Consider the following 57,671-nt stretch of genomic DNA (forward strand, 5'->3'; position numbering starts at 1 on the left):
CGCACTCCACCGGTATCTCTAGCCGAAGCAAAGATGACTTTGTTGTTGTAATACGCGCTACCATAATCAGAAAACTCTGAATTGATTCCGGCATTCTCTAAAGTATAACGACCTGAGTTTTTCTTAATAACAGCCAAATAATCTTTTTGAGCTGAAGCTAATTTAGCTCTGATGTCCGTTCCATTCTTTTGATTGAATTTCTCGAGCATCTGATCGGCTTTTTTATAATCTTTAATCGCTTTTAACGACTGAGCATAACGATAGTAGTATTCAGGTTCTACATCTTGAGTCAGCGCAAAAAGTTCACCGTACCATTTGGCAGCATTCTCTAATTCGGCTTTAAAGTAATAAGCGTTACCTAGTTTTTGCAACATCTCTGGAGTTTTGTATCCTTTCTCGAACAAACGCTCATAGGTTTTGATGGCATCTACATAGGCAAATTTTTCATAAGCTTTATCGGCTTTAGCTTCTTTAACCTTTTGTGAAAACATACTCATCGATAAGACAAGTAGCACAGTTGTGTATAAAATTCTATTTCTCATGATACAACGCTATTAGAAGAATCGAGGTGAAACGATCTTTTCTTGTTTTTTAAATAATTCAAATCGTAAAAATACTTCGTGTGAACCCGAATTATAGTTGGCCAGTTTGGTGGTCTCTAAATCGTAACCGTATCCAATAAATAATCCATCAGTGATTTGGAAACCAGCCATAGCACTCACAGCAGCATCCCATCTCCAAGCCGCACCCAAAACAAACTTTTCGTTAATTAAGAAGTTACCCGACACATCCAATTGCAATGGCGCACCTTCAACTACTTTAGTTAAGAAAGCCGGTTTGAATTTCAAACTAGGAGTAAGGTCAAATACATATCCACCGATGAAGTATAAATTCATACGCTCTTTGTACACAGCCACATCATTATCATCGTAACGTTTGGTCTCGAAGAAGTTGGGTACCGATACACCCAAATACAATTTATCAGAATGTAAATACGCACCCGCACCTACATTAGGAGAGAAGTCGTTGTCTAAATCTTGCAAAAGTGGGTCACCCGCATTTTGTGGATTCAGCTTGGTTACATCTAAGTTGAATAGATTAGCAGTTCCTTTAACACCAAAAGACAGTTTATAGGTCTCAGAAGTACGAATGGTATAGGATAAATCAGCCGAAATGGTATTCTCCACTGTTGGTCCGATTTTATCATTCACAAACGAGAGTCCAACTCCTAAATTACTGTTGTCAATAGGTGAATTGAGCGAGAATGCATTAGTTGTTGGTGCTCCATCTAATCCAACCCATTGTGTGCGGTGCAAACCAAAAACACTCAAAACTCCGCGCGAACCAGCATAGGCAGGATTCACATTTATCGTGTTGTACATGTATTGGGTATACTGAGCATCTTGTTGGGCATAACTCACTAATCCAATTAACATCAAAGCGAAATATAAAATTTTTGTTCTCATTTATTTTGGTGTTTGTTCCGAGAGTATTGCTACTCCCGGAAGTTTAACTATTGTCTATTAATGTATAAATATCCTGCTCTTTCTTTTACAACACCATTTGATTTGGTGTATTTAAGTACGTAGAAATAAGTTCCTTCTGGCAATTCAGAATCTTGCTTGATTGTTGATCTACCTTCAGATATTCCTCTGAACACTCTAGTATCATTATCATAGCCTTCAACATCATAAACTAGAACACCCCATCTGTTATAAATTTCAACTGTATTGTTTGGGAATCGTTCAATTCCTTCAAGAATAAAGTAGTCATTTATTCCGTCATTATTGTTAGATATAGTATTGTAAACTATAACATCACAAGAATCTGGTGCGTCATCGAAATCACATGGATCGAGAACAAGAATTGTAATCGTTGCGATATCACATACGGTTGGGTTCAACACTTGACAAACTTGGTATGTTAACACATATGTTCCTGGAGGTGTTCCAGCTGGAATGGTAACATTACCATTAACGTCTACTTGGGCTCCGTTTACACCACCAAAATCGATAATTGAAACGGTCACATCGGCTGGATCAATTGGGTCATTATTTAATGTATCATTGTTGAATATTGAAACTGTTCCTCCTGTTGCAGAGTTGATTGGTGTACTTGTGAAATCATTATCAACTGCATCAATTACTGGAGCTTCAACTACAATAATAATCTCAGCCGTATCACAATTAGTTGGATTCAACACGTCACATATTTGATAAACCACTGTGTAAGTTCCCATTGGTGTTCCTGCAGGCACGATTACATCTCCATTATCATCGATTACTAGACCAGTCAATCCATCATTATCAAGAATTGTGATGGTCACTTCATCTTGAATCACTGGCAATAGGTTCAAAGTATCTTCACCACTTCCGTTGTTATCAAAAATATTACCTGGAATTCCTCCGTCAAAACCGTTTATTGGAGTAGATGATAAATCGTCATCTTCAGCAATAATTGGAGGTGCAGTTACTACAATTGTTACAGTTGCTGGATCACAGTTTGCAGGATTTGCTCCTGTTTCACATAAATCATAAGTAAACGTATACGTTCCAGCTGGTGTTCCTGGTGCAACTGTTACCGAACCTGTTGTGGTGTCAAAAAAGATTCCAGTTGGTAAGGTACTAGTCAATGTTATTGTTACTAGAGGTGTATTAGTAGCACTTCCGTCTAATGTATCATTTACTAATACAGTTGGAATGGCAATTCCTCCTTCGTATCCATTAACCGGATTCGCTGTATTGTCATCATCATTGGCAACAATTGGGTTAAACACAACTATCGTTACAGTAGCTTGATCACAATTCGCTGGATTAGCACCCACTTCACAGATTTCATATACTACTGTGTATGTTCCTGATGGTGTGTTTGGATTGACAGTAATCGTTCCATCTGGGTTTAACGTAAGCTCTGCTGGAACAGTTACTCCTGTTAGCGTTACTTCTCCTGGATTAGTTCCGATTACTGCTGGGTTACCATCTAAGGTATCATTCACAATTACACTTGGAGTAGTATCTCCAGATGTAAGTGGTGTGGCACTGTAATCATCATTTACTGCATCAATTGGGTTAAGCACAACTATTGTTGCTGTTGCTTGATCACAATTCGCTGGATTAGAACCCACTTCACAGATTTCATATACTACTGTGTATGTTCCTGATGGTGTATTTGGATTTACAGTGATCGTTCCATCTGGGTTTAACGTAAGCTCTGCTGGAACTGTGATTCCACTTAACGTTACTTCTCCTGGATTGGTTCCGATTACTGCTGGGTTACCATCTAAAGTATCGTTTACAATTACACTTGGAGTGGTATCTCCTGATGTTAATGGCGTTGCACTGTAATCATCATTTACTGCATCAATTGGGTTAAGTACAACTATTGTTGCTGTAGCTTGATCACAATTAGTTGGTATTGCAATTTCACAAATCTGATAAACAACTGTGTATGTATCAGATGGTGTTCCTGCTGCTATAGTAATTGTTCCATCTGGATTCAATGTTAAACCAGTAGGAACAGTAACTGACGAAACAATCACGTCAGCTGGATTAACTATAGGACCATTAACAGTATCATTATTTAAGACACTTGTTGTAGTATCTCCACCTGTAAATGTGCCTAACGTATCATCAATAGCATCTATAGCAACCACAACTACACTTGCCGTTGCAGTATCACAATTTGTTGGGTTTAATACTTCACAGATTTGGTAGACTACTGGGTACGTGCCATTTGGTGTACCTGGTGCTACGGTGATGGTTCCGTCAGGATTTAATGTCAATCCTGCTGGTACTGTTACCGGTGTTAAAATTACATCCGCTGGAGTTAAAATAACTCCGTTCAAAGTATCATTCAATAATACACTTGGAGTAGTTCCTCCTGGTGCACTTGCAATCGATGCTGGCGTATCGTCTATGGCATCAATCGGTGCTGGTGTTACTAATACGGTAGCCGTTGTTGTATCACAATTCGTCGGATTTAAATTCTCACAAATTTGATAGGTAACTACATAAGTACTCGCTGGGGTATTTGGGGCAACAGTGATGGTTCCATCAGCATTTAATGTCAATCCTGCTGGTACTGTTACTGGAGTTAGTGCAATATCCGCTGGAACTACTGCTAATCCATTTAAAGTATCGTTTACTAAAACACTTGCTGTTGATCCTCCATCAGTTCCGTTGATTGGTGATGCTGTATAATCATCTACAATCGCATCTATCGGTGCTGGGTCAACTACTACATTCGCAGTTGCTGTGTCACAGTTGGTCGGTACCGCTATCTCACAGATTTGGTAAACTACTGGATAAGTTCCCGCTGGTGTATTTGGTGCAACCGTTATCGTTCCGTCAGGGTTTAAGGTTAAACCTGCTGGTACTGTTACTGGTGTTAAGGTAATGTCTGCTGGTACTACTGGCGAACCATTCAAAGTGTCATTTACTAATACACTTGGGGTTGTTCCGCCGTCTAATCCATTGATTGGAGCTGGAGTATCGTTTACTGCGTCGATTGGAGCTACTACATCTACTGTTGCAATGGCAGTATCACAATTAGCTGGATTCGCTCCCGTTTCACACAATTGATAAGTAATTGTATAAGTTCCTGAAGGTGTGTTTGGAGCAACAGTTAAGTTACCATCAACATCTATGCTTAATGGTCCGTTTGAACCTGGTGTAACATCTGTTGTAGCAATTGTTGCTGGTGAACCATTTAAGGTATCATTTCCTAAAACACTTCCTGCTGGAGTTGGAGTTGCTCCTGATGCTACTGTAGTAGCTGGATCATTCACAGCATCAATTGGGTTAAGAACAATCACAGTTGCAATCGCTGTATCACAATTAGCTGGATTCGCTCCCGTTTCACACAACTGATATGTTATATTGTAAGTTCCTGAAGGTGTGTTTGGCGCAACAGTTAAGTTACCATCAACATCTATGCTTAATGGTCCGTTTGAACCTGGTGTAACATCTGTTGTAGCAATTGTTGCTGGTGAACCATTTAAGGTATCATTTCCTAAAACACTTCCTGCTGGAGTTGGAGTTACTCCTGATGCTACTGTAGTAGCTGGATCATTTACAGCATCAATTGGGTTAGCTACAATTACTGTAGCAATCGCTGTATCGCAATTAGCAGGATTCGCTCCCGTTTCACACAACTGATAAGTTATATTGTAAGTTCCTGAAGGTGTATTAGCTGCCACAGTTAAATCTCCATTAGCATCAACACTAATTGGTCCTTGAGTCGCTGGCGTTACATCTGTATTGGCAGTAGTTGCTGGATTACCATTTAAAGTATCATTTCCTAAAACACTTCCTGCTGGTGTTGGTGTTGCTCCTGAAGCTACTGTTGTAGCTGGATCATTTACAGCATCAATTGGGTTAAGAACAATCACAGTTGCAATCGCTGTATCACAATTAGCTGGAGCAGCTGTTTCACATAATTGGTATGTGATTGTATATGTTCCACTAGGAGTGTTAGCTGCTAATGACAAATCACCATTAGCATTAATACTTAATGGTCCATTTGTAACCGGTGTTACATCTGTATTTGCTGTAGTAACTACAACTCCATTAATTGTATCATTTGTAATAACACTACCAACATTTACTACTCCAGAACCGGAAGCAACAGTTGTTGGACCATCGTTGACTGCATCAATTAAATTTGAAGGTGTCGGAGTTATTGATGATGTATTATTTCCTGGAACTGTATCAGTTTGATTACTTGTAATACTTGCGCTATTTGCACAACCAGTTTGACTAATTACAGTGGCTACAATATTTAATGTTGCAGTTGCCCCATTGTTTAAAGTACCTATAGTCCAATCACCTGTTGCACTATTGTAAGAACCTGTTGAAGGAGTGGCCGAAACAAAGCTGTAACATGTAGCTGACAACAAATCATTAACTACTGTATTAAGCGCGTTAACGGTTCCATTGTTTGTTGCTGTTAATGTGAATGTTATGTTGGAACCAACCACTGGTGTCATGTTACTTGCAATTTTAGTAACCGACAAATCCGCACAACCCAAAGTTACATTCAAATTGGTTGCATTAGAAGTATATCCCCAACCCCAAGTGTTGATGACACGAACGTTTCCGAAATCATCACATTGTAAACCTGTTGTTTCATTGTTTGGCGCAACAGCAGGAACACCTGGTGCCGGAATAACTTGGCCTGTATTTCCATTACCACTCCATGCGTGAGCTGGTGATATAGTTCCTACGAATGAATTGTTTAGACCACTACCTGTATAGTTACTTGAAGATCCATTGGCTGTACCATCACAAACTCCTGCATTGTTATCAACATTGACTAAACCTGAGTCATCCCAATAAATACGGGAATTAGCCAAAGGAACGGGCAATACCAAACTTACTCGTAAACCATTTTTATTCAACTCGGCATCGTACAATGGTAAGTTGAAACGTCCTTTTAAGAAAGTTAATGCTATGTTGAAATTAGTTCCCGAAGGCACAGCAACTCCAACTCCATTCAAACCATCCCAAGCTAGGGAATGATTTCCCGCTGTTACATCAAGATCTTCTAAAATTCGGTCAGCTGAAGCAACTTGAAAACCCGGAACGCCATTAAGATCTAACAATATCTGAACATCTCCTGCAGCAGCAATATTATAGTTAATATTATAATTTGGTGCACAACCTGAAATTGCTGGCGTTTGAAATGTTGGATTGGCAGGAATAGCTGCAATTGGAAAGGCCGATGGCGATGTATCAGGTAAATTAACAAACACTTTATATCCACCAGCCAAAGCTGGAGTTGTTGCCGAATTCACTGATCGTCTTGTAGTGGTCCATAAGCCTGGAGTTGAAACACCATATTTATTTACCGCTATATTAAATGCAATTGGCTGGAAACCTGTTTCAAAATCAATACGAACTACAGTTTGGTCATCAGTGTAGGCATGAAATACTGGTTCAGCATTGGCAGGAGTTGCACCTGCAGTAATTACAAAAGCTGCATCAGCAGCAGCAAAACTCCATTTATCAGAGTACAAACGACCGTTAATGATTGTAGCAGTAGCCGCTGGACCCGAAGCCACAGTGAAATCAAAAAGAGGCATATACACTCTGCTTCCTACACCAGTTGTAATCGGTGTGTTACCATCAATTGTACTACTTCTGTATATAGAAATAAAATATTCACCATCTGCTGTTGGATTAAACACTAAAGGATTATAACCTGTAGTTACACCATTAATGTTTGGACCTGCTAAAGCTTCAGCATGTGTATCAATACTACCATTTGAATTGGCAGTAGGATCCCAAACACCTTGTTGAATAACAACAGCTGGTGCTGCCGAACTGTAGATACGATAAAATACAACATTTGCTCCCAAACGATTATTGGGTGCTGTATTTACATAACCACGAGCATCAAAACCAAAATAAAGGTTTTCGGTTGCATTGTTGGTAATTAAGAACTTTACACGATTATCTTCCGCTGCATTAACATACGGACCAGCTACAATATCAGGAGCCGATAATAATCCTGTAATGTTTGCTGCATTTGGCGATAACGTAGGCGTACCTTCCGCATAACCATTCACAGCAAAAAGACTGACTAGTAACCATAAAAAAGCACCAATCAACAATTTGATAGAAGTAGTTTTATTCATAATTTGAATACTGTTAATTATTCTTAGGTCTTATAATTCGGGCAAAATTAAAAAATATTTTTATTTGTTAATAAAATTTATACTACAAAATAACATACAATTGATTACTTTATCGGACTTTTTAAGCAGTTCGTCTATAAAAATCGAGTGAAATCAAAGGTTCATGACATTAAAATAAGTAATTTATGGAAAATAAGCAATCATTTATTAACGTTATTTTTCTTACCAATTAATAACTAAAAAAATTAAAATAAAAAACACATTAATCCATTAACATTAAAATCAAAAGTATTATACCATTGATTCTTTTGAATTAAAGAATTAAAAAAAACCTAACTGTTTTTGAGGAACAATTTGGAAAAGAAAAGTGACCTTTCAAATGACATTTGTCATAATGGTCATGATTTAAAAAAATGTGGTAGGAAATATTAACTGTATTCTTTAAAAACATCGGCCAAACCGATAATACTCATCACTTTGAGCTTTTCAAAAATTCTGTTTTTATAGGTACTAACGGTGGACATTTTTAAATCCAATTTATTAGCAATTTCGAGATTACCATCACCATCAACTAAAAGTTTGGCGATTTCAAATTCTCTGTTAGACAATTTCTCTAAAGGATTTTTATTGCTATTGGATTTGGAAGTAGTGGCTAATTTTTCTTTTAATGAATCGCTGTAGAAATACCCTTTTTCAAAAATTTGCTTCACGGCAATTTCCATCTTTTCTTCAGAGCAAAACTTATTCAAATAACCATCTGCTCCATTTTGAATATAACGTAATCCATACTGCTTTTCTTCGTGCGATGAAAAGACTAGAATTTTAACATCAGGCTGAAGTTCTTTTACCTCTTTCATTATTCTGATGTTCTCAATTCCGTTGATATTAATATCCAAAAAAATCAAATTGAATTGAATTCTATTAACCAAATCTAAGGTTGTTTGGTAACTATCCGATTCATAAACAACATACGATTTGAACTTGTCATTTAAAAACAACTTTATCCCTTTTCTAACTACAAGGTGATCGTCTAAAATCAGTATATTATTGTGATTGCTCATTATCATTTTATTTGGGCAAATATACACTAATATATAAATTAAAAAAAGCTTCAAAATTGAAGCTTTTATTGGTGTATTTTAAACTATTATTCTTCGTTTACAATGGCTTTGTCTTTTTCTGTGTAGACATTGAGTGTTGTTGCTACTCCTTGTTCGTTTACCATTGTCATTTTGAATGTATCTTTCTCAGCTAAACCTCTGGAAACAAAACCGTTGAAGTTATTATACGAAACATTCATCTCTTTTAAATTATTCAATCGCTCCAATTCAAAAGGAATAGTACCAACTAAATTATTATCAAATAAAACTAATGATTCTAATGTTTTTAAATTAGCAACCTCCGGACTTAAAACTCCCGATAACTTGTTACTATTAAGTTGTAAAACTTTAATACTTTTTAAATTGAATAAACTTGCAGGCAATTCTCCAGTTAACTGATTGTTGTACAACGACAATAATTCTAATTTTTCCAATTTGTTTATTGATGATGGTATTGAACCCGTCAATCCGTTCATAAACAATTCCAAAGAAACTAGGTTGGTTGCATTTGAAATAGACTCAGGAATGGAACCATTTAATTTATTGAATGACAAATTCAAAGAAACTAATGATTTTAAATCACCAATAGTAGCCGGAATTTCACCTGATAATTCGTTTTTGAAAAAATTGATTACTCTTATACTTTTCAAACCACCTAATTCTGATGGCAAACTTCCTTTTAAGTTGTTGTTTGGCAAATCCAAAGCTACTACTTTATCATTTTCAACTGTAACTCCATACCATTTAGCGACAGGTTGAGTCAAATTCCATTTGGTTTCCCAATTGGTTCCATTAGTCGAATTATATAAAGAAATTAAAATTTCCTTTTCGGCTTGAGAAACTTCTGCAAACGAGAAAGTTGTAACGAAAATAGCCAGTAATAAAGTAATTTTTTTCATGGTCTTTTAGATTTGGTTAAGTAAAGTAACATACAAAATCGTTTATAAGCAAATAAAATCGACGTAATGCGATTTTAAAGTTTTAAAAAGGTAATTATCTTACAATTTTTATTGCAAAAGGCTATTTTTTTAATGACAAAACACTATGTATAAAAAAATTTGTATTTTTGATTCACTAACCAATAATTTTTAAACTATGCCTTTTAACCCAATTGCCGTTTTAGTAGCAGCACTTGCTACATTATTAGTCGGATTTGTCTGGTACAATCCCAAAGTTTTCGGAACCATCTGGATGAACGAAACCGGAATGACCGAAGAAAAAGCCAAACAAGGAAACATGTTGAAAATCTTCGGATTTACAATTTTGTTTTCTCTTATGATTTCACTTGCTGTTCCCGGATTAGTAATCCATCAAATGGGAGCGCTTGGTATGATTGGTGGCGACGAAACCAAAGCACTACCTTCTTATGCCGCATTTATGGCGGATTATGAAAACGAGTTTAGAACCTTCAAACACGGAGCATTACATGGTTTTATGTCGGGTCTTTTTATTGCTTTTCCAATTTTAGGAGTTAATGCGATGTTTGACCAAAAATCATGGAAGTTACTTTTTGTAACTGCAGGATATTGGATCGTGACTTTAACTATCATGGGAGCCATTATCTGCGGTTGGAAATAATTTAACATTTAATTATAATTGAATCGCTCTACTTTTGTGGGGCGATTTTTTATTTTGACACCAATTACGTTTACTATATACAACTCTGTTGGCGAAGTCCCAACTCTATGGAATACTGTTGCTCAAAGCAATGTTTTCCTGCAAACGCATTATTTAAAAGTGCTGGAAGAATCTGCACCCGTAAATATGCAGTGTTTTTACATTGGTGTTTTTGAAAATAGTGAACTTATCGGAGTTTCGTTAGCACAATACCTTGATTTAAATAAATTAGAATCGTTTGGTGAGCGCGATAAGTGCCTCAAAACGGCGGTTCGAAATTTTGTTTTTAAAAATTTTGCTTCCCATGTGTTGTTCCTTGGAAACAACATGATTACAGGTCAAAACGGCTATGCTTTTTCAAAAGAAATTGATTTTCAACACATCAGCGAAATTTTGGCGCAAACAGCCAAAGAGTTGACTTTATATTTCAAAAATAAAGGAATTAAAATCCACTTGGTTTCGTTTAAAGATTTTTACGAAGAATGTTCTGCTGAACTTAAAAAACACGATTTCGCTGAAGTATACGAGTTCAATGCGCAACCCAATATGATTTTCTATTTGGAAGAAAAATGGAAAACCGCTGATGATTACGTTGCTTCGTTTTCAAAAAAATACCGTGATCAATACAAACGTGCTCATAAAAAATTTGATGGAATTGTAGTTGAAAATCTTAGCTATGAGCAAATTGTTCATCACGAAAAAACACTCTACAACTTATACCATTACGTTGCTAAAAATGCTCCATTCAACACCTTTTTTCTTTCTGAAAATCATTTTTCTACTATGAAAAAACAATGCCAAACCAACTTCTTGTTGTTTGGTTATTTTTTGGATGAAAAACTGGTCGGATTTCACACTCTTCTATTGAACGGAACCGTTTTAGAAACCTATTTTTTGGGTTATGATTCCGAAGTACAAAAAGAGAATATGTTGTATTTAAATATGCTGTACAACATGACCGAATTTGGCATTGAACACGGATTTAAAAAAATCATTTTCGGAAGAACGGCATTGGAAATTAAGAGCTCAATTGGCGCTGTTCCAGTAAAAATGTCTGGATTTTTGTACCACAACAATTCTTTGATCAATAAGTACATCTCTAAAATTTTCCCCCGATTGGAACCTGAAATGGAATGGCAACAACGACATCCTTTTAAATAAAATCCAAAAAACAAATTACAAATTACAAAGGGTAAAATCGAAACTCAGACCACAATAAACAAATCTCAAAATTTTTGCAAGCAGTAAATTCGTATGTAAAAGTTTGCTAACTTGGTCAAAAAAAATGCTGTTTGAATTTGGGTTTTATTCTTCACTCCTACTTATTCCGTTTGCACACGGAATCATTTACAGCATTTTACTACTCATTAAAGCCTACAAAACTGAAAACAAATCCAATTATTGGCTGAGTATTTTCCTCTTTCTATGCAGCTTATTTATTGCGCCATGGATGTTGGGCTTTGCAGGTTGGTACGACAATCAGCCGTATCGAGACGTTCTGTTTTACGCTCCGTTTCAGCAATTATTTTTTATGGGTCCGGTGATTTATTTCTACACTCAGAGCTTGCTAAATCCTTCCTTTAAGTTTTCAAAAAAAGACGTTGCGCATTTTCTTCCCGGCATTTTTTACTTGTTATTAATCGGCAGCTTTTGGATGTACGACAAATTCATTTTTGGAAGTTATTATTTTTACGAAGACCAAACAGACAAAGACTTTGACAGTTGGTATCAATACAGTGGCTTTGCATCGATGACCATTTATTTTGTATTGAGTATTTTATACTACAACAAATACAAAAAACTAATAGTCCAAGTTACAAGTAATGCCGATACGCTTTTATTTCGATGGATTCGCAATTACCTTTTTGCTTTTTTAAGTATGATTGGAATTCGACTGACCTTTACGCTTCTAAGTTTTATTTTCCCGCAACTCGATTCGTATCAAGGAACTTGGTGGTTTTTTCTGATGTTTTCTTTGGTGCTGTATTACATCGCCGTGACGGGTTATTCGAATTCGGTTAGTTCAAAAATTTCGTTCCGGATGTCGGTTTTCGATAAAAATCCGATTTTACTTACCGATAATTTTACTTCTAATAAAGAGGGAGAAGCTGTAATCGATATTGAACACGAATTGATTCAACCCGAAATTTCATCCGAAATCGAAAGCTGGAAATCGAAAATTGAAGACATACTATTGACGGAAAAATTATACCAAAACCCAGAACTGACCTTAACCGATATTGCCAAAAAATTGAACACCAATGCTGCTGTGATTTCAAAAGCGATTAATCAAGGATTCAAAATGAACTTTAACGATTTGATTAATAACTATCGGGTTGAAGCGGTAAAAAAAATGCTGGAACAAGGCGAACAAAAAAAATCAACTTTACTCGGAATTGCTTTTGATTGCGGATTCAATTCGAAAGCTACTTTTAACCGCGCTTTTAAGAAAAATGCGGGTATTTCACCAAAAGATTACTCCAATACGATTTGAAACCTTTCAATTTTACTCCAAAGAAACCCTTTATTTCAATGACTTTATAATCAATTATAATTTGAGACCTGCTTAGTTTGGCTCAAATTATAATCTGAAGCGTTTAGCTTTGGCTATTGCTGCAACTTTGCTTCATCAAATAACTGAAACTCATTGTTTAGTTTCATAAAACTTAAAAAGATGAAAAAAAGTATTGTAGTAGCATTGCTATTCATTTGCACAGTATCGTGCGGAGTTTTTGGATCATTGAATTCGAATACATCCATCAAACCCAAAGAAAAGTTTGTGTTGGGTAATAATAAACACGGTTCATTCAAAACCCATTTAAAAAACGAAGGTGTTACCGTTTTAAAAATTTACCAAGCGCCTATCGATGGCGGAACGTATTCACCTATTCTTGTAAATCCGAAAGAAACGGCTACCATAAAAACGGAGAGTAATACAGCTTTGATAATCGAAAACACAGGAGATGAATATGCTTCTGTTACACTAAAAGTAAAAGGCGACTTGAATTTAGGAATGACTTATAATTAACTAGTTTCAATCATCAATCAATCACAAAATCAATCATTAAAAAAGAAATTATGACAAAATTAATTCTAGCAATTGTAATGATAGTAACATCAACTTTTGCAAACGCACAACTAAAAGGCTCAGGAAAAACAATTACTAAAAACTTTGATTACACCAACTTCGATAAAGTTTATTTTGAAGACTTAGACGGAAAATTGGAAGTTGAAATTGGCAAAAGTTGGAGCATTTCTGTAACTGTAGACGACAATTTAGAATCGTTACTTGCATTCAAAGAAAATCCAACAGAACACGAGTTGACTGTTTATTTAAAAGGCAACAAAAACAACCGAATGTACATCGAAAACTCCAATATTAAAATCAAAATCACCATGCCAGAAGCTACTGTAATTCGCAACGATAGTAATGCTAATTTAGTTATCAATGGTGTTATTGGGCGCTATTTTCGATTGGAAAATTTTAGTAATTCAACATCTAAAGTTTTAGGAACAGTTGACGAATTGGAAGTCAAAAATACAGGAAATGGCAATTCCAACTTAGCTGAACTCAAAGCCAAGAAAGCCAATATCATTTGCAGAGGCAATGGAAATACTACGGTAAATGTTTCAGAAGAAATAGTAGCCACTGTCTCAGGAAACGGGAACATCACTAACAAAGGAAATGCCAATTACGATGGTAAATCATCTCGAACAGGCAATGGAAATTTATTGAAATAACCCTTTAAAAAAAATCGTATGTTCAGAACAATATTTCAAAAACTAACCCAACCTACCACACTGATTTATTGGTGGCAAGATGCAGTTGTAATGATTCCAAGAGTGATTTGCGGTTACCTGCTCACTGTTGAATTTGGATCGCCAAAATTTGGTTTGCCTTGGTCACCTGAAGATAACAATTTGAATTTGTTTGAAGTGGCTTTTTGGTTTCCGAATGATGTAGCGGAATACGGTGGCATCTTTGCTTTGTTCCCGGCATTTTTTGCATGGATGGGCGCGTTTTCAGAAGGAATCGGTGGCATTTTATTGTTGATTGGATTTCAAACCCGAATCGCTTCTTTCTTGATTATCTGTACAATGTTAGTCGCTATGTTCATGCAACAATGGCAACAAGGAATGTGGAACATGTTGCCAGCCATGGGATTTTTGTGGATTGGAATGTTCTATCTCATTTTAGGTTCAGGACGATTTGGCATTGACTATTTAGTGACTAAAAAAACTCAGAAATCATGAAAAGTGTTTTTGTATTTATCATTAGTTTATTGATGTGCAGTTGTGTTCAAAAAACGTACAAGCGAATTGTAGTAGTTACTTTGGATGTGTCTAAAGTTGATAACATTCAGTCGGTTGGAATTAGAGGAAACGGTCAACCCTTGAGTTGGGAAACGGATTATCCGATGCAAGAAATAGTCAAAGACAGTTTGTACAAAGCCATCATTACCACTGAAACTGGTTATTTATTTGCAGAAGGAAAATGTACAGTGAACGGCAATTTTGAATTGCAAGACCAACCCAATCGCAGAATTAATTTTGACACTAAAAACGACACTACTTTTGTTGATTTGGTGTTTGATAAAGAATAATGATTTAATATGTATTAGATGCAAAAATCATTTTTTTTTGCCACGAATTCACGAATTTAACAAAGTTGGTATTTGATTTATTCGAATATTCATCTACGATGAATGGTTTTTTTTAAAAATAAATTTAAATTATGATTCGTGAATTCGTGGCAAAAAGTACTATTTCAAAAACTAAAATTCAATATAAAAAACGAATTGTTATTGTATTTGCGAACTCATTTAATTCTAGACAGGTTGAACAACTATTATTTAACTTGATTTTTTAGGAGATAATAACCGTAAAAAGCTAAAGCGAGTTCGCCGAAACATCCGAAAAGTAATAGTGACGACGGAATTCCATCAACTGCAAAACTAATCAAACGACCGAGCGCCAAACCCAACATAAAAAGGATATTGGAAATTGTGGCTGCTTTCCAATAGTTTTTTTGGATCAACGCCAAAGACCAAAAAGAAGCAAAAGCCAAATAAATTCCCATAATGGCTTTGTACACATTGTGCTCGTCAATAGAGTTGGGTTGGATGTCGAAAAGTAAATTAGGTTGAAAACCGTAAACCAAAGCAACTGCAATTACAATTGGAATGGATATGTAGAAATGAAGATTTTGAACTATTCTATTCATAACGAATCCAAAAGTACGAAAAATAGCTGTTGAAATGGATTGCCTAGCCCTGATTGTAGTGGAAAGCTTTTTGTGAAAAAGGCTTACAATTTTTAGGGTTTCAAAGCGACCAAAGGAAGCTCTTGAAACCCTATTAAATTGTTGCTTTTTGAATAAAAACTTGGAGCGGAAAGCGGGATTGGCTACAAATTATCAATCTCGCCTTGCACGACTTCCCATTCTTCGAGCAGTTTATCCAACTCGGATTTCTTTTTGTTGTAGGCGATGAAGAAATTGGCGTCTTCGATGTGTTTGTCGTAGTTGGAAGCCAAGGCTTTGTCGTCGTTTTGAATGTCTTTTTCGAGTTGTTGAATTTGGCTTTCAATTTTGCTCAGACGGTTTTGTAACGACTTGTTTTTCTTTTGATCTTCGTACGATAGTTTGTTGTTGGTATTGGTTTTGGCTTCTTCTTTGACAACGTCTTTTTTCTCTACTTCGCGCATGTTTTCGAGATTACGCTGTTCGAGGAAGAAGTTGATATCGCCCAAATATTCTTTGATTTTTTGGTCTTTGAATTCGTATACAATGTTGGACATTCCTTGTAGGAAATCACGGTCGTGCGACACTAAAAGCAATGTTCCTTCGTACTTTTGAAGTGCTGCTTTGAGTACGTTTTTCGACTTAATATCAAGGTGATTGGTAGGTTCGTCCATCACCAAAACGTTGATGGGTTGCAACAATAATTTACACAAAGCCAAACGATTGCGTTCGCCACCCGAAAGCACTTTCACTTTTTTCTCAACATCGTCACCACGGAAGAGAAACGAACCTAACATATCGCGCACTTTGGAACGATTGGTATCGGTTGCGGCGTTTTCCATGGTTTCGAGCAATGTGATTTCGCCGTCTAGATATTCCGCTTGATTTTGAGCAAAATAACCGACTTGAACGTTGTGACCGAGTTTGATTTCGCCTTGGAATTCGAATTCGTTGACTATGGCTTTAATGAATGTGGATTTCCCTTGACCGTTCTGACCGACAAAAGCGATTTTGCTTCCGCGTTCGACTAGAAGAGAAATATCTTTAAGGATGACTTTATCGCCGTAAGCTTTAGTTACATTTTCGGCTTCGATGACCACTTTTCCTGGAACTTTTGAAACGGGAAACGAGATGTTCATGACCGAATTATCGTCTTCGTCGACTTCGATGCGCTCCACTTTATCGAGCTTTTTGATGAGCGATTGCGCCATCGAAGCTTTGCTGGCTTTGGCACGGAATTTCTCGATTAGCTTCTCGGTTTCTTCGATTTTCTTTTGCTGGTTTTTTTGGGTAGCGAGTTGTTTTTCGCGGATTTCGTGACGTAATTCTAAGTATTGAGAGTACGGTTTATTGAAATCATAGGCTTTTCCGAGGGAAATTTCGATGGTGCGATTAGTGACGTTATCAAGGAACATTTTATCGTGCGAAACAATAACTACAACACCAGGGAAATTGCGTAAAAAACTTTCGAGCCAAATGATACTTTCGATGTCCAAGTGGTTGGTTGGCTCATCGAGCAAAAGAATATCGTTGCTTTGTAATAATAATTTTGCCAATTCGATACGCATGCGCCATCCACCCGAAAAGGTATCGGTTTGATCGTTGAATACTTCACGTTTGAAACCTAAACCGAGTAGGATTTTTTCGGTATCACCTACATAATTGTAACCGCCGAGTAATTCGAAACGATGGGTGTATTCGGATAAATCTTCGATGATTTGGTTGTATTCTTCACTTTCGTAATCAGTACGAGTGACTAAAAGATGGTTGATTTGCTCTAATTTTTTTTCAACGGCTTTGATTTCGGTGAAGGCTTCATAAGCTTCTTCGAGTACGGTTCGGCCGTGTTCAAAATCGATGTCTTGGCGAAGAAAACCCATTTTGACTTCTTTTTCAGTTGCTATTTGACCTGAATCGGGTTTAAAATCGCCTGCTAAAATTTTAAGCATGGTTGATTTTCCAGCTCCGTTTTTTCCAACGAGACCTACTCTATCGCCAGCGCCGAGCCTGAAAGTTACTTCTTCAAAAAGATACGTACCACCAAAAGAAACCGATAAATTATGAATATTAAGCATAGAATTTGTGACAATTGTTACATTAGAAACTTCCTTAAAGATTACCTTTGTAGAAAATTTTTGCAAATGTTAAAAAAAGGAACCGTAATAAATAGTATTTTAACAGGAAGTTGTCCTAAATGTCAAGAAGAAAGTATGTATGTGGAAAAAAACCCATACCAACTGAAGACTTTATACAAAATGCATGAAAAATGCAGTCATTGTGGAACCGTATATAAAATTGAACCGTCGTTTTTTTATGGTGCCATGTATGTGAGTTATGCTGTTTCGATTGCGTTTGGAGTTGCATTTTTTGTGATTACTCATTATTTTCTACAAACGAGTTTACCCGTTTCTTTCATTACAATTGTTGCAGGATTAATAGCATTAATGCCAGTTATTGCAAGACTTTCTAGAAACATATACATCAATCTTTTTGTTCATTTTGATAAAGATTGGAAAAACCATTCTTAAATCGATTGATGTTGACATAAGAATCGAGTTCAACCTGATGCTCTATATGTTCAAATAACATTTTAGCCATTGATGGAGCCAACATAACACCACGTGTACCCAAACCGTTGAGTAGGTGTAAATTTTTATGTATTGGATGAGTTCCGAGCATAGGTTTTCTGTCTTTTACAGTTGGACGAACACCAGCATAATGGTCGAGTACTTCAAAATCACATTGAATAAGATCACGGAGTTCTTTTAGTAATTCATCTTTTCCTTCTTTAGTAGGTGTATTCGTTTTGTCCGTCCAATTGTAAGTTGCACCCACTTTGTACAAATCGTTTCCTACAGGCAATACAAAAATGGAAGTTTTAATAATAACATCCAAATCCAAATTAGGCGCTTTAATAAGCAATAATTCACCTTTAGCTCCGTCAAGCGGCAATGAATTGAAAAATGGATTTAAAAGCATTCCAAAGCCTTCTGCGAAGACAATGTGTCGTGCTTTGATGTCTTTATACTGAACAAAGTCATCATGGAAAATAATTTCGCTGTGCTTGAATGTTTCTTTTACATAGGAATTGTTTTTTGAAAGGTAGTTGATGTAAGAATCGATTAGCAACTTGGTGTCAACATAGCCAGTTCGCAAAACTTCACCATAACCATAAGGCGAATCAATAGAACTGTACTTTTTATTTACAATGGTAGTTGAGAGATAATCGGTCAAACCGAGTTTATCGGAAGCAGTAAACCAATTATTTTGTTCTTCAATTGAAAAGTATTTTCGAAGTAGCGGAATTTTAATATCAAATTTAACATTAAGTTTTTGTTCCAATTGTGAATAAAATTCATCTAACAACTTGAGCTGTTCTTTGGATTGCCAAACTTCAGTAAATCGTTTTAGAATAACAGGATTGTACAAACCTGCAGCAACATACGAAGCTTTTTGCGAATCATCATTGAAAACAACAATCTGCATTCCATTAGACAAAGCAGTTTCTGCAAAACAAATCCCACCCAATCCTGAACCAACAATAATATAATCGTACATAATAAAATGGAGCAAAAAAAAACTCTCACCAAAGGTAAGAGTTTTTTATATTTTGAAAACTAAATATTAGTAGTTCCACATGTCTTGCTCGAAATTACGAATCTTCTCTTTTACTCTTTCAGATTCTAATAATTGCATTTGAGCATTTTCTTTCATGTAATCCTGAATGGTTCTGTCACCGTAAACATTTTCCTCTTTGTAAATCACTCCATTAAAACGCCTTGAATTTAATAAGTGATCAAATGAAATTGGCATCGCCGAGTTTTTATCATTGAACGACTTGGCTTCGTGCAATACGTCTCTTATTGCAGGGAAATATACCCAAAACAATTCGATTGCATCTGTATTACCTTTAGCTTTATCTCTAGCTTCTGTTGCAATTGGACAAATAGCAAGCAAACGATATTTCAATTCACTTTGACGTTTGTCAAAATACCAAAAACCTTTTATTTTGTATCCTGAAACATCTTTGGCAGTTAAATCTGTAACATTGATAAACTCTTGAGATAAAACTTTTGCACCTGATTTGTAGTCTTCGTAATAATTATTAATCTCATCTTTACCAGCATCAGTTGTATCAATATATTTAAAAACTGATTCAATATCTTTCAACGTTCTTTTTGAATTAAAATAGTCATCACCATAAACCTCAGTAATCTTACCCTCTTTGATTCCATTCAAAAGCACTTGAAACAATGATCTTCTTTCTTTTCCAACAAAAGCAGTATCTACTGGATAATACAAAGGAAAATTAATACGCTCATCTAAATCGATTACTTCCCACATGGTTTTACCCATAAGTACATCTCTGTCATGAACATAACCATAAGGAAGCGGTTTGTCGTTATCAGATTCTAATTGAGCCGCTGTCTTCTTACCAATCTCAGCTGGTGTTTTTGCGTTCAACAAATTAGATTGTGCAAAAGAACTATACGCTCCTAAGACACTAAAAACAACTAATAAAAGGTTTTTCAATTTCATATTATTATTATTTGTTATTTAAGTTATATCGATAACGAAAAACCTAAATTTTTATTGTATTTCGTAAATTGCTGGTGCAGCAGTCTTAACGTCAATTTGTCCTGAACCAACAACTTTTGATTTAATATCTGAGATAGTAATTTGATCACCAGCTTTAGCTCTTGCTAATGCAGCTCTACATCTACCATCAACTTTATTTCCATTTACAACAATAGAAGCCTGTCCAGGAACTTTCAAAACGAACTGTGTAACTTGAAATTGCAAATCATATAGGAAATCAGGCAAAACAGCAGAAATAGTAGAAGCTTCTAAACGAGACTTAGCACCTTTTTGAACACCTGTTGTACCACCGATAGCACCTTGAGGAGCCGGAATGTTTTTAATTCTAAACACTCTCTTATCTGAAACTGTCTTACCATCTGTCATTCTACCAGTAGCTGTAACTGTTACCTCTGTTCCTGCACCAGGACTAAGGTTATACTTACCTTTTGCTCCTGCTGGAGATAAACCGGGTGCAGAAGCTGTAACATTATTATCTCCAATACCAGCGAAAGAAATTGTCATTGGGTTTGGTAATCCACGATACACAACATTCATTTTGTCTGCGGATATATTTGCTGAATTTGGTCTAGGTACAACAACGTATTTCCCTTGGAAAGGTAACTTAATTGGCTTACCTCCTTCAATAAAGTTGAATGAACCTGATAAAGTTTGCTCACCTACGGCACCTGCAGTAGTAGAGATAACAGCTTGACCATTCTCTAATCTACCTGGACCTTGGAAACCTGTGAAATTAGCATTTGGATCATACTTACCAAGTACTACTTTACCTGTTACAGGTTCACCTTGGAAATAAACATTTTTATCTAAAGCAACAATAGCTTGAAACTTGCTATATGAAGCCTCACTAACAGCCGCTTTTCCTAAAGCAGAACTAATTACATCAGACTCCGCTTTTTTAACGTCATTTTGCCATGCTGACAATTTAGCTAAAGAAGCAATTGCAGGGAAACCTTTAAAGTGGTAATCCAAAAATTCAACTTTGATACCTTCTTTGTTCTTAACATCTGACAAATCAAATTTTGCATTTACTTCATTCAAAATTGGCGCATATTTTCTGTCAGACAAAGCCGCTTTCATTTCAGATGTATATGCTTGAATTGCAGCTATAACCTCTTTACCTCTTTTCGTGTAACCATCACCTGTAAACCAACTGTGATCAAGGTTATCAGCCTTATCCATAGATTCATAAGGCAATTTTCCGTCTTCCATTTCAACACCTTTCAAAACTTCTGATTTAAGTGTCCCGATGAAATCATAGAATTTTTTCGAAGCCGCTTCAACTTTGTGAGCCGTTGCTGCAGCAGCAATAAATTCTCCTTTTGCTTCAGATGCTTTTGTATCTAAAGCCTGCAACATAGACTCATTTGTAGTCTTAGCTGTGTTTGTTGCTCCTTCAAATCTTTCATTCATCAAGCCAAAAGCCGAAAGAACTTCTTTTGACATATTCATTGCCAACATTGCGATGAAAACCAAGTACATCAGGTTAATCATCTTCTGTCTAGGGGTTAATTTTCCTCCTGCCATTTTTTCTAATTAGTTTTTGAGTTAATTTAATTAAATTTTAGTTTAAAACTAATTATCCTTTGTTACTCATTGCAGAAAGCATTCCACCATATACATTGTTTAATGTAGACAAGTTAGAAGTTAAAGACTGCATTTGGTCTTTTAATTTTAAGTTGTTTTCAGCAACCTCATTGTTGATTTGAGCGTTTCTTTCAGCACTTTGTAATTGAGCTTGGTATAAACCGTTTAAAGCCTCCATTTGAGTTGCAGCTTTGCTCATTTCTTCTGCGTATTTCTTTTGACCTGCCATAGCATCTACAGTTGGAGATATTGATTTAGCAGCACCTTCAAAATTTCTAATACTATTTCCTAAACTTTCCATTAAAGAACTGTCAATTTTAGCTTCTTTAAGTAAGTTGTCTAATTTTTGAGATAATAAACCTTGAGCCTCTTTAGGATCTTCTTTTTTAGCAGTTTTTGGCTTAGCCTCACCACTTGCTAATTCTGGATATACAAGAGACCAATCAAGTTCTGCTGGTGGCGCTTCAAAAGCTGATAAAGCAAAGATAGCAGCCTCTGTTAAAAGACCAATAGTTAACATTACAGTTCCTGTTAATGGTCCTAGTTCAAAGTGAGCAATTTTAAATAAAGCTCCAATGATTACAACCGCTGCGCCCATACCGTAGGCAAAGTTCATTAGTTTTGGTGATAATAATGCCATAATAAAAAAAATTTTAGTTAGTTAAGTTAATATAATTAAAGTTAGTTAATTTTTAAAATTTAAAGTTTTACACGTTTACCGTTACCTGTAGTTTGTGTTCCCATGTAATCTTGAACCGTACGGAAACCAATGTAACTTCTAGCTGTATCTTGATATTCAAAATCTCTAGTTCCAACTTGCAAATAGTAAGAAACATCTTTCCAAGATCCACCTCTAACTACTTTACGTTTGTTAGATGTATCAGGCACATTTGGATTCATTGTAGAAACATATTCATATGAAGCCGGATCATAAGACGAATCAGTCCACTCAGCTACGTTTCCTGCCATATTATATAAGTTATATCCGTTTGGCTCAAAAGATTTAGCTTCTACAGTATAAAGAGCTTGATCAGCAGCATAATCTCCACGGTTTGGCTTAAAGTTAGCCATAAAACAACCTCTGTCATTTTTAGTGTATGGACCACCCCAAGGATACGTTGCAGATTCTAAACCACCTCGAGCAGCATATTCCCACTCCGCTTCAGTTGGAAGACGGAATGAATTAATCAAATCTCTTCCTTTTTTCTTAGACTTAATGTAAGTGTTTTTGTTTAGAGTTCTCCAAGCACAAAACGCCTTAGCTTGTTTCCAACTCACACCAACTACAGGATAGTCACCATAAGCCTGATGCCAAAAATAATCATTGTGCATTGGCTCGTTGTATGAATAAGCAAAATCTTTAATCCAAACTGTTGTATCAGGATAAACTTCTTGTTGTTCCGTTTTTATGAACTTACTTCTTTTTCCAACTTTAGCTTTAGCTGCAGCTTGAATATCCATCCAAGAATATCTGAATTTAAGTTTTTTCACATCAATAGTTCTCAAACCATTGTATGCTTCAGCAGCAGGCAGATACATTGAATCCATTACTTCAACGTAATACTCATCTGGGTATTTTTTTGTATCCGTAATTAATTTTACTTTTTTATTCAATCTACGACCCGCAAATTGATCATCATCCGTACCAACACTATAGTAGTTTTCATACATGTACTTGTCATAAGGAGTCATTTTTTCAGGATCTTGATCTGCAAAAGCAAAGTCTCCAATACTTCCTGAAGTTTTACCTTTGCCTCCTTTTCCTCCTGATCCTGGTTTTACACCAACTTCATCAGCAAGAATAGCCAATCTAACACGAATAGTAGAATCTTTCACCCATTCAACAAACTGACGATACTCACTATTGGTAATTTCAGTTTCATCCATATAAAATGATCTAACTGTTACCGTTTTGGTAGGCGCATCTTGTACATTAGCTAAATCATCATCTGATTTACCCATGATAAATGCTCCACCTGGAACTAATGTCATTCCATATGGTTTTTCTGGATGCCATTTTTTTCCTTTAACACCTACTAATTCACCTTTGTCGCTGGATTTTCCACAACTTATTAATAGAGTTAAAACAGATGCAAATGCGATGATCTTCTTCATATAATTTGGGTTAATTTTATATACTATTTTTAAGGCCGTAAACCTATTTATAATTTTTGAAAAAAACAATTAAAAATGTTTAAAATTTAATTTTGTCGATTCAAAACTACAATTTGACGATTCAAAACTACAATATTAATTATTTCGATAAAAATATTTTCTCGATAAAAAGCTTAAAAAATCGATGAAATGCATTTTTTGTTATTTTTTGTAATCTAAAATTTACATTTTATGTCTTTTTTTGCATTTCAAAGACCCTATAAAATATTTTTCCTTTGCGCCTTCCACCATCTTTCTGGAAACTCGTGATTACATGCAGCTAGATAATCCTCATGGGTGCACGGTAATAACGTATTCTTTTTTAATTTATTGTTAACATTTGTAAAAAAAGGTATTTCTATCCACCAACGCTCTGTTTTATTGCTTTTATAGAACACTATCTCATCATCTTCAAATGTAACAATATACTTTATATAGTCTTTTTTTGACCCAAACGGATACTCATTTGATCTAAAATGAACCCCTTCTATAAAATACCAAAGAATTTGTGAAATCAACACTGATTCTCCTTCAGTATCATTATGATTGAAAACTCCCAAACAAGAAACTTTGTCACTGATTCCTGCATAACGTGAAAGTGAACATATTTCCTTTCCATTGAAACCATTCGGTATAAACTTCTTACTATATCCTGAATCTGACGATTTAACCGAAGTCATATCGATACTAACTATATCTGCATCTCTAAAAACAGGTTCTGCAACAGTTATATTATTACAAACTTCACCCAATCGATAGGCATCAAAATACAATTTTTCAATTAAATCAATTTCTTCTTGAGAATTAAAATAAGTTTGATAACCAATATTACTGTAATTGAATAGATTGTTTGGCTCTTCAATAATAATTTTCGACAAATAGGAATCTTTAGTAATAACCTCTTCTTGTTTACCAATATCAAACTTGCTATCTATCGAAACTAAATTAACCATTTGCTCCAACTTATCATACGCTCTATACACAGCATAAGTTAAATCCTGAGTTCCTCCTATAATAATAGGTATGATTTTTTTCTTAATTAAACTTGAAACAATACTTTGAACCGCAAAATAAGTATCATCTAATGAATTACCAGACAAAACATCACCTAAATCGGCAATAGTAATTTCCCAATTTCCAGGAAACAACGAATAAAATTCTTTGCGTATATAATTTAAGTCTGTATCTGAGTAACTTGTGGAATCTCCTCTATTTTCAAGAACTCCAACAATACCAATTCTAACCTGATTAATATCGGGAAAATCAGCTTGTGTATGAAAGACCACTTTACTGCCTAGATGTTGGGTAGATAATTGATCTACAAAGTCGATAATTTCTTGAGAAACGGGTTCTAAAAAATCAAATTCCATTTATTACTTCTTTTTTGCAGTCGTTTTTTTGGCTGCTGTTTTCTTTGCAGCAGTTTTCTTCGCTGGTGTTTTTTTCTCAATAAGTTCTTTCACTTGGTCTAAAGTCATTTTCGAAGCATCAATATCTTTACTGAGTTCGATTTTGATTTTCCCCTTGGTAATGACCGAACGACCCCAACGAGCTTTCTCGACTTTAATTCCTTCCTCTTTCCAGTCGTGAATTACTTTATCAACTTCTTTTTGAAGTTTATCTTCTATCAATTCGTTTAAATCCGATTGAGAAAGACTATCGAAATTGTATTTTTTACTTACATTGATGAACATACCATTCCACTTTATAAATGGACCAAAACGACCTACTCCTTTTTGAATTGGCAAACTTTCATACGTTCCAATTGGAGCATCAGCTTGCGTTTTTTCATCAATCAATCCTTGGGCTATATCCATCGTTACATCCATTGGATCCATTCCTTTTGGCAGAGAAATAAATTGTTTACCAAAACGAACATAAGGCCCGAAACGACCATTATTTACTTCGATTTCTTCTCCTTTATAAGTTCCAATCGCTTTTGGAAGTAAAAATAAATTTAAAACTTCTTCCAAGGTAATGCTCCCAATATTTTGGTCCTGACGTAAACTCGCAAACTGTTTATTATCATCATCAATATCTCCAATCTGAGCCATTGGACCAAATTTACCTAATCGAACCGAAACTTGTTTACCAGTTTTCGGATCTTTCCCTAATATACGTTCACCACTTTCTCTTTCAGCATTTTTCTCTACATTAATTACATTAGGATGGAAATGATTGTAGAAATCGTTCATCATTTTTGCCCAATCCACATTTCCTTCGGCTATCTCGTCAAAATCTTGCTCTACTTTGGCAGTAAAATTATAATCCAAAATGGTTTCGAAATTCTTAACCAAAAAGTCATTTACAATAATTCCGATATCAGTTGGAACCAATTTACCTTTATCCGAACCCACATTTTCTGATAGAATTTGTGATTTTACTTCAGAATTCTTTAGTGTAAGTTGATTGTATTTCCTTTCCTGACCTTCAAAATTTCCTTTTTCAACATACGTTCTGGCAATGATAGTAGAAATGGTTGGCGCGTAGGTTGAAGGACGTCCAATTCCTAATTCTTCTAATTTTTTAACTAATGAAGCTTCAGTATAACGACTTGGTGGACGTGAAAAACGTTCAGTAGCAGTAATGTAATTGTTGGTCAGCTTTTCATTAACACGAAGCGCCGGCAACATTCCTTCTTGTTCTTCATCGTCATCATCACTTCCTTCAAGATATACTTTTAAGAAACCTTCAAATTTGATTACTTCACCCGTTGCTGAAAATGTTTCACTGTAATTATTAGCTTCAATTTTAACATTAGTTCGCTCCAATTCAGCATCACTCATTTGAGAAGCCAACGTTCTTTTCCAAATTAATTCATATAAACGAGCTTGATCACGCTCCACATTTACTGTATGACGCGACATATCGGTCGGACGAATGGCTTCGTGTGCTTCTTGAGCGCCTTTTGATTTGGTATTAAAACTTCTCGGTTTACTGAATTCTTTTCCGTAATAACTTGTAATTTCAGCTTGAGCTGCAGCCATTGCTTCTTGCGAAAGATTTACACTATCGGTTCTCATGTACGTAATGAGTCCGGCTTCGTATAAACGTTGTGCGATTTGCATAGTGATTCCAACAGGTAAATACAATTTACGTGCGGCTTCTTGTTGTAAAGTAGACGTTGTAAATGGTGCTGCTGGTGATTTTTTTGTTGGCTTGGTTTCTAGATCACCTACTTTATAGGTAGAACCAATATTTTTAGTTAAGAAATCTTCTGCTTCTTTTTTGGTAGCGAAGTTCTTTGGTAATTTTGCTTTGAATGATTTTCCGGCTTCATTGGTAAACTCGGCAGTAACACTATAAGATGCATCAGCGTTGAAATTCTGAATCTCTCTTTCGCGTTCTACTATTAATCGAACGGAAACCGATTGCACTCTTCCCGCAGACAAACCGCCTTTTACTTTTTTCCACAAAACGGGCGACAATTCGTAACCTACCAATCGGTCTAAAACTCTTCGTGCTTGTTGCGCATTTACCAAGTTATAATCGATTCCGCGTGGATTTTCAATCGCTTTTTGAATGGCAGTTTTGGTAATTTCGTGAAAAACGATGCGTTTGGTTTTGTTTGGGTCTAATTTTAATTCTTCTGAAAGATGCCAAGAAATCGCTTCTCCTTCGCGGTCTTCATCGGAAGCCAACCAAACCATTTCGGCATTTTTAGCTAATCCTTTTAATTTTGTGACCAATGCCTTTTTATCGGCAGAAACTTCGTATTTGGGTTTAAATCCGTTTTCAACATCAACTCCTATTTCTTTCGACGGTAAGTCGGCAATGTGGCCATAACTCGATTCAACTTGATAATCAGAACCAAGAAATTTCTCGATAGTTTTTGCCTTTGCGGGTGACTCAACGATTACTAAATTCTTTGCCATTTGGGATTTTTTTTGTTTTATTTTGAAGGATCAACCCTAGAGTCTCACGTGGCAAAAGTAGATGTTTTTTTTAAATTTTGGGTTTTTGAGAAAAAAATAGCGCCTATTTAACTTATTGATGTCTGATTTTTATCAAACATTTAGAGTACATCTTACTGTATTTGTATTTAAAAATAAATTTGATTTGATGCACTTCTTAGCCCCGATTGTAACGGAAAGCCCGGAGCCAAAAAAGCAAAAGTTACTTGGTGTAAAAAAGCGACCAAAGGAAGCTGTTTTACAGCATTAGAAACTTTGATTTTTTTGGTGAGGACTTGTAGTAAAAAGCGGGAATAGCTTCCAAATAAATGAATAAAATGAAATGACAACTGAAAATGCAATCTTATTTATTTGTTAAACATCATCTGCCATCTTGTCATATTTTACAATTTAGTATTATCTTTGCAATCCGATTAAATCGAAATTAGTTACATGGAAAAAGAAATTGACGAAAAAAAGCAAGGAACAAGTCTTATTTTAGAAGAAAAGGCAGAAAACACAAAAAAACTTTTTATAGAAAGTTACGGTTGCGCTATGAATTTTAGTGATAGCGAAATTGTAGCTTCCATCTTGACCGAACAAGGTTACAATACCACACAAAATCTTGAAGAAGCCGATTTGGTGTTAGTAAATACGTGTTCGATTCGCGATAAAGCCGAACAAACCATTCGCAAGCGTTTGGAAAAATACAACGCGGTAAAACGCAGCATCAATCCGAGTATGAAAGTGGGCGTTTTGGGCTGTATGGCCGAGCGTTTGAAAGACCAATTCTTGGAGCAAGAAAAAATTGTGGACATGGTAGTTGGACCGGATGCGTACAAAGACTTACCCAATTTATTAAAAGAGGTAGAAGAAGGTCGAGATGCAATTAACGTAATTCTCTCGAAAGAAGAAACCTATGGCGACATTGCGCCGGTTCGTTTGAACAGTAATGGTGTAAATGCTTTTGTTTCGATTACGCGAGGTTGTGATAATATGTGTACGTTTTGCGTAGTGCCTTTTACCCGCGGACGAGAGCGCAGTCGTGAGCCACAAAGCATCATGGAAGAAATTCAAGATTTGTGGAACAAAGGGTTTAAAGAAGTGTGTTTGTTAGGTCAAAACGTTGACAGTTACCTTTGGTACGGCGGCGGATTGAAAAAAGATTTTGACAAAGCTACGGAAATGCAAAAAGCAACAGCAGTTGATTTTGCTCAATTACTAGAACTATGTGCCATTCAGTTTCCGAAGATGCGTTTTCGTTTTTCAACTTCAAATCCGCAAGACATGCACGAAGAAGTATTGCATGTAATTGCGAAATACCACAACGTTTGTAACTACATTCACTTACCGGTTCAAAGCGGAAGCACACGTGTTTTAAAAGAAATGAACCGTCAGCACACGCGTGAAGAATACATGGAGTTGATTGATAAAATTAAACGTATCATTCCGGATTGCTCGATTTCGCAAGACATGATTAGTGGATTTCCAACTGAAACCGAAGAAGATCATCAAGATACATTATCGCTGATGGAATATGTAGAATACGACTTTGGATACATGTTTGCCTATTCGGAACGACCAGGAACATTGGCGGCTCGAAAAATGGAAGACGACGTTCCGGAAGAAGTAAAGAAAAGACGATTACAAGAAATAGTTGATTTGCAACAAATTTTAAGCGAAAAAAGAACCAAACGTTTCTTAGATCAAACGGTTGAAATTTTGATTGAAAAAGAATCAAAAAAATCAAATGCTCATTGGTCAGGAAGAAACTCTGAAAATGTGGTTACCGTTTTCCCTAAAGAGAATTATAAAGTTGGCGATTACGTTTTGGTAAAAGTGAACGACTGTACAACTGCCACTTTGATTGGCGAAGCGGTTGGGTATAGTGACATGCAATCCAACTAATAAATATATGGAAAAAGAAATCACTATAAAGCCAAAGTATGAACTGAAAGAATATTTTAAAGTTAGTTTATACATAACAGCAAGACATCCATTATATACTCTGTTAATGGTTTTCTTTGGTCTGATGATACTATCCGTTTTAGCTATATTAATTTTAGGAATATTGGAAGGCACTAGTGACCTTTTTTCGCTTTTAGATCCTACTTATCTGATTTTTATAATTTGGCCTGCTCTTGTTATTTTTTTAACCTATATAAAAACAAAAAAGGCATTGGCAAGCCCAAGGTTAAAAGAAGATATAATAATAAAGTACAACAAAGATTTTTTCCAAGAAATTGGTGAATCATTTGACATTAAATACTTTTGGAAGGATATTAAAAAAGTAGTTGAAACAAAAAAATGGTTTCTCATATACATACAAAGTAATCAAGCCAAAGTAATCGTAAAAAAAGATTTAAATGGAGATGAATTCAAGGATTTAAAAGAGCTTTTTAAGTCATTAACAATAAAAAAATCATTAAAGTAAATAGGCCAAGCTATTTTCAACTTTAAAAATTAATAATGGAATCAGTTCAAAATATAAAACAACGATTTGAAATCATCGGAAACGATCCGAAGCTCAATCGTGCGGTAGAAAAAGCCATCCAGGTTGCTCCTACTGACATATCGGTGTTGGTTGTAGGAGAAAGTGGTGTGGGTAAAGAAAGTATTCCGAAAATTATTCACTCTCTTTCGCACCGAAAACACGGTAAATACATTGCTGTCAACTGTGGTGCAATTCCGGAAGGAACCATTGATAGTGAGCTTTTTGGCCATGAAAAAGGTTCGTTTACGGGCGCAACTGGTGCTCGTGATGGTTATTTTGAAGTGGCTGATGGCGGAACTATTTTTTTGGATGAAGTGGGCGAATTACCACTAACTACTCAAGTACGATTGTTGCGTGTATTGGAAAACGGTGAATTCATCAAAGTAGGTTCATCGCAAGTACAAAAAACCAACGTGCGTATTGTGGCGGCAACCAATGTGAATATGTTTGATGCGATTGAAAAAGGTAAATTCAGAGAAGATTTATACTATCGTTTGAGTACTGTTGAAATTGCACTTCCACCGTTACGCGACAGAAAAGAAGACATTCATTTATTATTCCGAAAATTTGCCTCTGATTTTGCTCATAAATACAAAATGCCAGCCATTAAGTTGGATGATGATGCCGTAAAATACCTATTGAGTTACCGCTGGAGCGGAAACATTCGACAATTGCGAAATGCTGCGGAACAAATTTCGGTATTAGAAACCAAAAGAGAAATTTCGTTGCAAACGTTGATGTCGTATTTACCGCAAGATGGAAGTCATCTGCCAAGTGTTATTAAAGATAAAAAGAACGATGATTTTTCGACCGAAAGAGACATTTTATACAAAGTGCTTTTTGACATGAAAAGCGACTTGAACGACCTGAAAAAACTGACTTTAGAATTAATGAAAAACGGCACCAAAGTGCAAGACATTAACCCGAGTTTGATTCAGAAAGTATACGGAAAAACCGAAGAAAATGCCTTTTTTGAAGAAGAACCGCGTATGGAAATGATTCCGACTAATAACGAAGTAGAACAAGAAGAATTTGACGACGATGGAGACGATTCGAACTATCTTTTTGCCGAAACCGTTGAGGAAGAAGAAGTACTCAAACTGGAGCAAAAAGAAATCGAACTCATCAAAAAAGCACTCGACAGAAACAAAGGAAAACGAAAAGCAGCTGCCGACGAATTAGGAATTTCAGAACGAACTTTATACCGAAAAATTAAACAGTTTGATTTGTAATTAGTACTTTCGCTAATCTCAAAACCTCAGTTTGAACACTTTAATTATAAATGAATAAAATAAAATACATCCTACTATTAATTGTAGCACTAACGTTCAACAGTTGCAGTGTCAAATACGGATTCACAACTGCTGGACCAATGGATCCCAAAACTAAAACATTTCAAGTCAATTATTTTCAAAATACTGCCGATTTGGTTGAGCCCGGAATTGAGCGAACTTTCACTTTGGAACTTCAAAAAATCATCCAAAATCAAACCAATTTGAACTTGGTTTCTTCGGATGGTGATTTATTATACGATGGTGAAATTGTAGAATATCGAGTAACTCCAATGACCGCAACTGCCGATCAATTGGCGGCACAAAGTAGACTTACCGTAAGCGTAAACGTTCGATTTACCAATAAGAACAAAGAAAAAGACGATTTTGAAAAACGATTCTCGTTCTACTACGATTATCCTGGAACCGAACAATTAACCGGCGGACAATTAACAACTGCTTTATCAATTATATTCGAAAGAATCACTCAAGACATTTTCAACGAATCACTCGCTAAATGGTAATTAAAAAGTCTCAGTTTACAGTTATATAACATCAATCTGAAGTTTAAAGTCTAAAATTTAAATGAACCTCACCGACTACACCTATCTCATCAACAAACCCGACGCCATGAACGAGCGTCACCATGCTTCGTTAGAGAAAGTAGTCGAAGAATTTCCTTATTTCCAAAGTGCACGTGTGTTGCGATTGAAACACCTTTACAACCAAAATAGTTTCATTTACAATTACGCATTAAAAGTGGCTGCAGCGTACACCACCGATCGAAGTGTACTTTTTGACTTCATCACTTCTCCTTCTTTTACCACAGTTCAAAACGGATATTACGAACAAAAACTAGCCGAATTGCTTAACATTAATGTAATTGGTAGCGAAGTAATAGATGGAATCAACCATGAAAATGAAGTCTCAACTCAACCAAATGCATTAGAACAATCCATTTTATCGTCCATAAAAGAATCGGATCAACCCGATGAAGACAGTAAAACCATCTCAAACGAAGCCGAACTCAGCGAAACCAAGCTAGAAATTGGAAAACCTTTGGATTTTTCAGTCAATGAAAAACACTCGTTTCAAGAATGGCTACAACTCTCTCGTTTCAAACCCATTGACCGAAATACAGTTGAAAATCAAAGCCTCGAAGATTTTGACAAAAAGAAAAAACTGGAACTCATTGATAAATTTTTAGAAACCAATCCAAAAATTCCGCCCATATCAAAAGACGATGTTGCTCCTATTCCACAGCCAACTATAGAAGACAAGTCCTATTTAATGACAGAAACTTTAGCAAGAGTTTACCTTGAACAAAAAAAATATTCACGCGCGATTCAAGCCTATGAAATATTAATTTTGAAATATCCAGAAAAAAGTAGTTTCTTTGCAGACCGTATTTCAGAAATAAATAAATTACAACAAAATAATAGTTAAAACAATGAGTACATTTTCAATCTTTTTAGTATTAATAACAATCGTTTGCTTCTTATTAATCATCGTAATAATGGTTCAAAATCCTAAAGGTGGAGGATTATCTTCTTCATTTGGAGGATCTCAAATGTTGGGTGGAGTTCAAAAAACAACCGACTTTTTAGATAAAAGCACATGGACATTAGGTGGAATATTAATTTTATTAGTTTTATTATCGAGCTTAAGTTTCTCTGGAGATTTGAACGATAACAAACTAAAAACAATCGACGAAGCAGAAACAGTTGCTCCTAAAAAAGAAACTACTGCTCCTGCGACTCCTGCTAAAACACCAGCAACTCCAGAAAAGAAATAATTTTTAAATACTATAAATGAAAGTCCCGAGCAATCGGGATTTTTTTTTGAAGCAAATGGCTTGGGCTTTTTCAGCAATCCATTTTCCCGCTTTTCGCTTCAATACCTTTGTCAAAGTTTCCAACTTTAACAAAGGTATTTTCTCTACAATCGGGGCTAAAAATAGAAATGCCATCCCTTTTGCAACCATCCCAAACCAAATACAACTGAAAAATTGTCAGTTTTAATGCATTGGCACAATTTCTGACTAACCAAAAGCAACCTAAAAAATTTAATTAATTAAAAATATACATTATGGCATTAAACATCAAACCTCTTTCAGACAGAGTGATTATCGAGCCCGCAGCGGCCGAAACTCAAACAGCATCTGGAATAATCATTCCTGACACTGCTAAAGAAAAACCGCAAAAAGGAACTGTTGTTGCTGTAGGAAATGGTAAAAAAGACGAACCATTAACCGTAAAAGTGGGCGACACTGTACTGTACGGAAAATACGCTGGAACCGATTTAAAATTTGACGGGAAAGATTACCTCATCATGCGCGAAGATGATATTTTAGCGATTATTTAATTTGCAATAAGCAGTAAGCCTTAGGCAATAAGCAACATGAGAGATTTCAAAAAATATGATATTTGGCAATTAAGTCATCTTCTTACTTTAGAGATTTATAAAATAACTTCTCTATTTCCAAAAGAAGAAATTTATGGCCTAAGTAGTCAAATTAGAAGAGCGGTTTCTTCAATACCAACCAACATTAGTGAAGGTTGTGGAAGAAATAGCGACAAAGAATTTAATCAATTTTTAAATATTGCCCTAGGTTCAGCAAATGAAACAGAATACCTTTTAATTCTGCCTAAAGATTTAAATTATATTTCTGAAGAACAATTTTCAGACTTAGATTCTAAAATTAACACAATCAAAAGTAAAATATACAAATTAAAAGAAAAGTTAAACTAGCTTGAAGCGTAAAGCTTACAGCATAAAGCATAAAATTAAAATGGCAAAAGATATAAAATTCGACATTGAAGCACGCGACGGTTTAAAACGCGGCGTTGACGCATTAGCAAATGCAGTAAAAGTAACTCTCGGACCCAAAGGTCGTAATGTAATCATCGGAAAATCATTTGGTGGACCGAATGTTACTAAAGACGGTGTTACCGTTGCAAAGGAAATTGAATTGAAAGATCCATTAGAAAATATGGGTGCGCAAATGGTAAAAGAAGTGGCGTCAAAAACCAATGATTTGGCGGGTGACGGAACTACAACTGCTACTGTTTTAGCTCAAGCCATCGTCAAAGAAGGATTGAAAAACGTAGCAGCTGGCGCTAATCCAATGGACTTAAAACGCGGAATCGACAAAGCCGTAGAAGCTATTGTTACCGATTTAGGCAAACAAGCCAAAGAAGTAGGTTCATCTTCTGAAAAAATCAAACAAGTAGCCTCTATCTCAGCCAACAACGACGAAGTAATTGGTGATTTAATTGCCACTGCTTTCGGAAAAGTAGGTAAAGAAGGTGTGATCACTGTGGAAGAAGCCAAAGGAACTGACACTTATGTTGATGTGGTGGAAGGAATGCAATTTGACCGCGGTTATTTATCGCCTTATTTTGTAACCAACCCCGAAAAAATGAATGTAGAATTGGAAAATCCTTACATTCTTTTGTACGACAAAAAAGTATCTTCATTAAAAGAATTACTTCCTGTTTTAGAACCCGTAGCTCAATCCGGAAAACCATTATTAATCATCGCTGAAGATGTTGATGGGGAAGCTTTATCTACTTTGGTAGTGAACAAATTACGCGGTGCCTTAAAAATTGCTGCTGTAAAAGCACCTGGTTTTGGCGACCGCAGAAAAGCAATGTTAGAAGACATCGCCATTTTGACTGGCGGAACGGTTATAGCAGAAGAAAGTGGCTATACTTTAGAAAATGCTACTTTAGAAATGTTAGGAACAGCCGAAAAAATAGCCATCGATAAAGACAACACTACTATTGTAAACGGCGCTGGAAATGCCGATTTAATCAAAAATAGAGTGAATCAAATTAAAGGTCAAATGGAAACAACTACTTCTGATTACGACCGCGAAAAACTACAAGAACGTCTAGCTAAATTGGCTGGTGGAGTTGCTGTTTTATACGTTGGAGCTGCTTCTGAAGTAGAGATGAAAGAGAAAAAAGACCGTGTTGATGATGCATTACACGCGACTCGTGCAGCCGTTGAAGAAGGAATAGTTGCTGGTGGTGGCGTTGCTTTATTACGTGCTAAATCGGTTTTAGATAAATTAAAAGCAGACAATGCAGACGAAGCAACCGGAATCCAAATTGTAGCTCGCGCTGTTGAATCTCCGTTAAGAACCATCGTTGAAAACGCAGGTTTAGAAGGTTCGGTTGTAGTTGCGAAAGTGGCAGAAGGTAAAGGTGATTTTGGTTATAATGCCAAAACTGATGAATACGTTGACATGCTCAAAGCGGGTATCATCGATCCTAAAAAAGTAACTCGAGTTGCATTAGAAAACGCAGCTTCTGTAGCGGGAATGATTCTTACTACTGAGTGTGCTTTGGTTGAAATTAAAGAAGAAAACGCTGGTGGCGGAATGCCAATGGGTGGCGGAATGCCTGGAATGATGTAATAAATAAATTCCAAATAGTAAAAAATCCGTTCTAGTTTTTAGAACGGATTTTTATTTTATTCAAAATCTTTATTACATTTGATTCATTCTTAATCATTTATTTATGCCAAACCGCACCCAATTAAACGCCTTTATTCTTATTATTTTTTTTCAAATCCTATTTTTCGATGCAAACGGTCAGTCAAATTTGACCACAAAGGAAAAAATAACTTCGGCATTTGAAAACTATTTCAAAATGGAACGCGAAAACATTCACGTTCAATTGGATAAAACTATATTCTTCACCAACGAGTCTATTTGGTTTAAAGGATATGTATACAACAAAAAACTCAACTTGCCTTTTTACACAACTACAAACGTTTATTTACAAATTTTTGACGATTCAGGGAAAAAAATTGACAGCCAACTATTGTATTGCATGAACGGAGTTTTTTCAGGAAAAATCAAACTAAATTCGAAGTATAAATCAGGTTATTATTACTTGCAATTTTACACCAATTGGATGAATAATTTCATTGAAGATGAATCATTTGTACAGCGAATAAAAATTAAACAATTTAATGATAAAACCATCCCATTATTAGAATCCATAAACCCTGCAAAAATAAATTTAGCCTTCTTCCCTGAAGGCGGAAAATTAATTAGCAATGTACTCAACTCTATAGGTGTAAAAGCAACCGACATCAACGGAAAAGAGATTCCGAATTTAACAGTAGAAATTCTAGACAGCAAGAATCAAACTTTAAAATCTTTTGTGACCAACTCATTCGGAATGGCGAAATTTGTTCATATCCCAGATAATGAAAATTGCAAAGCAGTTGTTAACTACAACGATTCAAAATGGGAATATTCTTTACCGAATTCAACTACAAACGGAATAAGCCTAGAAATCAACAATTATACAATAGATGATAAAACTATTGTCAAACTAAAATACAATATTGAATATGAAGAAGCCATTAGAAACACTCCTCTATTCATCGTCATTCAACAAAATGAAAAGTCAAATATAATTGACCTCAAATTGAATGAAAAAAGCACAATAAAAGAACTTTCTTTTTCCAATGATTATTTGTTCAATGGAGTGAATTCAATTCGTGTTATTGATGCAAACCTAAACCAAATTGCCGAGCGTTTGATATACAAACCTGTGGCAAACGAATCAAAATCAGCTTTTACAATCAGTACAAAAAATAATGAGATTATTGATTTTTCAATTAATTCAAATTGGGTGGATGCGTGTTCTAGCATTTCTTTTTTACCTATTAGCACCAAACTATCTAGTAATGAAAACATTTTGAACAGTTTTATTTTCAACTCTTATTTAAACAATAAGATAATTGTTAAAAGAAATTATTTCATGGAGATAAATAGAAACCAAAGATTTGAAATAGATTTACTTTTACTGAACCAAGAAAAAAACAAATACGACTGGGAAAACATCAAGCAAATTACACCTAAAGAAACCTTTGCATTTGATCGTGGCATACAAATAAAAGGTACTATTAACAGCGTAAAAGGGTTGACTAATTTTAAAAATCACCGAATTCAACTTAAAAACATTTTGTCTGATGTGCTGAGTTCAACTGAAGTAATAGAGAACAATGAATTCTTCTTTGAAAACACCAACGTTACTGATTCACTTCATGTATACTGTGATTTAATCAGCAAAGTTGATCGAACAAAAAAAGACATGATTTACAGTATTGTGTTGGTAAATAAAGACAGAATATTCAATAAAAATTACACCCCAACACCTTACGTATATCCTGAGAAAAAAGACAATAATTCTCTTTATGATATTGAGATGCCGTGGTTTGATAGCAATACCATTTTGCTTAAAGAAGTTGAATTGAAAAAAGAGATAAATGTTCTCAAAAGACAAAACCAAATAGGTAATTCTTATTTGCGCGGTTACAAAATTGGAGTAACAATTTCTCCTAATATGGGAGTATTGGATTTTATTGAACAAAATGGTTTCAATGTCTCTAAAAGAGTGGGTGCCGTCTCTATTACCGGAAGAACTCGAAATTCTCTAAATGGAGTTCCCTACACAACTCCTGTAGTCTATATAGATGGGAGGCAATTGATGGACTTTGAAGAATTATCTGGAATGAGAATGGAGGACCTAGACGAAGCCTATATTAGCTCTAACGCCATTGTTCCTTCAATGAACAACAATTTAGGTATTATAAAATTATACCGCAAAGCAACTGATTTCTCTTCTTCCAAAACGGTACAAAAACCAAAAGTAATTAGTGGAGGATTTAAAACAATAACTCCTTTTGAAAATGCAGAATACCTAAGTGAGTACTCAACAGGTTTTGAAAATTTTGGACTAATCTATTGGCTTCCTTGGGTTTTAACTGATGAAAATGGCAATGTAAAAATAGCCATCACAAACAAAAATCATGTAAAAACCAAAGTCGTAATTGATGGTTTTTCTAACGACGGTAAACTTATTTCTGAAGAAAAAGAAGTCGAACTAAAATGATTAAACACTTCTCTTTTTCAATATTTTCATCAAAACCGGAATGGTAGTCACTAAAATAATTCCGATTACAATGTATTCAATGTAGTGTTTTAAGTCAATCCCAAATGAATTCAAAAACAATTCATATAAATAATGACCTGCAAAAATCATGGTAAAAGACCATAAGAATGAACCCAAAACATTATAAAACATAAAACGCTTTCTGTCCATTTCTACAATTCCAGCAATCACTGGAGCGAAGGTTCTAACAATTGGTAAAAAACGGGCAAATACTACTGCTCTATTACCGTATTTATCAAAAAAATCTTTCGACTGAAATAAATATTTCTTTTTGAAGAAAAAACTATCTTCTCTTTTGAACAAATACGTGCCACTTTTCTTTCCAAACCAATAACCAGCCATGTTTCCTAGAATTCCCATTGCAGCTACAAGAGTGGCTAAAAAAGTAACATCAACAAAATCACTTCCCGTTGAGAAATCCTGCATTAGTAATTGACTGTATATTCCGCAAAGAAAAAGCAAACTATCACCCGGCAGAAAAAACCCAGCCAACAAACCTGTTTCAGCAAATACAATAAATAAAACTACATAAAGACCAATCTTTACGCCTCCTACTTGTAATAATATATAAAATTCAGGATTAAACAGTTGCTTCCAATCGAAATGTTCCATGCACTTTTGGGGTGTAAAATATGAGTTTTGTTTGTTTGTTTTCCGACTTTAAAATCGAGAGCGTGAAAGTAATTATAATTTCTTGGATTTGGTAACCTTTACTTGTTTTTTGACTTAAATTTAATAAAAATCTACTCTTTGTACAGTGTCAAATTTTGAAATAACGTCAACGAAATTGCGTGATTCATAACATCATTTCCCAACTGAGGATTGATTAGTTGATTCATGTATGCCAATTCAAAACGCGTGCTTTTTTTATGATGAATCCCAAAACCAACCAAAAATCGATTTTGATCAAAAAATTTGCTGTTCACTTTATTATCACCTAAGTTCATAAAAACCTCATCCTGAAGCACAATATAAAGTTCGTCATTACCCGATTTAAAATGGGTTACGTGAAATAAATTCCGATTCAAATACCGCAATCGGTTTTGAAAATTCGTAGCCGTTTTCTCAATCGAACCATTCACTACTCCAATTTTATCAACAAATCGCTGTTCCAAACGAAAACGGTTGATGAACAAGTTCCTTTCCTCATTCCACCTTTGATTGTGTTGCACTTGTTCCCAGATTCGATCTTCGTTAAAATAATCATTCAATTGCGGGCTCAACGTATTGATTAATCCATAACCTGCTGTCAGACTCACTTTCTTATTTAGATTATAAAATCCGCCAACCCGAAATAAATTTTGATTGCTTCGGTTCAATTCACCATCCAGACGAAACTGGGCTTCAATGTGATAACCCCATTTTTTAGAAATGTTGTGTTGCCCGATGTAAGCAAACCAATTCACGTGATTGTGGTCGATTTCTTGTGCCCATCCAATAGTAGAAATCAGCAAGAGTAAAAATAGTTTCTTTATCATACCATAAGTCTTTTTTACAAATTTAAAAGAATAAAAAAACTCCTCATCGAAACAAGGAGTTTATTATGATTTATTTAAACATTTTTATTTACGTTCGTACTGGCAACAACCGTGTAAATTAGCATAATCTTCGTCGGTTGCTTTTACATCATCGGTATCGTGACCTACTTTTGCTACTGCTTTTTTCACGTCGGTTACCGAACATTTTTCTTCATTAAGAATCAAATGTAAAACGTGGTCGTCTAAATGATATTCAGCACTTTTTACTCCTTTTACAGAGAAAGCCGCTTTTTCAATACGTTTTTTACACATTTCACAATTACCATTTACCTCTACATCGTATTTGGCATTTTTATTTTTTTTCTCTTGTGCTTGTGTGGAAAGTGTTACAACTAATAACATCACTCCTAAAATTATATTTTTCATCTTTTATTTTTTTATTGTTATTGATATTGAATTTGATTTTTGATACGGTTATTTAATTTTAAAACGCAATCCTGCATAATACATCTGTCCAAAAATGGGTGCATAGACAATGGAAGTATCAAAATGCATTCCAAAAGGGTTATGATCTCCTAGAATAGCATCATCTTGACGGTAATTCCCAATATTTTCTCCACCAATGTACATTTCGAATGTACTTGAGAATGTTCGTGTAATTTGTGCATTCATCACCGCAAACGAAGGCGAGAATTCAGGCAAACGATCTTCTACAGGATTGGTTGCTGTAAATGGCAACTGCTGTTTTCCTAACCAATTGGTTGTAAAATCAAATTTCCATTGCTGACCTTTGTCTTTGATGTGTGTTTCGAATTCGATGTTTCCAAAAAGGCGGTGTTTTGCCTGTAACGGACGCTGAAAACTTCCTGAAAGATAATCGGTAGAAATATCGTAATATTTGTACGCCGTTCTCAAATTCAGATGCTTGATGATTTCTAAATTGAAATCCAACTGCAAACTATTGGCATACGAATCGCCTTTTAAGTTGTAAAACAACACTTGCTGTGGACTTTGCATTACATCAACAACGGCTTGATTCTGAAAATCGGTTCGGTAGAAATCCAAAGTCACATCGGCCGATTTGCCGAATAACTTGAAATTCTGAGTAAAACTCATTCCGTAATTCCACGCAATCTCCGGATTCAAACCATATAATTTACCGTCATTATCCAAAATTGAAAATTGTCGTGAACTGGCAAAAAGTTGTTGGTTTTCGGCATAAATATTGGCTGCGCGTCTTCCTCTTCCTGCTGAAAAACGAAGGACTGATTTTTCCCATGGATTGTAACGCACGTGCAAACGAGGTGTAATGAACGAACCCAAACGATTGTGATTGTCCACTCTTACTCCTAAAATATAACTGAATTTATCCGTGTCATCATAGGTATATTCAAAGAAAGCACCTACCGAATTGTCAATACGTCCAACATCTACTCGATTCACTTTTTCTACATAATTATCGTACGAAAAATTCAATCCTGTTGAAAATTTGTGTTTGGTATTATTGATGATGGAATTGAAAATCAAATTCGAATAATAGCTCTGTTGCTGAATGTCGTACTGATTCAAACCAAAGTACGATTCTTGATTGTGGTTGCTAAAAGCATTCTGAAATCCGATGCTTTGGTACGGCATGTCTTTGAAAACATAACCTACTTTCGAACTGAAATCAAGTCTTTCAGTGTTGATTTCTGAACCCCAATGATTAGTAGTTAGTCGATCGGTATCGGGATCAAAATCGTATTCGCCTGTTTGCTTTTCGTCTTTCATAAAACGCGCATTGATGAACGAAACCCAACCCGATTCGGGATTGGAATACTGCCATCGGTTGGAAATATTCAATTGTTTTCCCAATGGATTATCCAAAAAGTGATCGTGATTCATGTCGTTTTTTGCCACACGAGCATTTCCATGTACAAACAAACTGGTCGACCATTTATCGGTCACTTTTTTGTTGAAATGCGTATTCAATTCGAAACGACTATCGGTTGAACCGTAAAAATTAAGGAAAAACGGAATGTCATTAGCAGGTTTGATGATTTCGGTATTGATTTGCCCCGAAATACTTTCATATCCATTAACTACACTTCCGGCTCCTTTTGTGATTTGAATACTTTCGATCCAAGTTCCGGGTGTAAAAGACAAACCATACGCTTGTGATGCACCGCGCACCGAAGGAACATTTTCTTCGGTAATCATCAAATACGGACTAGTCAAACCCAACATTTTGATTTGTTTGGTTCCCGTCAAAGCATCCGAAAAATTCACATCAATGGATGGATTCGTTTCAAAACTTTCTGCTAAATTACAACAAGCTGCCTTGAGCAACTCTTTACTAGTGACCACAGAAGTATTTGTGGTTTTTTTGAGTGATTTTTGTATGCCTTTCTTCTTCTTATCAACCACAACTTCTTCTAATTTTTCTTGTGAAAAAGTGGAAATAGAGAAAAGCAATACAAGTAATGTGAGTATATTTTTCATTTAATTAATTTAATATTCATAAGTGTTTTTGTTCCTTAAGAATACTAAATTAAGCGTAGAAAATGTATTGAGAATAAAGTTGATAGAGCGGCGGTGCATTGGCATCGCAGTAATATTCAAGCTGTTGAGTATCAGAATAAGACACAACTTCGACAAACTGAGTCGGTTGCCATTCATTAATGATAAAAACCGAATCCAAATCGAGGGAAAACGATTTGATAACGATTTTTTCAGTATCGTCATCCAGATTGATTTCTTTATCAGAACAGCACTTTTTGTGGCTGGTTTCTATTTTAGCGCAACATGCTTTTTCTTCAACAACGGGAACTTCACACACTTCTTCTTTAGAAAAAACGGTAGAAACCGCTGCGATAGTATTGCCACAATAATGCACATTCAATGCTAATCCCGAGTTGGAAGCCAACAGGAAAAATGCTAAAAGTAATGCTATGTGCTTTTTAAATTGCATGATACAAAGATACAAAACCAAAACGAAAAATTGTGTTAAATAGTATTTGAGGAGTTTTTTGAAACTAAACCATCTTTCGAAAAGTATTGCCCTAGCCCAGATCGAAGAGGAAAGCTTTTTGCCAAAGCGATTGAGTTTTACTTATTGAACCAAAGCGACCAAAGGAAGCTCTTGGTTTAATTTAGTAAAACCAATTGATTTAAAAAAACTTGAAACGCAGAGCTGGACACGAGCTCCAAAAGAGCGAACTGACGAAGTATTAGCTTCAAAAACTACAATTCAACCGTTTGTCCCATCATTGGAACGGCGCAATCGTAACCGTATTTTTCATGAATTTTGATGCGTAGTTCGTCGGCAGGTTGGTTTTCTCCGTGTACTAAAAACACTTTTTTTGGCTTATTTTCTAATGCCGACAACCAATTGAGCAAATCATTTTGATCTCCATGTGCTGACAAACCTTCGATTTCGAGGATTTTGGCCTGAACTTCGTAGTATTTTCCACGAATTTTGATTTCTTTGGCACCATCCAATAATTTTCGTCCGCGAGTTCCTTCGGCTTGATAACCTACAATTATTACCGTTGTTTCAGGCAAACCGATGTAGCGTTCCAAATAGCTCAAAACACGTCCGCCCGTAATCATTCCGCTTGCTGCAATAACCACTTTGGTGCGTTTATCGTAAATTGCATTGATGGTTTCTTGATAGTCTGAAATCATCGAAAATTGTTTGCACATGGCATCGCTCTCTTCACTTGATAGTTTGTGCCATTTTTTGTTGCTCTCAAAAATATCGAGCATACTGATTCCCATTGGTGTATCAATAATGTAAGGCATATTCGGAATCTTATCTTCTTGTTTCAATTGCCAAATTAGATACATTATCGTTTGCGCGCGTTCTACTGCAAAACTCGGAATAATTACGGTTCCGCCATTATTATAGGCATTGTTGATGTATGTTTCCAATAGTAATTTCGCATCTTCGTCGGGATGAATTCGGTTGCCGTACGTACTTTCTAAAAATACATAATCCGCTTTTTTGGGCTGGGTTGGTGCGAACATTAATACATCGTCGTCGCGACCAATATCACCAGAAAAAACTAAGGTTTTGTTTTCCAAATGCAACGCAATGGAACACGCACCTAAAATGTGTCCAGCATTAGTGAAAACAGCTGAAATCTCGGCATCCAAAGCTACTTCTTCGTTGGGTTGGATAACCCTGAAAAGCGGCAGAACGCGTTCAACTTGTTCGACCGTGTACAAAGGTTCGGCGATTTCGTGTTTGGAATACTTTCCTTCGTTGGCTTGATTGGCTTCTTCCTCTTGAATTTTGGCACTGTCGCGCAAGATGAGTTTGGTAATTTCTTTAGTTGGACTTGTGCAATAAATTTTGCCTTCAAAACCTTGATTGACCAATCGCGGTAACCAACCACAATGATCCAAATGGCCATGTGTAAGCAAAACATAATCGATGGTGGATGGCAAAATGGGTAACGGTTCCCAATTGAGTTCACGCAACGGTTTCACTCCTTGAAACTGACCGCAATCAATTAAAATTCGGATTCCGTTACTCTCTACTAAAGTTTTGGAACCCGTAACTGTTCCTGCTCCGCCTAAAAATGTTACTTTCATGATTTAAAATAATTACAAAGTGAAGTGGCTTCCTTGATGACGTTTTTCATTCGGATTGAACTGAGTCCGATTTGCTCTAAAAATTCGGGGTTTTTAATTAAATCGACAACCAATAAGCAATTCAAAGTGAGTAATCGGTCTTTTTCACTTCGGGTTAATGTGGTTAAACACGTAGTTGGATATAATCCTTTCTGATCGATTTTGGTTCTCAGATTATTGTTTTTGGGATAATCCCAACTGAGCAAATTCAAGCCCGAACAATGAGCAAAAGTGATGGCATCCAGAGTAAATCGGCTGTTAGTGACAATCCAACAATTGGAAATTTGATCTTTTTTACTGTAAATGATGTGATTTTTATCTTTCAAATCATTGAATCGGGAAAGAATGTACATGGGCACTTTTACGTCAGTTCTCACTTCGTTACTACTGTGAAATTTACATTCTACCATCGAAATTTGATTGTCTTTTTTTAAGACGACATCAATCTCGTGGGAAACACATTTTCCGTTGAGAGTCAAATTAGTTTGAGTAGTGAATCCTTCTGACTCAAAAATACGCGCGATGAATTTTTCAAAATAAAAACCTGCTGGACCTAATAATAATATGGCATCTCTTAGATTGTACTGAGCAGCAAAGGAATTGGATTCTTTTTTGAGCAATCCGAAAGCGATTTTGTATATCTGTTTGGTTGGAATTCCGTCGTAAATAACGTTGTTAATGTGTTGCATTATAGCCTCAACAACATCTTGATTGGCACCTGATTTTAAAAGTGATTTTCTGAGTTTAGACGCATCAAAATCGACAACAATACCCGAATGTTTTACTACTTTCATGTCCTTTATTATTAAGTTCAATGAATGAAAAACTTACATTAAAGGTACGAAAAATTAAGTTTATTTCATTCTTTTCTGATAATAAAAAGCAGGTATAAAAAGCAGTAAAAATATAGGTTGAATAATGAATCGTCTGATGTAGAATAAGGTCATTTTACTTTCTTCTCCAAAAAACTGCAGCACAAAAAAGAAGCTTATCATCAGTATCGAACCCAGAATCATGTAAAGTAAAATGGAGAATTTGGTGAACTTCCGGTCTTTAAAAAGCACATATAAAAGTGCAATGGATAATACGCTGTTCAGGTAATAGCGAAAACCCAAGCTAAAAAACAGTTTAACCGTTTGGATTTGTGGAAAAGGTAAATGCGCGTATTCTTCTTTGAAATACTTTAAAAATGGATCGTAAAAAATAGTGTGTTCAAAAGCACGGACTGCAATTAAAAGCAGCACAATAATAACTGCATAGCCAATTTGTTTTTTATTTTTTAGCATAAGAAGAATAATTATTAACCCAAATTACCCACAAAACGAATACTACTCCGTAGATGAATAAAGGAAAAACGACACTGTGAAGAAAATCTTGGTATTCGTAGTAATGATACACCGCCATACTCAATAAAGCAATCCGAAGTACATTAAAAATATGAATGATTACTAGTCCGGAAAGAATAAAAAGCACCATCGTTTTGAATTTTCCCGAAAAAGCAATAATAAAACTAACGAATAAAATCATCACACTCAACGCATTACAACCTTCAATGATGCGCGCCACCCATTTATTTTTATAGAACAATTTTACGCTGGGCTCAGTTAGATTAGGCATTGTATACGATTGATCATCGACTAAAGACAAAACCACTTTCGTTTGATTAGCCACCGAAATGGTAAAACCATCAACCTCGTTATTCTTTTGATCAAAACGATTCAAATACGATTGATATATAAAACTAAGCACCAAATAAGTGACAAAAAATTTGACTAAAAAAAGCAGAAACGACTTGTATTGAAGGATGTATTCTTTCAAATTATTTTTTTAACAAATTTATATAAAAGTTAGGATTTCCAATGGTTACTTTTGCAAAAAGAATATAGAAAGCTGAAAGCTGAAAGCTAAAAGCTAAAAATAGAACATAGACACGATGAAATACGAGAATTTAAAACCAGAGGTAGTTGCAATCCTTAACCAAGACGACCAAAGTAGAGACGAGAAGTTGACCAATTTGTGTCAGTTCCTATCCGATTCTGTTGCGCATTACAATTGGGTTGGATTTTACTTTGCCAATCACGAGAATAAAACGTTACATCTTGGACCGTATGTTGGCGCTCCAACCGATCACACTGTAATTCCGTTTGGAAAAGGAATTTGTGGCCAAGTAGCCGAATCGAATGCTAATTTTGTAGTTCCTGATGTTTCAGAACAAACCAATTACATTGCGTGTAGTTTTACCGTGAAATCCGAAATTGTGGTTCCGCTTTTTGTAAATGGCGTAAACATTGGTCAGATAGACATCGACAGTCATGTAATTGATCCCTTCACCGAAGACGACGAACGCTTTTTGGAGTTTGTGAACGAAGAAGTAGCCAAGTTATTTTAAAAAATATACCCAACAAAAAATCCTTTCAACCATACAATTGAAAGGATTTTTACTTTTAAAAACTATTTATTAAACCTCTAGAACGCTGTTTTCTGCACCTGCAAATTCGTTGTATCGGTAGCTGTCTGCTTCTGGCTCATTTGCGTACTCAAAACCATCAATTAGGTATTTGAATTCGAAAGAATTATCTTTTGGTAATTCGAAAACGCCTTTAAAAGTTCCGTTTTTCAATTTTGATAATTCTCCTTCGCTAGCATTCCAATTGTTGAAATCACCTACAACAGCAACTGAATTTGATTCTTTAGCTTCTACAGAAAATGTTACTTTACAAACTGGTTTTGTTTTTATAAATTGTTTCTTTACTGACATAATTAAAATTATTTAAAAATTACTCAGCAAAGTAACACAATAATAATCAACGTTTTACAGTTCGATAGCACTTTTATCAATATACAAAAAAAGTCGCTCATATCGAGTCAAATCGTTAATTTTGAGGTTAATATTCCGATAAATTGAAAATAAGAAATCGTTTTCTTAAAAATTAATATCATTTTGCAATTTTTATTTTTTGGTAAGAATTAATACCTTTAAGACAAAATTTCGACTTACTATGGACCAAGAACAACTAGAAATGTATGAATATGCTCGGAAAAGATTACGTCAAAAGAAACGATTGTACTTTCATTTTGTCTTTTTCTTCGTTGGAAGCATATTCCTTTTCATCATCAACAAATGGATTGGTGTTAACAAAGAGGCCAATTGGTACATTTGGTTAGTTACGATTTGGTTTTTCCTTTTCATACTGCATTTCATTAAGGTTTTTATTACCGATAGTTTTATGAATAAAAAATGGGAACAAGAGCAAATCAATCGACTGATGACCATGCAAGAGAAAAAATTAGAGCAATTAAAAAACGAAATTGAGAACAAAAAACCATGATAATACTAATTGCCGCTGCTGCTGAAAATAATGCTTTAGGGAAAAACAATGACCTTTTATGGCATTTACCTGATGATTTCAAACGCTTCAAACAACTCACTTCTAATCATTACATCATAATGGGAAGAAAAACTTTTGAAAGTTTCCCGAAGCCTTTACCCAATAGAACGCACGTAATTATCACACGACAAAAAGACTACAAAGTAGACAATTGCATAGTCGTAAGTGGTTTGAAACAAGCTCTCGAAGTGTGTCCTGAAAACGAAGATGTTTTCATCATTGGCGGAGGTGAAATTTATAAACAATCGATGGAAATTGCCGATTTGATTGAACTCACTCGCGTTCACACCACAATTGAAGCCGATACTTTTTTCCCTGAAATTGATCCCAACGACTGGAAATTATTATCCGAAGAGTTTCATCCCAATGACGAAAAACACCAATACGCATTTACTTATCAAACATTTGGTAAAAAATAATTCGGTTTCTATTATAGACTCAATATCATCTTTTATTACTATTTTTGTAGCCTAAAAAACGGCAATGTCAGAGCAAGTTACACCTTACAAAGATTCTAATTTGGGTAAAAAAGAACAAGTTACTCAAATGTTTGATACCATTTCTGGAAATTACGACGGTTTAAACCGAGTGATTTCGTTCGGAATTGATGTGAAATGGCGTAAAAAAGTACTGCAATTAGTTAGTGAAAAAAATCCCGAAAACATTTTGGATATTGCCACAGGAACAGGCGATTTAGCTATTTTAATGGCCAAAACCAAAGCCAAAAGAATCATCGGTTTGGATATTTCTGCCGGAATGTTGGAAGTAGGAAAAAAGAAAATTGCCGACCGAAAACTGGACAACATCATTGAAATGGTCATTGGCGATTCAGAGCAAATGCCGTTTCCCAACAATCACTTCGATGCCATTACAGTTTCGTTTGGAATCAGAAATTTTGAAACATTAGACAAAGGTCTGACCGAAATTTTACGCGTATTAAAACCCAACGGAATTTTTGTGATTTTAGAAACTTCCGTTCCCGAAAAAACTCCTTTCAAACAAGGTTACGCTTTTTATACTAAATACATTTTGCCATTAATCGGGAAACTTTTTTCTAAAGACAATGTTGCCTACGGTTATTTATCCGAATCGGCTTCCGTTTTTCCGTATGGAGAAAAGTTAAACAATATTTTGAGAAAAAATGGGTTTATAGATGTGGTTGCGATGCCTCAAACTTTTGGAGTTGCAACTATTTACAAAGCTTCAAAAAAATAAACTCAGACATAGAGCAATGAAAAAAGTATTTTTAAGCATCTTCTTTTTACTGTTTTTGAATGGATTTTCACAGTCCAAAGGTATGTTCAGTCGCGATCCAATCATTAACCTTGAAAACTTTGACAAACAACGCGTACATTGGGGTTATTTTCTTGGCTTCAACATGTACGATTTCAAAATAGACTACATAGACACTCCCGATGTTGACATCGAATCCAACACCATTACGGGCTTTAATGTAGGTTTAGTAGGAAATTTGCGTTTACACGAATACATCGATTTACGTTTCGAACCGGGATTGTACTATTGCCAACGTAACTTAAATTATACTGACCCACTTTTAGTTCGTGAAATTGATAAAGTGCGTGAAGTAAAATCAACGTACATTCACTTTCCGTTGTTGTTAAAATTTTCGTCAAAAAGAATTGGAAATGTAAAACCGTATTTAGTAGGTGGAGTTTCTGCTACTTTGAACTTGGCGAGTAATTCAAAATCTGATGATGACAACTACGAACAACGCTTTAGAGTAAAACCTTGGACACGCAATTATGAATTGGGATTTGGTGTTGATTTTTACTTAGAATACTTTAAATTTTCTCCTTCAATCAGAGGTGTTTTTGGTTTGGGAGATGAATTAATTAGAGACAATCGTCCTGACAGTCCATGGACAGGAAACATTGACGGAATGCGTACTAGAGCAATTTTAGTCAACTTTACTTTCCACTAATCTAATTACTGAAAAGTAAACTATTGCTCTTTTCGTTTGAATTCACTCAGGAATATTGCCGTTGCTGTAGCTACATTCAAACTTTCCGTTTTTTTAATCGCTCCAAAACGCGGTATTGCCAAACGCTGAGTAATGTGCTTTTCGACCTCTTTTGAAATTCCATTGGCTTCATTCCCTAAAACTAAAATTCCATCTGCAGAAAGTGTTTCTTGATACACATTTTTACCGTTCATGAAGGTTCCAAAAACTGTTTTTTTTGTAGTTTTTAGATGTTGTGGCAAATCAACATACGAAACATTTACGCGTGCAACCGAACCCATAGTGGCTTGAATTACTTTGGGATTATACACATCAACCGTTTGTTCGGAGCAGATGATTTGACGAACTCCAAACCAATCACACAATCTAATGATGGTTCCGAAATTACCTGGATCACGAATATCATCCAAAGCGATTACTAAACCACTTTCATCAATGGATTTGCCTTCCGGAATTTTAAAAAGAGCCAAACAATTATTAGGAGTTGACAAGCAACTGATTTTTTTCAAATCACTTTCGCCAATAGTAGAAATGAGTTTTTCATTTGTATTTTCAAAAACAGGCTCAGTAACGTACAAATGTTCCAATTCAAAATTTGATAATAGCAATTCTTGAATTACCTTTACACCTTCGGCAATAAAGAGTTTGTGCTTTTGCCTAAACTTTTTCTGCTCTAAGCTCGTTATTAATTTAATTTGGTTTTTACTAACCATAAAAAATGTATTTTTGAAATTAAATAGAATCCTTTGAAAAACTCTCTTGCAAAAATATCATTAATTATTTTAATAGTAATCATCATCGTTAGTTGTAATACGACCAAACGTGTTCCTGATACTAAACGACTGTTGATGAAAAATGAGGTTTCAGTTGACGGCAAACCAGAAAAAGACGAAGATGTTATTAACCAATTGTATCAAAAACCCAATAGCTCAATTTTAGGTTATCGTTTGCGCCTTAACATCTACAATTGGGCAAAAAAAGACACCACCGATTCGATTTTCAGACAACGATTCAAAGACAATCCTAAAAAATTCAAACGATTAGAAAAGTTACTTTCTAAAAAACAAATCAATCGATTAGGACATTCGTTTTGGCACGAAGGAATTCATAAATTTTTAAGAAAAACTGGTGAAGCACCCGTTTTATTAGACACTTTGAGTACTAAAAAATCGCTTCGCCGATTAAAATCCTACTACTATAATAAGGGTTATTTTAACGTAACTGCAAAAGCCAAAACCGATTCAACTGGTTCTAAAAAAGCAGAAGTCACCTATATTGTAGAGAAAAAAACTCCTTATATTTTAGACAGTATCCGAACCACTATAAAAACACCAATCCTCGATTCGTTATATACTACTATCAAATCCAATTCTTCTATAAAATCGGGAAAACAATACAATACGGACGACATTGATGCAGAACGCGCTCGAATTACTCAAGAATTCAGAAACAATGGTGTTTTTTACTTTCAACCTAATTATGTTCGTTTCAATTTAGACACAATTCAAACCAATAAAAAAGTGAATGTCAATTTGATTATTGAAGATCAAAACCTCAGAATTAACGACACCAACCGCACACAACCTTTCCGAATTTACAAAATCAATCGGGTAAATATTTTCACCGATCAATTGGCCAGTAAAAACGAGATTGTGGTGAATGACAGCACCGAATACAACGGCTACCATTTGTACAGCGAGAAAAAATTAAAATACCGCCCAAAAGCGATAACCGACGCTATTTTTATCGCTCCGGGAAACATCTATTCGGATAAAAATACCATACTAACCTCCAAATACATTAGTAATTTAAAAGTATTCAACTATCCTTTAATTCAGTACAATTCTGATCCTAATGACCCAAATGGATTGATTGCCAACATCTTACTTTCACCAAGAGATAAATACACGTTCAATTATTCCATCGATTTTACCCATTCTGATATTCAACAATTTGGAATTTCAGGAAACACATCACTCGGGATTCGAAATGTATTCAATGGTGCCGAATCGTTTGAAATTGGATTCAGAGGAAATATTGGTTCATCCAAAGACCAAGCCAACCCCAACAACACTTTTTTCAATATTTCAGAAATTGGAATTGATTCTAAATTGAGTTTTCCTCGAATATTAATGCCGTTCAATACCCGAAAAATCATTCCGAAAGAAATGATTCCATCAACCTCTATGAGCGTAGGTTTTGCCAAACAAACCAATATTGGACTTGACAAACAAAATTTCACCAGTGCCTTATCCTACAATTGGAAACCCAGACCCAATTCGTCCATCCGATTTGATATGCTGAACGTTCAGTTTGTAAAGAATGTAAATCCAGAAAATTATTTTAACATCTATCGTTCTTCTTTTGAAAATCTAAATGCATTAGCCATTAAGTACAATTACAACACAACCAATCCTGACGATTTTGAAGGTGGGTTTTTGAGAATTGAAGATGGTGTTTTTAATTTTGTTTCGGATGTCTTTACGAACACTATACCAACAACTCCAGAAGATCTAAAAACCGTTTTGAGCATTGTTGAACGAAGACAGCGTTTGACCGAAAACAACTTGATCTTCTCGAGTAGCATCAGTTATTCAAAAACAACCAAAAAAGAATTGCAAGACAATAGTTTTCACACCTTTAAAACCAAACTAGAATCGGCAGGAAACATTTTGTCGTTAGTAGCCAAATTATCCAAACAATTAGACACGCAAGAAGGTGCTAATACTTTTTTGGATGTTGAATATTCGCAGTACATCAAATCTGAATTTGAATACATCAAGCATTGGGATTTAGGAAAAAGAAACGTATTTGCCATTCGAAATTTTATCGGAATTGCAATTCCGTACGGAAATTCTAATAGTATTCCGTTCTCTCGAAGTTATTTTGCTGGTGGAACCAACGATATTAGAGCGTGGCAACCGTATTCACTCGGACCAGGGAAAAGTGGTGGAATTTTAGATTTCAACGAGGCCAACATGAAAATGAGTGTGAATGCCGAATTCCGATTCAACATTTTCAAAAGTTTTAACGGAGCTTTATTTGCTGATGCTGGAAACATTTGGAATGTTTTTGATAACGTAGAAAACGAAGATTATCAGTTCAGAGGAATCAAATCACTAGAAACTATTGCACTCGGAACCGGATTTGGATTGCGTTACGATTTCGGACTTTTTGTATTCAGAACCGATTTGGGCTTTAAGACTTACAATCCCGCTTTTTATTTGGAGGAAAAATGGTTTAGAGAACTTAATTTATCAAAATCAGTTATAAATATTGGTATAAATTACCCGTTCTAATTCGATTAATTATTATTTTTGCATACTTAACTATAAACAACAAAACACATGTCACACAACATAAAACCAGGAGTTGCAACTGGTGACGAAGTTCAAGCGATATTTCAATATGCTAAAGAAAAAGGATTTGCACTTCCTGCAGTAAATGTAATTGGTTCAAGCACAATAAACGGTGTTTTAGAAACAGCTGCTAAGTTAAAAGCACCCGTAATTATCCAGTTCTCAAACGGTGGTGCTGCTTATAATGCTGGAAAAGGATTGTCAAACGATGGTCAGAAAGCCGCTATTTTAGGTGGAATCGCTGGTGCAAAACACGTTCACACTTTGGCTGAAGCGTATGGAGCAACTGTAATTTTACACACTGACCACTGTGCTAAAAATTTACTTCCTTGGATTGATGGTTTGTTGGATGCTTCTGAAAAACATTTTGCTGAAACAGGAAAACCATTGTACTCTTCACACATGATTGATTTGTCTGAAGAACCGATTCACGAAAACATCGAGATTTGTAAAACGTATTTGGCTCGGATGAGCAAAATGGGAATGACATTGGAAATCGAGTTGGGAATCACTGGTGGTGAAGAAGATGGTGTTGACAATTCAGATGTTGACAGCTCAAAATTATACACTCAACCTGAAGAAGTTTCGTATGCCTACGAAGAATTGATGAAAGTGAGTCCGCGTTTTACGATTGCTGCTTCTTTCGGAAACGTTCACGGAGTATACAAACCAGGAAATGTAAAATTGACTCCTAAAATCTTGAGAAATTCACAAGAATACGTTCAAAATAAATTCAACACAGGCCACAATCCTGTAGATTTTGTTTTCCACGGCGGTTCAGGTTCTACTTTAGAAGAAATTAGAGAAGCCATTTCATATGGTGTTATCAAAATGAACATCGACACTGATTTACAATTTGCATTTACCGAAGGAATTCGCGATTATATGACTTCAAAAATTGATTATTTACGTACTCAAATCGGAAGTCCAGATGGAGCTGATTCACCAAACAAAAAACACTACGATCCAAGAAAATGGATTCGCGAAGGCGAAATGACGTTCAACAAACGTTTAGAGCAAGCATTTGCTGATTTGAATAATGTAAACACTTTATAATTAACAATTGATAATTGACAATTACTAATTATCAATTGTCAATTATTCATTATCCATTAAAATTATGGCTTGGTTTAAAAGAAAAGAAAAAGGAATTCAAACTCCTACGGAAGATAAAAAAGACGTTCCAAAAGGATTGTGGTACAAATCGCCAACAGGTAAAATTATTGATACTGAAGAATTGGCTCGTAATTTATGGGTGAGTCCAGAAGACGATTTTCACGTTCGAATTGGAAGTGCTGAATACTTTGAAATTTTGTTCGACAACAATGAATTCAAAGAGCTGGATGCAAAAATGACTTCTAAAGATCCTTTGAATTTTGTGGATACAAAAAAGTACTCTGAGCGTTTAAAAGACGTGATGGAAAAAACCAAATTGAAAGATGCCGTTCGCACTGGAGTTGGTAAATCCAAAGGAAAAGACTTAGTAGTTTGCTGTATGGATTTTGCCTTTATTGGTGGTTCTATGGGTGCTGTTGTAGGTGAAAAAATTGCCCGCGGAATCGATTATTCCATCAAAAACAATGTTCCTTTTGTGATGATTTCAAAATCGGGTGGTGCACGTATGATGGAAGCTGCGTATTCGTTGATGCAATTGGCCAAAACCTCAGCAAAATTGGCGCAATTGGCCGAAGCTAAAATTCCGTACATTTCACTGTGCACTGATCCAACAACAGGAGGAACAACCGCTTCGTATGCTATGTTAGGCGACATCAATATTTCTGAACCTGGCGCATTAATCGGATTTGCCGGACCACGTGTTGTTCGTGACACAACTGGAAAAGATTTACCCGAAGGTTTCCAAACTGCCGAATTCGTTTTAGAACATGGTTTCTTGGATTTTATCGCTCACAGAAAAGAATTAAAAGACAAAATCAACTTGTATTTGGACTTGATTTTGAATCAAGATATTCGATAAAAAAGTATTTAAAAAAACAAAATCCCGTTTCATAAAAATTAATGAAACGGGATATTTTTTGGTGATTAGTACCTAAAAAGCATACTGCAATCCACCGTAGAAATTTCTTCCTGGTGAATTGATTCCGGAAGCAAAAACGCGGTATTGTGTATCTAAAATGTTTTCAACTCCTGCAAAAAGTGTTGCATCTTCAAAAATCGCATACCCCAATTTAAAATTGTAGGTTTCCCAAGCTGGCATTCCGCCAATTGGTGCATACTGCAAATTGTCTTCTCCACTGTTTGAATAGTCTTTTACATCTTTTTTCCCGTTATACAACATATAAGCGTCGAGATTCAGTTTTGAACTGTTGTAAGTCAATCCAATTTTACCAAAATAGGGCGAAATATGATCGAGTGGCGATTGATTTCCATCTTCTACTACTCTACCTAAATTGTAATTGAAACTAGCATTAAAATTCACATTCGAACACAATGACACCAAAAAGCTAGATGAAATTCCCGTAATAAAAGCTTTGCCTTTATTTTGATTGGCAAACACATTACTTGGTGTTCCATCGTAAACAATTACACTTTGACCGTTGTAGAAGAATTCATCCGTTACTAAAGCATCGTACATTCGGGTGTAGAAATAGGTTGTTTCAAATTTAGTCTTTTGCGATGTTGACTGAATGACAAAACCCACATCTGCAGTAACCGACTTTTCAGGCTTTACATCTTCGTTAGGAACAATTATCGTTCCTTGTACCGATTCGAAAATCTTAGCTAGATCATCAATATTCGGGACTCTGAAACCAGTCGCAAGATTTGCTTTTAGCGTAAAATTATTAGAAGTTGATCTAACAATTCCTAAAGTTCCGCTGTAGGTAAAATTGCCTTGCGAAATACTTGAGAATGGAAGCGGAAAAAATTGATCATCTGCAATTGTACTTTTTAAAGCAGTGTAGCCAATTCGTGCACCCGCATTCCAAAATGTTTTAGCAGAAATTCTTTCATTGTACGATACATATAAGTCATTGCGCAACATCGAATTATCTCCGTTTGGATAACGCGTACTAATGGTATTTTCCACTCCAGTATTGATGTTGTTGGAATAAGCTGTCGACTTTAATGTTTCAAAATACGATTCAAAACCATAGAACAACTCTCCTTTGGTAAACTTTCTTTTCAAGTCAGCAGCAACCGAATACATGTTTACGTTTTCTTCTCTGTTTTGCAATGTATAATTACCAAAACGACGGTTGTGTCGGCTTTCTTTAGCATTCTGAAAAGCAGCATTCACTTTCAAATCGCTTCCCAAAAAAGCTTTGTTTTTAGCTATCGAGTACACTCCTAAAACTCGTTGTTGCGGACCGTAATACCATTCGGCATGAGTCAAACCAGTAGACGAACTTGTTTCTGTCAAACGATCGTACCGCGGAATATCAGTAGAAGTTGAAAATTGAAAATTCAAACCGTGTTCAAAACCACTCGAAGTTTTATACGTCAATTTTTGCATCAGATTGTATTGTTTGAAACCTGAATTTTTTTGAACGTATTTGTCATCGTTAGCGATCAACTGATCAACGCCGTTTATAGTAGCCACATAAAAAGGTCGCTCACCAAAAAAATCACCGTTATGGTTTTTACGCTTTCCCATTTTTAAATCGCCAAAATCATTGTACGACAAAGCGGTTAAAGAAGCAAAATTGGTTGTTGCATAATTCAATTGAAAAGCCACTGATTTTTCTTCGTTGACAGTGCTGTAACGCGTATTGATTTTTCCTGTGAAAGGGTTTTTGGCTTCATCTAAAAATTTGGCTTTTTTGGTCGTCATCGCTACTGTTCCGCCCAAAGCGTCGCTCCCAAATAAGGTAGAAGTTGGCCCGTAAAAAACACCCACATTTTCAAGGAAACTTTCATCAACTGTGATGACATTTTGGAGATGTCCGGCTCTGAAGATTAAGTTGTTCATTCGAATACCATCCACCAACAATAAAACTCGGCTGGCTTCAAAACCCCTAATCACTGGGCTTCCGCCACCTTGTTGCGACTTCTGTACAAATAGTGAGCCTGAATTGGACAACATTTCGGCGGTACTTTGAAAATTCTGAAAATCAATTTGTTTTTCAGTGATTGCTTTTACTTGATTGGGTAAAAAAGCAAGATTTGTGGGTAATTTTATGGATATGATTACTTCATCTAATGGTGTCGGTTGTATTGAATCTTTTTCTTTTTGAGAAAAGCCAACCATCGACACCAATAAAAGAAAAAAAGTATGTGTTTTTTTCATATTAATTAGTATTTGTTTCAATTATGGGTTC

The 57,671-nt window shown here is 35.4% G+C and carries 52 protein-coding genes; 26 read left to right on the forward strand and 26 right to left on the reverse strand.

Going from position 1 to position 57,671, the window contains the following annotated elements:
- The 5 genes from VK161_RS05760 to VK161_RS05780 form a co-directional block, all read right to left on the reverse strand.
- Window positions 1-542: tetratricopeptide repeat protein (locus tag VK161_RS05760; protein ID WP_414655411.1), on the reverse strand; the 542-nt coding region annotated here is incomplete at its 3' end.
- 12 nt (window positions 543-554) lie between these two features.
- The gene (locus VK161_RS05765) at window positions 555-1,466 is read right to left on the reverse strand and encodes a type IX secretion system membrane protein PorP/SprF (RefSeq protein WP_324213810.1); all 912 of its coding nucleotides are present in this window, start codon (window positions 1,464-1,466) and stop codon (window positions 555-557) included.
- Between the two features lie 47 nt (window positions 1,467-1,513).
- Window positions 1,514-7,636, reverse strand: a complete 6,123-nt coding sequence (locus VK161_RS05770; RefSeq protein WP_324213811.1) for a gliding motility-associated C-terminal domain-containing protein — start codon at window positions 7,634-7,636, stop codon at window positions 1,514-1,516.
- Between the two features lie 428 nt (window positions 7,637-8,064).
- The gene (locus VK161_RS05775; RefSeq protein WP_324213812.1) at window positions 8,065-8,697 is read right to left on the reverse strand and encodes a response regulator transcription factor; all 633 of its coding nucleotides are present in this window, start codon (window positions 8,695-8,697) and stop codon (window positions 8,065-8,067) included.
- Window positions 8,698-8,783: 86 nt separating this feature from the next.
- On the reverse strand, window positions 8,784-9,635 hold the full coding sequence (locus VK161_RS05780) for a Two component regulator three Y domain protein (protein ID WP_324213813.1): 852 nt from the start codon (window positions 9,633-9,635) through the stop codon (window positions 8,784-8,786).
- 196 nt (window positions 9,636-9,831) lie between these two features.
- On the opposite strand from VK161_RS05780, the gene VK161_RS05785 reads away from it, so the two are divergent.
- The 7 genes from VK161_RS05785 to VK161_RS05815 all read left to right on the forward strand — a co-directional run bounded on the left by VK161_RS05785 (window position 9,832) and on the right by VK161_RS05815 (window position 14,957).
- Window positions 9,832-10,314 carry a DUF1761 domain-containing protein gene (locus VK161_RS05785; protein WP_324213814.1) on the forward strand — a complete coding sequence of 161 codons (483 nt, stop codon included), beginning with the start codon at window positions 9,832-9,834 and terminating at the stop codon, window positions 10,312-10,314.
- A gap of 54 nt (window positions 10,315-10,368) precedes the next feature.
- Entirely contained in the window at window positions 10,369-11,514 is a 1,146-nt protein-coding gene (locus VK161_RS05790; protein WP_324213815.1) for a GNAT family N-acetyltransferase, read from the forward strand.
- 124 nt (window positions 11,515-11,638) lie between these two features.
- Window positions 11,639-12,847: a helix-turn-helix transcriptional regulator gene (locus VK161_RS05795; protein WP_324213816.1), complete on the forward strand. Its 1,209-nt coding sequence runs from the start codon at window positions 11,639-11,641 to the stop codon at window positions 12,845-12,847.
- Window positions 12,848-13,027: 180 nt separating this feature from the next.
- Complete coding sequence (locus tag VK161_RS05800) at window positions 13,028-13,381, forward strand: hypothetical protein (protein WP_324213817.1); 354 nt, start codon at window positions 13,028-13,030, stop codon at window positions 13,379-13,381.
- 50 nt (window positions 13,382-13,431) lie between these two features.
- Complete coding sequence (locus VK161_RS05805; protein ID WP_324213818.1) at window positions 13,432-14,094, forward strand: GIN domain-containing protein; 663 nt, start codon at window positions 13,432-13,434, stop codon at window positions 14,092-14,094.
- Window positions 14,095-14,112: 18 nt separating this feature from the next.
- Window positions 14,113-14,607 carry a DoxX family protein gene (locus tag VK161_RS05810; protein WP_324213819.1) on the forward strand — a complete coding sequence of 165 codons (495 nt, stop codon included), beginning with the start codon at window positions 14,113-14,115 and terminating at the stop codon, window positions 14,605-14,607.
- Window positions 14,604-14,957 carry a hypothetical protein gene (locus VK161_RS05815; RefSeq protein WP_324213820.1) on the forward strand — a complete coding sequence of 118 codons (354 nt, stop codon included), beginning with the start codon at window positions 14,604-14,606 and terminating at the stop codon, window positions 14,955-14,957. The genes VK161_RS05810 and VK161_RS05815 overlap by 4 nt, the downstream gene beginning before the upstream one ends.
- A 245-nt stretch (window positions 14,958-15,202) precedes the next feature.
- Here the strand turns inward: VK161_RS05815 and VK161_RS05820 are convergent, their stop codons facing one another.
- Both VK161_RS05820 and VK161_RS05825 read right to left on the reverse strand, forming a co-directional pair.
- Window positions 15,203-15,577: a DUF4345 domain-containing protein gene (locus VK161_RS05820; RefSeq protein ID WP_324213821.1), complete on the reverse strand. Its 375-nt coding sequence runs from the start codon at window positions 15,575-15,577 to the stop codon at window positions 15,203-15,205.
- A gap of 182 nt (window positions 15,578-15,759) precedes the next feature.
- On the reverse strand, window positions 15,760-17,670 hold the full coding sequence (locus VK161_RS05825) for an ABC-F family ATP-binding cassette domain-containing protein (protein ID WP_324213822.1): 1,911 nt from the start codon (window positions 17,668-17,670) through the stop codon (window positions 15,760-15,762).
- A gap of 66 nt (window positions 17,671-17,736) precedes the next feature.
- Here VK161_RS05825 and VK161_RS05830 point away from each other — a divergent pair, with 66 nt between their 5' ends.
- Entirely contained in the window at window positions 17,737-18,123 is a 387-nt protein-coding gene (locus VK161_RS05830; protein ID WP_324213823.1) for a DUF983 domain-containing protein, read from the forward strand.
- On the opposite strand, the gene VK161_RS05835 is transcribed toward VK161_RS05830, so the two are convergent.
- From VK161_RS05835 to topA, 7 genes are all read right to left on the reverse strand, one after another.
- The gene (locus VK161_RS05835; protein ID WP_324213824.1) at window positions 18,077-19,153 is read right to left on the reverse strand and encodes an FAD-dependent oxidoreductase; all 1,077 of its coding nucleotides are present in this window, start codon (window positions 19,151-19,153) and stop codon (window positions 18,077-18,079) included. The genes VK161_RS05830 and VK161_RS05835 overlap by 47 nt on opposite strands.
- A gap of 66 nt (window positions 19,154-19,219) precedes the next feature.
- Window positions 19,220-20,134, reverse strand: a complete 915-nt coding sequence (gldN, locus tag VK161_RS05840) for a gliding motility protein GldN (RefSeq protein WP_324213825.1) — start codon at window positions 20,132-20,134, stop codon at window positions 19,220-19,222.
- A 51-nt stretch (window positions 20,135-20,185) separates the two neighbouring features.
- Window positions 20,186-21,721: a gliding motility protein GldM gene (gene gldM, locus VK161_RS05845; RefSeq protein WP_324213826.1), complete on the reverse strand. Its 1,536-nt coding sequence runs from the start codon at window positions 21,719-21,721 to the stop codon at window positions 20,186-20,188.
- Between the two features lie 52 nt (window positions 21,722-21,773).
- Window positions 21,774-22,421 (reverse strand): gliding motility protein GldL, encoded by a 648-nt coding sequence (gene gldL / locus VK161_RS05850; RefSeq protein WP_324213827.1) that lies wholly within the window; start codon window positions 22,419-22,421, stop codon window positions 21,774-21,776.
- Window positions 22,422-22,480: 59 nt separating this feature from the next.
- Window positions 22,481-23,896, reverse strand: a complete 1,416-nt coding sequence (gldK, locus tag VK161_RS05855) for a gliding motility lipoprotein GldK (protein WP_324213828.1) — start codon at window positions 23,894-23,896, stop codon at window positions 22,481-22,483.
- 257 nt (window positions 23,897-24,153) lie between these two features.
- Window positions 24,154-25,305, reverse strand: a complete 1,152-nt coding sequence (locus tag VK161_RS05860) for a formimidoylglutamase (RefSeq protein ID WP_324213829.1) — start codon at window positions 25,303-25,305, stop codon at window positions 24,154-24,156.
- 3 nt (window positions 25,306-25,308) lie between these two features.
- Window positions 25,309-27,810, reverse strand: a complete 2,502-nt coding sequence (gene topA, locus VK161_RS05865) for a type I DNA topoisomerase (protein WP_324213830.1) — start codon at window positions 27,808-27,810, stop codon at window positions 25,309-25,311.
- Between the two features lie 471 nt (window positions 27,811-28,281).
- Between topA and miaB the strand changes: the two genes are divergently transcribed.
- The 10 genes from miaB (at window position 28,282) to VK161_RS05915 (ending at window position 38,510) form a co-directional block, all read left to right on the forward strand.
- Window positions 28,282-29,736 carry a tRNA (N6-isopentenyl adenosine(37)-C2)-methylthiotransferase MiaB gene (gene miaB, locus VK161_RS05870; protein ID WP_324213831.1) on the forward strand — a complete coding sequence of 485 codons (1,455 nt, stop codon included), beginning with the start codon at window positions 28,282-28,284 and terminating at the stop codon, window positions 29,734-29,736.
- A 7-nt stretch (window positions 29,737-29,743) separates the two neighbouring features.
- Window positions 29,744-30,262 carry a YcxB family protein gene (locus VK161_RS05875; protein ID WP_324213832.1) on the forward strand — a complete coding sequence of 173 codons (519 nt, stop codon included), beginning with the start codon at window positions 29,744-29,746 and terminating at the stop codon, window positions 30,260-30,262.
- A gap of 35 nt (window positions 30,263-30,297) precedes the next feature.
- Entirely contained in the window at window positions 30,298-31,554 is a 1,257-nt protein-coding gene (locus tag VK161_RS05880) for a sigma-54 dependent transcriptional regulator (protein WP_324213833.1), read from the forward strand.
- Between the two features lie 50 nt (window positions 31,555-31,604).
- A complete protein-coding gene (locus VK161_RS05885; protein ID WP_324213834.1) occupies window positions 31,605-32,117 on the forward strand; it encodes an LptE family protein in 513 nt (170 codons plus the stop codon).
- A gap of 61 nt (window positions 32,118-32,178) precedes the next feature.
- On the forward strand, window positions 32,179-33,039 hold the full coding sequence (locus tag VK161_RS05890) for a tetratricopeptide repeat protein (protein ID WP_324213835.1): 861 nt from the start codon (window positions 32,179-32,181) through the stop codon (window positions 33,037-33,039).
- A gap of 4 nt (window positions 33,040-33,043) precedes the next feature.
- Window positions 33,044-33,388: a preprotein translocase subunit SecG gene (secG, locus tag VK161_RS05895; protein WP_324213836.1), complete on the forward strand. Its 345-nt coding sequence runs from the start codon at window positions 33,044-33,046 to the stop codon at window positions 33,386-33,388.
- 293 nt (window positions 33,389-33,681) lie between these two features.
- On the forward strand, window positions 33,682-33,957 hold the full coding sequence (locus tag VK161_RS05900; RefSeq protein WP_324213837.1) for a co-chaperone GroES: 276 nt from the start codon (window positions 33,682-33,684) through the stop codon (window positions 33,955-33,957).
- Between the two features lie 36 nt (window positions 33,958-33,993).
- Window positions 33,994-34,344 (forward strand): four helix bundle protein, encoded by a 351-nt coding sequence (locus VK161_RS05905; RefSeq protein ID WP_324213838.1) that lies wholly within the window; start codon window positions 33,994-33,996, stop codon window positions 34,342-34,344.
- 40 nt (window positions 34,345-34,384) lie between these two features.
- A complete protein-coding gene (gene groL / locus VK161_RS05910) occupies window positions 34,385-36,016 on the forward strand; it encodes a chaperonin GroEL (RefSeq protein WP_324213839.1) in 1,632 nt (543 codons plus the stop codon).
- 103 nt (window positions 36,017-36,119) lie between these two features.
- A complete protein-coding gene (locus tag VK161_RS05915) occupies window positions 36,120-38,510 on the forward strand; it encodes a hypothetical protein (protein ID WP_324213840.1) in 2,391 nt (796 codons plus the stop codon).
- On the opposite strand, the gene VK161_RS05920 is transcribed toward VK161_RS05915, so the two are convergent.
- The 9 genes from VK161_RS05920 to xrtF all read right to left on the reverse strand — a co-directional run bounded on the left by VK161_RS05920 (window position 38,511) and on the right by xrtF (window position 46,483).
- Window positions 38,511-39,182: a DedA family protein gene (locus VK161_RS05920; protein ID WP_324213841.1), complete on the reverse strand. Its 672-nt coding sequence runs from the start codon at window positions 39,180-39,182 to the stop codon at window positions 38,511-38,513.
- A gap of 131 nt (window positions 39,183-39,313) precedes the next feature.
- On the reverse strand, window positions 39,314-40,048 hold the full coding sequence (locus VK161_RS05925) for a DUF2490 domain-containing protein (protein WP_324213842.1): 735 nt from the start codon (window positions 40,046-40,048) through the stop codon (window positions 39,314-39,316).
- Window positions 40,049-40,132: 84 nt separating this feature from the next.
- Window positions 40,133-40,474, reverse strand: coding sequence for a metal transporter (locus VK161_RS05930; RefSeq protein WP_324213843.1), 342 nt, complete (start codon window positions 40,472-40,474; stop codon window positions 40,133-40,135).
- Window positions 40,475-40,522: 48 nt separating this feature from the next.
- Window positions 40,523-42,529, reverse strand: coding sequence for a TonB-dependent receptor plug domain-containing protein (locus VK161_RS05935; protein ID WP_324213844.1), 2,007 nt, complete (start codon window positions 42,527-42,529; stop codon window positions 40,523-40,525).
- A gap of 49 nt (window positions 42,530-42,578) precedes the next feature.
- Complete coding sequence (locus VK161_RS05940) at window positions 42,579-42,998, reverse strand: HYC_CC_PP family protein (RefSeq protein ID WP_324213845.1); 420 nt, start codon at window positions 42,996-42,998, stop codon at window positions 42,579-42,581.
- 272 nt (window positions 42,999-43,270) lie between these two features.
- Entirely contained in the window at window positions 43,271-44,626 is a 1,356-nt protein-coding gene (locus VK161_RS05945) for an MBL fold metallo-hydrolase (protein WP_324213846.1), read from the reverse strand.
- Window positions 44,623-45,459, reverse strand: a complete 837-nt coding sequence (locus VK161_RS05950; RefSeq protein WP_324213847.1) for a restriction endonuclease — start codon at window positions 45,457-45,459, stop codon at window positions 44,623-44,625. Before VK161_RS05950 ends, VK161_RS05945 begins: the two co-directional genes overlap by 4 nt.
- A gap of 60 nt (window positions 45,460-45,519) precedes the next feature.
- Window positions 45,520-45,951, reverse strand: coding sequence for an exosortase F system-associated membrane protein (locus VK161_RS05955; protein ID WP_324213848.1), 432 nt, complete (start codon window positions 45,949-45,951; stop codon window positions 45,520-45,522).
- Window positions 45,938-46,483, reverse strand: coding sequence for an exosortase family protein XrtF (gene xrtF / locus VK161_RS05960; RefSeq protein ID WP_324213849.1), 546 nt, complete (start codon window positions 46,481-46,483; stop codon window positions 45,938-45,940). Before xrtF ends, VK161_RS05955 begins: the two co-directional genes overlap by 14 nt.
- Window positions 46,484-46,598: 115 nt before the next feature.
- On the opposite strand from xrtF, the gene VK161_RS05965 reads away from it, so the two are divergent.
- Window positions 46,599-47,054, forward strand: coding sequence for a GAF domain-containing protein (locus VK161_RS05965; RefSeq protein ID WP_324213850.1), 456 nt, complete (start codon window positions 46,599-46,601; stop codon window positions 47,052-47,054).
- Window positions 47,055-47,123: 69 nt separating this feature from the next.
- Here VK161_RS05965 and VK161_RS05970 read toward each other — a convergent pair whose 3' ends face one another.
- Window positions 47,124-47,423, reverse strand: a complete 300-nt coding sequence (locus tag VK161_RS05970; protein ID WP_324213851.1) for an isoamylase early set domain-containing protein — start codon at window positions 47,421-47,423, stop codon at window positions 47,124-47,126.
- Between the two features lie 241 nt (window positions 47,424-47,664).
- Here VK161_RS05970 and VK161_RS05975 point away from each other — a divergent pair, with 241 nt between their 5' ends.
- From VK161_RS05975 to VK161_RS05990, 4 genes are all read left to right on the forward strand, one after another.
- Window positions 47,665-47,994 carry a 2TM domain-containing protein gene (locus VK161_RS05975; protein ID WP_324213852.1) on the forward strand — a complete coding sequence of 110 codons (330 nt, stop codon included), beginning with the start codon at window positions 47,665-47,667 and terminating at the stop codon, window positions 47,992-47,994.
- A complete protein-coding gene (locus VK161_RS05980) occupies window positions 47,991-48,473 on the forward strand; it encodes a dihydrofolate reductase (RefSeq protein ID WP_324213853.1) in 483 nt (160 codons plus the stop codon). The genes VK161_RS05975 and VK161_RS05980 overlap by 4 nt, the downstream gene beginning before the upstream one ends.
- Before the next feature lie 64 nt (window positions 48,474-48,537).
- Window positions 48,538-49,269 (forward strand): bifunctional demethylmenaquinone methyltransferase/2-methoxy-6-polyprenyl-1,4-benzoquinol methylase UbiE, encoded by a 732-nt coding sequence (ubiE, locus tag VK161_RS05985; RefSeq protein WP_324213854.1) that lies wholly within the window; start codon window positions 48,538-48,540, stop codon window positions 49,267-49,269.
- A gap of 16 nt (window positions 49,270-49,285) precedes the next feature.
- Window positions 49,286-49,996 (forward strand): porin family protein, encoded by a 711-nt coding sequence (locus VK161_RS05990; protein ID WP_324213855.1) that lies wholly within the window; start codon window positions 49,286-49,288, stop codon window positions 49,994-49,996.
- A 20-nt stretch (window positions 49,997-50,016) separates the two neighbouring features.
- Here VK161_RS05990 and VK161_RS05995 read toward each other — a convergent pair whose 3' ends face one another.
- Window positions 50,017-50,748 (reverse strand): RNA methyltransferase, encoded by a 732-nt coding sequence (locus VK161_RS05995; protein WP_324213856.1) that lies wholly within the window; start codon window positions 50,746-50,748, stop codon window positions 50,017-50,019.
- A 33-nt stretch (window positions 50,749-50,781) separates the two neighbouring features.
- On the opposite strand from VK161_RS05995, the gene VK161_RS06000 reads away from it, so the two are divergent.
- From VK161_RS06000 to accD, 3 genes are all read left to right on the forward strand, one after another.
- Window positions 50,782-53,334, forward strand: a complete 2,553-nt coding sequence (locus tag VK161_RS06000) for a BamA/TamA family outer membrane protein (protein WP_324213857.1) — start codon at window positions 50,782-50,784, stop codon at window positions 53,332-53,334.
- A 48-nt stretch (window positions 53,335-53,382) separates the two neighbouring features.
- On the forward strand, window positions 53,383-54,450 hold the full coding sequence (gene fbaA / locus VK161_RS06005; protein WP_324213858.1) for a class II fructose-bisphosphate aldolase: 1,068 nt from the start codon (window positions 53,383-53,385) through the stop codon (window positions 54,448-54,450).
- Between the two features lie 64 nt (window positions 54,451-54,514).
- Window positions 54,515-55,369 carry an acetyl-CoA carboxylase, carboxyltransferase subunit beta gene (accD, locus tag VK161_RS06010; protein ID WP_324213859.1) on the forward strand — a complete coding sequence of 285 codons (855 nt, stop codon included), beginning with the start codon at window positions 54,515-54,517 and terminating at the stop codon, window positions 55,367-55,369.
- Between the two features lie 72 nt (window positions 55,370-55,441).
- On the opposite strand, the gene VK161_RS06015 is transcribed toward accD, so the two are convergent.
- Entirely contained in the window at window positions 55,442-57,640 is a 2,199-nt protein-coding gene (locus tag VK161_RS06015; protein WP_324213860.1) for a TonB-dependent receptor plug domain-containing protein, read from the reverse strand.
- Window positions 57,641-57,671 lie beyond the last annotated feature (31 nt).

It is taken from the genome of Flavobacterium sp., from assembly GCF_035299245.1.
Classification (GTDB): Bacteria; Bacteroidota; Bacteroidia; order Flavobacteriales; family Flavobacteriaceae; genus Flavobacterium.

Coding starts and splice junctions, on each gene's coding strand:
- VK161_RS05805 (WP_324213818.1), top strand. CDS start 13,432: ATGACAAAATTAATTCTAGCAATTGTAATGATAGTAACATCAACTTTT.
- VK161_RS05800 (WP_324213817.1), top strand. CDS start 13,028: ATGAAAAAAAGTATTGTAGTAGCATTGCTATTCATTTGCACAGTATCG.
- VK161_RS05880 (WP_324213833.1), top strand. CDS start 30,298: ATGGAATCAGTTCAAAATATAAAACAACGATTTGAAATCATCGGAAAC.
- VK161_RS05780 (WP_324213813.1), bottom strand. CDS start 9,635: ATGAAAAAAATTACTTTATTACTGGCTATTTTCGTTACAACTTTCTCG.
- VK161_RS05885 (WP_324213834.1), top strand. CDS start 31,605: ATGAATAAAATAAAATACATCCTACTATTAATTGTAGCACTAACGTTC.
- gldN (WP_324213825.1), bottom strand. CDS start 20,134: ATGAAATTGAAAAACCTTTTATTAGTTGTTTTTAGTGTCTTAGGAGCG.
- VK161_RS05920 (WP_324213841.1), bottom strand. CDS start 39,182: ATGGAACATTTCGATTGGAAGCAACTGTTTAATCCTGAATTTTATATA.
- ubiE (WP_324213854.1), top strand. CDS start 48,538: ATGTCAGAGCAAGTTACACCTTACAAAGATTCTAATTTGGGTAAAAAA.
- VK161_RS05810 (WP_324213819.1), top strand. CDS start 14,113: ATGTTCAGAACAATATTTCAAAAACTAACCCAACCTACCACACTGATT.
- VK161_RS05765 (WP_324213810.1), bottom strand. CDS start 1,466: ATGAGAACAAAAATTTTATATTTCGCTTTGATGTTAATTGGATTAGTG.
- VK161_RS05980 (WP_324213853.1), top strand. CDS start 47,991: ATGATAATACTAATTGCCGCTGCTGCTGAAAATAATGCTTTAGGGAAA.
- VK161_RS05950 (WP_324213847.1), bottom strand. CDS start 45,459: ATGAAAGTAGTAAAACATTCGGGTATTGTTGTCGATTTTGATGCGTCT.
- VK161_RS05775 (WP_324213812.1), bottom strand. CDS start 8,697: ATGAGCAATCACAATAATATACTGATTTTAGACGATCACCTTGTAGTT.
- VK161_RS05925 (WP_324213842.1), bottom strand. CDS start 40,048: ATGATAAAGAAACTATTTTTACTCTTGCTGATTTCTACTATTGGATGG.
- gldK (WP_324213828.1), bottom strand. CDS start 23,896: ATGAAGAAGATCATCGCATTTGCATCTGTTTTAACTCTATTAATAAGT.
- VK161_RS05995 (WP_324213856.1), bottom strand. CDS start 50,748: ATGGTTAGTAAAAACCAAATTAAATTAATAACGAGCTTAGAGCAGAAA.
- VK161_RS05940 (WP_324213845.1), bottom strand. CDS start 42,998: ATGCAATTTAAAAAGCACATAGCATTACTTTTAGCATTTTTCCTGTTG.
- VK161_RS05955 (WP_324213848.1), bottom strand. CDS start 45,951: ATGCTAAAAAATAAAAAACAAATTGGCTATGCAGTTATTATTGTGCTG.
- VK161_RS05965 (WP_324213850.1), top strand. CDS start 46,599: ATGAAATACGAGAATTTAAAACCAGAGGTAGTTGCAATCCTTAACCAA.
- VK161_RS05890 (WP_324213835.1), top strand. CDS start 32,179: ATGAACCTCACCGACTACACCTATCTCATCAACAAACCCGACGCCATG.
- VK161_RS05785 (WP_324213814.1), top strand. CDS start 9,832: ATGCCTTTTAACCCAATTGCCGTTTTAGTAGCAGCACTTGCTACATTA.
- VK161_RS05930 (WP_324213843.1), bottom strand. CDS start 40,474: ATGAAAAATATAATTTTAGGAGTGATGTTATTAGTTGTAACACTTTCC.
- VK161_RS05835 (WP_324213824.1), bottom strand. CDS start 19,153: ATGTACGATTATATTATTGTTGGTTCAGGATTGGGTGGGATTTGTTTT.
- VK161_RS05935 (WP_324213844.1), bottom strand. CDS start 42,529: ATGAAAAATATACTCACATTACTTGTATTGCTTTTCTCTATTTCCACT.
- VK161_RS05860 (WP_324213829.1), bottom strand. CDS start 25,305: ATGGAATTTGATTTTTTAGAACCCGTTTCTCAAGAAATTATCGACTTT.
- VK161_RS05945 (WP_324213846.1), bottom strand. CDS start 44,626: ATGAAAGTAACATTTTTAGGCGGAGCAGGAACAGTTACGGGTTCCAAA.
- VK161_RS05875 (WP_324213832.1), top strand. CDS start 29,744: ATGGAAAAAGAAATCACTATAAAGCCAAAGTATGAACTGAAAGAATAT.
- miaB (WP_324213831.1), top strand. CDS start 28,282: ATGGAAAAAGAAATTGACGAAAAAAAGCAAGGAACAAGTCTTATTTTA.
- VK161_RS05975 (WP_324213852.1), top strand. CDS start 47,665: ATGGACCAAGAACAACTAGAAATGTATGAATATGCTCGGAAAAGATTA.
- topA (WP_324213830.1), bottom strand. CDS start 27,810: ATGGCAAAGAATTTAGTAATCGTTGAGTCACCCGCAAAGGCAAAAACT.
- VK161_RS05915 (WP_324213840.1), top strand. CDS start 36,120: ATGCCAAACCGCACCCAATTAAACGCCTTTATTCTTATTATTTTTTTT.
- VK161_RS05815 (WP_324213820.1), top strand. CDS start 14,604: ATGAAAAGTGTTTTTGTATTTATCATTAGTTTATTGATGTGCAGTTGT.
- VK161_RS05795 (WP_324213816.1), top strand. CDS start 11,639: ATGCTGTTTGAATTTGGGTTTTATTCTTCACTCCTACTTATTCCGTTT.
- VK161_RS05900 (WP_324213837.1), top strand. CDS start 33,682: ATGGCATTAAACATCAAACCTCTTTCAGACAGAGTGATTATCGAGCCC.
- VK161_RS05905 (WP_324213838.1), top strand. CDS start 33,994: ATGAGAGATTTCAAAAAATATGATATTTGGCAATTAAGTCATCTTCTT.
- VK161_RS05820 (WP_324213821.1), bottom strand. CDS start 15,577: ATGAATAGAATAGTTCAAAATCTTCATTTCTACATATCCATTCCAATT.
- fbaA (WP_324213858.1), top strand. CDS start 53,383: ATGTCACACAACATAAAACCAGGAGTTGCAACTGGTGACGAAGTTCAA.
- VK161_RS05770 (WP_324213811.1), bottom strand. CDS start 7,636: ATGAATAAAACTACTTCTATCAAATTGTTGATTGGTGCTTTTTTATGG.
- VK161_RS05990 (WP_324213855.1), top strand. CDS start 49,286: ATGAAAAAAGTATTTTTAAGCATCTTCTTTTTACTGTTTTTGAATGGA.
- gldL (WP_324213827.1), bottom strand. CDS start 22,421: ATGGCATTATTATCACCAAAACTAATGAACTTTGCCTACGGTATGGGC.
- VK161_RS05825 (WP_324213822.1), bottom strand. CDS start 17,670: ATGCTTAATATTCATAATTTATCGGTTTCTTTTGGTGGTACGTATCTT.
- groL (WP_324213839.1), top strand. CDS start 34,385: ATGGCAAAAGATATAAAATTCGACATTGAAGCACGCGACGGTTTAAAA.
- VK161_RS05970 (WP_324213851.1), bottom strand. CDS start 47,423: ATGTCAGTAAAGAAACAATTTATAAAAACAAAACCAGTTTGTAAAGTA.
- secG (WP_324213836.1), top strand. CDS start 33,044: ATGAGTACATTTTCAATCTTTTTAGTATTAATAACAATCGTTTGCTTC.
- VK161_RS06015 (WP_324213860.1), bottom strand. CDS start 57,640: ATGAAAAAAACACATACTTTTTTTCTTTTATTGGTGTCGATGGTTGGC.
- VK161_RS05830 (WP_324213823.1), top strand. CDS start 17,737: ATGTTAAAAAAAGGAACCGTAATAAATAGTATTTTAACAGGAAGTTGT.
- gldM (WP_324213826.1), bottom strand. CDS start 21,721: ATGGCAGGAGGAAAATTAACCCCTAGACAGAAGATGATTAACCTGATG.
- accD (WP_324213859.1), top strand. CDS start 54,515: ATGGCTTGGTTTAAAAGAAAAGAAAAAGGAATTCAAACTCCTACGGAA.